The following is a 57,671-nucleotide window of genomic DNA, read 5'->3' on the forward strand; positions in this document are numbered from 1 at the left end:
TTATAGAAGTTATGTGCACTTTCGAAACAGAATACTCATCACACAAGGAATGCTAAAACTAAAAGCGGTTTAAGACTATTAGCCCTAAACCGCAATTACATTTAAATTTGTGAATTACTCTCCACCAACACTATTTGACAAAGAGCCTTTTTATTCAGGTTGAAATACGTATTTTTTAAGATCTTCTGATACTTCATCTCCCATATAATTCATACCAATTCTAAATTCGATGTCGAACTTCTTCGCAACATGCTCTAACTTGTTGATGCATGCAAGTGCATCTATTTCATTCATTTCTACCATATTGTAAAGGCCATCTACGAAGATTGTTTCTATATCATAATCATTTGAAATAATTCCTAGTAAGAAACCAATAAACTCATCTGGCTTTTCGATTGGGAACTCTTCCATGTTTAAAAATCTAATTTCATGTTTCAAATCATAAATATGGCGCTTGTCACTATCAAGATAAACAATGTTTCCAGTAGTTGTCTTCACTTGCTCATTCGCCATTTTAAGTAAATGCTTTGTTTTTCCTGAACCCTCTTTACCTGCTAAAATTTTAACCATAGTTATTTCCTCCTTTATATTTGGTAGAATGAAATTAAAAACGAAATCGTTTTCCTTATATATATTATACGACATTTAAAGTGAATTTCCTTCTAAATTTATGAAATATTCAGAAATTTTAGATTGACCCGTTTATCAACGGGCAATCGACTTGTTAACTCACTACAAAGTCGTATCAATATGCTTATTTCTTAGTTGACCACAAGCTGCATCAATGTCAGAACCCAGTTCCCTACGGATGGTGGCTTCAATATGATACTTTTTAAGCACAGCTTGAAAAGCCCTTGCATTTTCATTTGAAGTAGCCTTATAATCTTTTTCTTTTACAGGATTTATGGGTATCAAGTTCACATGACAGTGGATATCTTTTAAAAGTTTACCCAGTTTATGTGCTTCTTCTTCAGAATCATTTTCAGATGCGATAAGTGCATATTCAAAAGTAATTCTTCTTCCTGTAAATTTTGTATATTCTTTACAAACATCCAAAAGTTCTTTTATTGGATATGACTTGTTCACTGGCATCAAAGTAGACCTTTTTTCATCACTTGTTGCATGTAGTGAGATGGCCAGCGTTAATTGTAACTTCTCTTTTATCAACTCTTTGATCTTAGGCACCAAACCACAGGTAGATAGAGTGATGGACCTCATTGAGATATTCAAGCCCTTTGGATGGTTGACAAGTCTTAAGAACTTCATCACATTGTCATAGTTGTCAAGGGGTTCGCCAGAGCCCATTAAAACAACATTGGATATTCTTTCACCCGTATCAGCTTGAACGGTAAATATCTGGCCTAACATCTCTCCAGCACTTAGTTGCCTTTCTAAACCATGTATGGTGGATGCACAGAAAGAACATTTCATACGACAGCCAACTTGAGTAGAAATACAAAGTGTATTACCATGTTTGTATTTCATAAATACACATTCGATGACATTGCCATCTTGCAGCTGGAGCAGGTACTTTCTTGTACCATCAGAGCTTGATTTCATGACCTCAACAACTTTCATGTTAGAGATCATGTAATTCTCATCTAAACTTGCCTTTAGATTCTTTGGAATATTGTTCATGTCATCAAAAGATGCAACACCTTTATGAATCCATTCAAATATTTGTTTGCCCCTAAAAGCGGGAATTTTTTCAGTTTTCATGACTTCAACTAATTCATCTAATTCGAAGTCTCTTAAATCTTTTTTCATAATTTCCTTCTAAACAACAAAAGAGCCGCATAAAGCAACCCTTATTCTTCTAATCCTTCAATTGTGCTCGATAAGATGTCTGCAAGTCCAACAAACTCACATCCATAGTTGTAGCCCTCTTCTTCTTCATTTATTCTAATGATTTTCAATACTGTGAAAAAGAATTTCTCATCATCAATTGTGATTTTTGCATTGAAATAAAAATCAAGTGGTAACTCATGTTTGCATGCGAATCCCAAACCTGACTTTGAGATGTTTGTTACCTGGAACTCTTCGTTAAGATCCTCAATTTTTACATAATCTTGTTTGTATAATTCTTCGATGTTTAATGTGATTTCAAATGGGAATCGTTTATCTTTTCTTCGCTCCATAGTACACCTCTTTTTCTTTCGTAAATTCATTATAGCATATCGTCTTTTTGTCTTCAATATAAAAGCCAATTCTTCAAAATAAAACATCACTCAAAATGTATATACCCCATTTTGAGTGATGTTCTAACATTTAATTTAATTTAAGAAGAAGTTGTCCCTTTTCTAATGTGTCACCAGCTTTTACAAAGACTTTGTCAACTTGACCAGCTTCTTTAGCGGTTACCACTGTTTCCATTTTCATGGCTTCAATAATAGCTAAAGTCTGATCTTTTTCTATCTTATCGCCTTCTGCTACTAAAAGCTTTACTAGATTACCAGGTATAGATGTACCTACGTCTTTAGGATTAGATGGATCCGCTTTTTCAACTTCTGCAGCCACCTTCTTTTGAGCGTTCTTTTCTGAAATATCGAATACTCTTCTATAACCATCCACTTCATAAGTTAAAGTCCTCTTTCCGTCTTCACCTAATTTACCAATTTCAAGAAGCTTAATGACCACAACTTTACCAGAACGAATCTTAACCTCACATGTTTCACCTTCTCTTAAGCCATGGAAGAATACATCTGACTCCATGTGTCTGAAAGAACCTTCGTCAATCATCTTTTGACGGTAAGTCTTGTATACCTTAGGATAAAGTGCCGCACTGAGTAAATCCGACTCCGTTGGCTGATAATCATCTGTTTCGAGGTCACTTCTTAGCTTATCAAAGTCTTCGTCAGGCAGTAGTTCACCAGGACGTGTAGTGATGATTTCTTCATTCTTTACAATCATCTTCTGAAGAGCCTCTGGGAAACCACCTTGAGGTTGACCCATCATACCTCTAAAGTAAGAAACAATTGAGTCTGGATAAGCTAAATCCTTGCCTTCAACCAATATATTGTCAGGTGTTAGGTTATTTTGTACCATAAAGATGGCCAAGTCACCAACAGCCTTAGAAGTTGGTGTTACCTTAACGATATCACCTAACATATCATTGACCTCTTTAAACATTTGCTTAACTTCGTTGAATCTAGAACCTAAACCAAAACTTTCAACTTGAGGTTTCAAGTTAGAATACTGACCGCCAGGGATCTCATAACGGTAGATTTCAGCCGTAGATGATTTTAAATCTGATTCAAACTCTTTGTAGATCGGTCTAACTGCTTGCCAGTAGTTGTCAATGGCCTGTAATTTATTCGGATCAAAGCCAGTGTCACGTGATGTATGCTTTAAGGCTTCTACAACTGAGTTTAAGGCTGGTTGACTTGTAAGACCTGACATAGAGTTCATGGCAGTATCAACAATATCAACACCAGCTTCAGCCGCCAACATTACTGTCGCCACACCATTACCTGTTGTATCATGTGTATGAAGGTGAATCGGCATGCCTACTTCACGCTTCAGTGTCTTTATAAGCTTATGAGCCGCATATGGCTTTAAAAGTGCAGACATATCCTTGATACCTAAAATATGAGCACCCGTTTTTTCAATATCTTTTGCCAGATTTACGTAATACTCCAATGAATACTTGTCTCTGTATTCATCTAAGATATCACCCGTATAACAAATACAAGCTTCTGCAATCTTATCTTGCTGTTGTACTTCATCAATGGCTACCTTCATGCCCTCTAGCCAGTTAAGTGCATCAAAAATTCTATACACATCGATGCCTCTGTTTGATGATTCCTTGATGAATCTTCTGATGACATTGTCCGGATAGTTTTTATAGCCAACACCATTAGAACCTCTGATGAGCATTTGCAACAAGACATTTGGCATCTTTTGTCTTAAAAGGTCCAGTCTTTCCCATGGTGATTCATTTAAGAAACGGTAAGCCACATCAAAGGTCGCGCCACCCCACATCTCTACTGAGAACAAGTCTTTGCCATGAACAGCAGTCGCTTTAGCGATCTTCTCCATGTCTCTTGTACGCACTCTTGTCGCCATTAAAGATTGCTGTGCATCACGCATGGTTGTGTCTGTTAATAAAAGCTTCTTTTGGTCGTGAATCCAATCCACAACACCCTTAGGCCCCTTTTGATCCAGTAACTGCTTGCTACCAAACAGTTCTTTAGGACTTATAACCTTTGGTACTTCAGGCACATCGAAGAAAGGCTTCTGACCTTTTGTCTCATTAACCACTTTTTCACTTAAGAACTTAAGTAACTTATACTCGTGATCTTCAATGCTTTCTATGTTTAAGATGGCAGGGTTATCTGCAATAAAGTTTGTATCACATAAACCATTTTTAAACTTGTCATGGTTAAGTACATTGATTAGAAAACCAATATTTGTTTTCACACCAGAGATGGTAATTTCATTTAAGGCACGTTTTGACTTTCTAATGGCATCCTCAAAAGTTCTTGCCCATGAGGTACACTTAACCAGTAAAGAGTCATAATATGGACTGATAATAGAGCCTGTAAAACCATTACCACCATCTAAACGGATACCAAAACCCGAACCCGTTCTGTAAACATTCATTTGGCCAGTATCTGGCATAAAGTCATTGTGCGGATCTTCTGTTGTGATTCTACACTGGATGGCATAACCACGTACCTCGATGTTTGATTGCTTGATGTTTAAAACTTCACTGTCAAGTGCATGACCTTCTGCAATCATAATCTGACTTTGAACCAAGTCGATGCCAGTCACCATTTCTGTCACCGTATGCTCCACCTGAATTCTTGGGTTCATTTCTATAAAGTAATGTTTGTTGTTCTTATCTACTAAGAACTCAACTGTACCTGCATTTTTATAATTAACAGCACGGCCAATTTTAATGGCATCATCACATAAGGCTTTTCTTACATCACCAGGTAGGTTAAGGGCTGGTGTGTATTCAATAACCTTTTGATGTCTTCTTTGAATAGAACAGTCTCTTTCAAACAAGTGAACCATGTTGCCATGCTCATCACCTAAGATCTGTACTTCTATGTGTCTTGGTGATTCTAAGTACTTTTCAATAAAAATATCATCTGAATCAAAGGCCTTTTCAGCTTCTCTTCTTGCAGATTGATATTGGTGGATCAGTTCGTCTGGTGTAGACACAATACGCATACCACGTCCACCGCCACCTGCAGATGCCTTAAGCATAACAGGATAGCCACAATATTCTGCAAATTTTACAGCTTCTTCTTCAGTCTTTATGGGCTGCTTAACACCTGGTATTGTTGGTACACCAACTTCATTGGCAACAATCTTTGACTGTATCTTATCGCCAACGCGATTCATCATTTCAGCACTTGGCCCAATAAAGATAATGCCTGCATCTTCACATTTCTTAGAAAAAACAGGATTCTCAGATAAGAAACCATAGCCAGGGTGAATGGCATCTACGCCCTTCTTCTTGGCAATCTTAATAATTTCATCCATGTCCAAGTAAGCCTGTAAGGGACTCTTGTGTTTGCCTACCAAATAAGCTTCGTCTGCCTTTGTTCTAAAAAGTGCCCCCATGTCTTCTTTAGAATATATTGCAACTGTTTTTATACCAAGTTCGTGACATGCTCTGAATACACGGATAGCAATTTCCCCACGATTGGCTACCAAAATCTTCTGAATCTTTCTCATAATCTACTCCTCGAATAATGTCTGTCACAGGAATACACTTTTGCAAGTTATCCTGCATCTTTTGAATACTATAACAATTTCTTAATTAAAGTGCAAGACTTATTTCATAGGAAAACGTTTTTGCAAGTAAACTTTATTATACTTTTACACGAAGAAAAAAATGACTTGTAATAAGCACTCAAGTCACCAAGCCTTTTCATTAAAAAAAGATGACTTAATTGTCATCTTGCTTTCTCATAAAGGCTTCTCTTTCCAATTTGGAATAGATACAGCCACAATATTCTTGTCGATATAAATCATTTTCCTTAGACAGTTCAACTGACCTCTTATAGCCATTTTTCTTTTTAAAGTCCGATAGCAGGTAATTGACACCGTACTTATCACCAATCTTTTGTCCAAGTTCATTTAAAGTACTGGCATTCTTCAAAGGACTGATGCTTAGGGTTGTGGTAAAAAAATCCATACCATGGTCACTGGCATAAATCGCTGCCTCATTGAGTCTTAACTCAAAACAAGCCCTACATCTCTCACCACCTTCAGGTATGTCTTCTAGACCCTTTACCGCCTGATAGAAGGTCTGTGGTTCATAAGGAACTTTAACAAGTTTGATGTCTTCTCTCATGGCCGCATTAATTTTAACTTGTTCATTGTATCTCTTTTCAAATTCCTCTTCGTCGATCATATTTGGATTGTAAAACATGACTGTTATCTCAAAATAATCTTGTAAGTATTCCAGGACATAAGAGCTGCATGGTGCGCAGCAAGAATGAATCAACAATGTCTTTTTTTCACCTTTAAAAGACTTGATGGTATTTTCCATCATCTTTTGGTAATTTACCTTCACTATTCAAAAACCTCAATTTTTCTAATATTTGAAAACTTCGAACCAAATTCATATATTTGGTCGTCTTCTGTCAGTGCAAAGCCTTGGTTGGCCGATACAGCTATATCTTTTATATACTTTAAATCATCACATAAGTAAGGCGTTAAGGCATATTCAGCATCCACTGGTGAATATTGTCCCCATGAATACATATTACCAACTTGGTCCAGTACCAATGTAAAGTCATTACTGCAAACCACTTTAACGATATCTTTAAGACCTGGTACCTCTCTTGGGAATAAGACTTCAGCTTCACCCTCAAAGCCCAGCTGATGCGCCCTATTGGTCCCACAGCCATATAAGCGACCTTGATTGGAAAGTACCATAGAAAAGTTCTTGCCTGCTGCAATCATCTTAGCATCTTTATATTGAGTCAGACTAATTTCAGTGGCCTTGCTCTTATAACCAATTCCCAGTTGTCCCTTATCGTTGTTACCCCAAGCTGTGATGTTACCATCAAAGCCTAAAGCAAGTGCAAAGTCGTAACCTAAGGCTATGCCCTTGACATTCTCTAGATCATTGATACGGGTTGGTCTGTCAACAAAATGTAGATCATTATAACCTAGACACATATTTTCATTGGCACCATAAGTATAAACATGACCTTCAACGGTTACTGCAGCTGAAAAACTATGACCGCAAGCAACTTGTGTAATATTGTCTAGTCCCCAAGTCAGTTTTGGTATTTTAGAATTCACACGAGTCCCATTACCGAGTTGACCAAAATCATTTTTTCCTGTTGCAAAGACTTTTTTATCTGCCTTCAAAATCGATGTATGGTTACTGCCGACTGCAATACTTTCAACTTTATCTATTTGAACAATTTTTTGTAAAGAAACATTGTTATCATTGGTACAGTTACCTAATTGACCAAAACTATTTTCGCCATAAGCGTAAACATCACCATTGTTATGAATGACCATAAGATGACCGCCACCAGCTTCAATGGACTTAACACCTTTTACTTCAGCGACAAAGATGTCCACGCTTGTCCACTCTGACCATCTGTAGTGTTTGTCCATAATCTTTAAACGAACGGTATGAACACCTTCTGTGTCAAAATACTCTTCATCATTTTCCCATTCGACTTCTAAAATCTTATCATCTTCAGCAACAGATTCCTCGTATGAATACTCAAGTCTTGTTGTCGTCGTAATATTAGACATGGGTTGAATCTTTATTTTAGCAACAGGTTCTATGCCAGACCCTAGTGTAAAAAAGCTCAATTTCAACTGGTTGTTCTTAAATACAGAATTACCACCAACTTGATCCACGATTTTCTTTGGATCTGCACCCTTAGGTAATTTCTTAACTATTAAAAACTTATCATCCATAGACATATCATACCGTTCTAACTTTACTTCAGAACCAGCAGGCATATATTTCTCAAGATTCTCAATACCTTTAGTCAAACCGATGTTTTCATTCCTAAAGGCCTTGTATGCTTTCTTTATTATTTTATAGTCTTCAAAGACGTCAAAATCATCTTGGCTTTGCATATAAAAAAAGGTGCCAACGCCTGAAATGACTAATAATCCCACAGTTAGTAATATCTCCAAAACTTCCCCTTTCAAATCATACTACTATTGTATACAAAATTGGTGCGTTTGAAAAGTGAAAAAAGAAAAGAACCTCAAAGAGGTTCACTTTAAAGTGTCGAAACAAGTCCTGTTTCTAAATCATAATAAGCTGCCACAATTTTAAGCTTCTTATTCTGATATGCCTTAGAGATAATCTGACCCTGATTCTTCAGATTTTCTACGACAAGTCTTGCATTTTCTTTGGTCACATTATCCTGAAAATCTCCAGACATACCTTTTACTTTTTCAACTGCCGGCTTAATGTACTCGATCAAATACTTTAGACTACCAGCCGCCTCTTCTACAGGCATATCGATGGCAGCACCAACAGCACCACAATTGGTATGCGAAAGTACCATCAGTAAAGGCGTTTCTAAGTTATCTACAGCATATTCTATTGAACCGATAACTGCCTCATCTAAAATGTTACCTGCAACCCTTAATACGAATAAATCACCAAGCCCCTGATCAAAGATATGCTCAGGTGGCACCCTTGAATCAGCACAGCCAACAACAATGGCCTTTGGACTTTGACCATATAGGCCTTCTAATCTTCTTTCCCTGTTAAGCCTAGGAAACTCATTTGAACCAGTGACAAATCTTTCATTGCCCTCTAGTAACTCCTTTAAAACGCTCATATTCTCCCCCAAAATAATATAGTCTTCCCCATTCTAATGTTAATTGAGCGAAAATTCAAGCATTTTCTTTTTTTACGACATGAAATACTACTAATTTTGTCAAAAAAGATAGTAAAAAATCCCTTGAACCGCTTGGTTCAAGGGATTGGATTTATATTAGAATAAACCGATGATTTCACCATCTTCTAAAATATCAATTTTATTTGCAGCAGGTACTTTAGGTAAACCTGGCATTCTCATGATATCACCTGCAAGTGCAATTAAGAAACCTGCACCAGCTGATGCCTTTACTTCTTTAATTGTCACTCTGAAGCCCTCTGGACGTCCTAATAATTTCTTGTCATCTGAAAGTGAATATTGAGTCTTAGCCATACAGATTGGTAAGTCACCTAAACCATCTTCTACAAACTTCTTAATGTTTGTTAAAGCCTTTGATGTAAAGTCTACACCGTCTGCACCGTAAATCTCTTTACAGATCTTTTCAATCTTCTCTTGAGGAGATAATGAAAGCTCATATAAAGGCTTAAAGTTTGAAGTACCTGATTCAACCACTTCAACCACTTTCTTAGCAAGCTCCTCGCCACCTTGGCCACCGTGAGCCCATACGTCTGACATAACCACTGGAATACCTAATGAAGCACACTTGTCTTCCACAAACTTGATTTCAGCATCTGAATCTGTAGGGAACTTGTTGATAGCTACAACACCTGGCACACCAAACTTAGCAACATTTTCAATATGCTTTTCTAAGTTACCAAAACCTTTTTCTAATGCATCTAGGTTTTCTTCATTTAAATCAGCCTTCTTCACACCACCATGGTTCTTAAGCGCTCTGATTGTTGCTACGATTACTGTCGCTGAAGGATTTAAACCAGCTTGACGACACTTGATGTTGAAGAACTTCTCAGCACCTAAGTCAGCACCGAAACCAGCTTCAGTTACAACATAATCAGCTAATTTTAAAGCCATCTTAGTTGCCACAACTGAGTTACAACCATGTGCGATATTTGCAAATGGACCACCATGAATTAAAGCTGGTGTATTTTCTAATGTTTGAACCAAGTTAGGCATTAAAGCATCTTTTAAAAGTAATGCCATTGCACCTGTTGCTTCTAATTGACCAGCAGTTACTGGTTTTTTATCGTAAGTATAACCGATTACCATTTTTGATAATCTTTCTTTCATATCTTCTAAGCTTGTTGCTAGACAAAGGATAGCCATAACTTCTGATGCTACTGCGATATCAAAACCATCTTCACGCATCACACCATTGTTCTTGTTACCAACACCTACAACAATATTTCTTAAAGAACGGTCATTCATGTCAACAGCTCTTCTCCAAGTAATACGCTTTGGATCTAAGTTTAACTTATTACCTTGGTGCATATGGTTATCGATTAATGCAGCAAGTAAGTTGTTTGCAGTTGTTACTGCATGGATATCACCTGTAAAGTGTAAGTTGATATCGTCCATTGGTACAACCTGAGCATAACCACCACCAGCTGCACCACCTTTAACACCAAAACATGGTCCTAAAGAAGGTTCTCTTAAAGCAGTAAAAGTTTTCTTACCGATCTTGTTAAGACCCATACTTAAACCAACATTAGTTGTTGTTTTACCTTCACCAGCTGCTGTTGGGTTAATTGCAGTTACTAGAATCAACTTACCGTCTTCTTTGTTCTCATTTCTAGAAATAACATCTAAATGTACTTTAGCCTTATGGTTACCATATAGCTCTAGATCTTGGTCATTAAGACCTACACTTTTAGCGATTTCCGATATGTGTTTCATTTGCGCTTCTTGAGCAATTTGAACATCTGTTTTCATAAATTTTTCCCCTCTCTAATTTTATGGTTATGCCTACTTTATAACACCTCAATCAATTAAACGTCAAAAGAATATAGCAACAACTATATTCTTTTTGACCATTCATCTATTAAGCGTCAAAATAATTCTCTTTACAAGCTTTCAAGGTATTGTACATAAGCATGGTAATGGTCATTGGACCTACCCCGCCTGGTACTGGTGTGATATGAGAAGCCAGTTTCGATACTTCATCATATTTCACATCACCTACAATTTTTCCATCTACTCTGTTGATACCTACATCTATAACCACAGCACCTTCTTTAACCATATCCTGAGTTAAGAAACCTGGACGTCCTATGGCTACGACAATAATATCAGCTGTCTTTAAAACATCATTTAAATTTTCAGTTCTTGAATGACAAACCGTTACAGTTGCATTTTTTTGCAAAAGCATCATAGAAACAGGTTTTCCAACAATGTTTGATCGACCAAGTACAACAGCATGTTTGCCTTCTACTTGAATATCATAATGATCTAAAAGCTTTATAACACCATATGGTGTACATGGCTTAAGACCATCAAATCCAATAGATAAATTACCGACATTGATGGGATGAAAACCATCCACATCTTTTTTTGGATCAATGCGTTCAATGACCTTACTCTCATCTAAATGACCTGGTAATGGCAATTGAACCAAAATACCATGTATTTTTGAATCAGCATTTAAGTCATCAATGAGTTTTAAAAGTGCTTCTTCACTTGTATCTGCTGAAAGCTCATGTTTTTCTGAATACATGCCTAGTGCATTACAAGTTTTCTGCTTGCTATTTACATATGATTGACTTGCCGGATTTTCCCCGACAATCACAACTGCTAAACCTGGTGTAAAACCCTTTTCTTTTAAGGCTTCCACCTCTTTTTTCATATCCTCTCTCATGATTTGAGAGACTTTCTTTCCATCTATAATCATGTTCTCACCACCCTTAATACACTCTAAATCTAACATATAATTTTTGTGTATACAATATAATGTGATACAAAGAAAAATTTTCTTATTTGTGAAAACTCTCTGAAGACTATAACTTTAGAATTTGATCGATTTTTTCCTTGTCAAAACCCACCACATCTTGGCCATTAATGATGATAACTGGAACACCTCTGTAGCCTTTACTAAGCAGTTCTTTTCTTGCTTCTTTATCTTTCTGAACGTTTTTCTCCTCATATGAAAAGCCTTTACTATCAAGATATGACTTAACAGATTGACAATGAGGACATGTATCCGTTGAGTAAATCAATATTTTATCCATTTCTACCTCCACATAGAGTTTTACCCCGATTTCTAACAAGATAAACCTTAAAATTACCATTCATTTCTGTTATAATAACTATAGAAAAAATCAATAAGGAGCCTTTATGAACTTTAAAGAACTACAGAGCTTTGTAGCCATCAGCAAGTACAAGAACTTCTCAAAAGCTGCCAAAGCCCTTTATTTAACGCAACCGACGATCAGTCACCATATTCAAACACTAGAAGATGAACTAAAAACCACTATATTGGTAAGAACTAGCAAGTCTGTCTCTTTAACTAAGGCAGGTCAGCTCCTTCTTATCCATGCTCAAAAGATTCTTAATGAAAAAGAACAGATTCATTTTATGTTTGATCATTATAACGGTGATATATCCGGCGAACTAGAGATTGCGACTTCGACCATTCCTAGTCAGTTTTATCTGCCACAGATCATCAAAGATTTTTCAGAGCTCCATCCTAAAATGAAATTTAAAATTGAAAAACTGGATTCTGCAGGCGTTCATGACAAACTTGAGCTGTCTACCATTGATTTTGGTATCGTTGGTGCTAAATCCTCTCAAGAATTTTTTTCTTATGAAAAGATTTTAACGGATGATATTGTTCTTTGTTGTGACTTTGACAATGAAACCACTGCATTAACCATAGAAGACTTGAAAACCATTCCTTTGATCATGAGAGAAGATGGTTCAGGTACAAAAAAAATGCTTTTAAAAGCACTCGAATCTCATGGTATAGAAAAAGACCATCTCAATATATTTGCTACCATTGATGACATCAATACAGTCAAAGCCTGTATCATGGGCAGCGGTAAGTTTGCCTTTGCATCTCGTATTGCAATTATGGAAGATGTAAAAAATGAAAGTTTAAAGATCATTCCTATAGAAGGGCTTGAAATTTCTAGAGATTTCTATTTCGTTTACAATAAAAAACACACCTTAACGCCACTCTCTAGAACATTTAAAGAATATATTTTGAGCAAGGTTTAAACCTTGCTCGTCCATTTTTTTGCTATTTCAATAAGCGCTTTTAAATCACCAGGTATGATTTTATGCAAGCAGTCAAAGTCTTCATCCATTGGACTAGAACAATTGGTGTATAAGTAGACAGCATCCATACCCACACCATTGGCCCCTTTGATATCCGTTGTATGATCGTTGCCTATATAAACGCATTCCGATGCATCTAAACCTTCTTTTTCTAACATAATCTCATAAAACTTCTTATCTGGCTTAGAAAGCTTATAGTCAGATGAAATATAGATCCTATCAAAGTCCTTGTCTATACCCAAAAGCTTTAACTCATTTAGTGTAAAAGCACTTTGGGCATTAGAGAGTAAAATCACCTTTAAGTCACTTTTATTTAATAAGCCTAACAGGTCCTTGGCATATGGATAAAGCTGAAGATAGTCAGTTGACAAGAGTCTAAAGGTTGTAGCGGTTTGTAACAGACTGGCCTTGTCTACTATCACACCCTTGTCCATAAATAGCTTGTTAAAGACATCCAGTATTTCTATGTCTGGATAATCAGCACTTTCTTTATCTAAATAATACCTTACAGCTTGATCATAAGCTTCTTTTAAGTTGTCATAAAAGACACCGTAATAACCAAAGTATATCTCCATTTGCTGCCAGAATAAAGGATTGTCTTCATCTGTATGTATGTCTATTAAAGTGCCGTATAAATCGAATATTATTGCTTTTTTCATCATCAGCCTCCATGTAAAAAACCGCTGAGTAAACTCAGCGGTCAAGAATTAATACTTTAAGAATGCCTTGTAACCCTTGTAAGCCATATAGATATCAGCTTTAGAGATTACTTCATAAGTACCATGCATACAAAGTACTGGTACACCGCAGTCTACAACTTCTGCATTCTGGTTAGCAAGTAAGTAAGCGATTGTACCACCGCCACCTTGGTCTACTTTACCAAGCTCGCCTGTTTGCCAGATAACATCATTCTCGTCAAAGATGTGTCTTACTTCAGCTACAAACTCTGCATTTGCATCGTTACAGCCACCCTTACCTCTAGCACCTGTATACTTAACAATCTGAACACCCTTACCAACATAACCAGAGTTCATCTTTTCGTAAGCGCCAGCATAGTTAGGATCATAAGCAGCACCAACGTCTGCAGATAATACCTTTGTATTGTTCATGGCTCTTCTCATGTAGATTTCTGAATAGTTGTCTACTTGAAGGTTAATAAGTTCTGCAACAACATCGTTAAAGAATGTAGATTGAGAACCTGTGTTACCTTGTGAACCAACTTCTTCTTTATCCATAAACATACCTACTGCTGTTTTAGTAGGATTTTCAGTTTCTAAGATTGCAATTAAAGATGAGTAAGCGCATACTCTGTCATCATGACCATAAGCAGCTACCATACCTCTATCAAGACCAACGTCTTTCGCTTTACCAGCTGGTACAATCTCAAGCTCAGCAGTTACTAAATCAGCTTCAGTAATACCGTATTTTTCGTTTAATAATCTTAAAACATTGAACTTAAACTTTTCTTTTGTATCCTTGTCACCGTGTGGAATAGAACCGATTAATACATTTAAGTCTTCTCCACCGATTGCTTCGCCAATCTTCTTAGCGTATTGATCTTTAGCTAAGTGAGGCAGGATATCCGTAATAAATAATACTGGATCTGCATCATCTTCACCAATAACAATGTTTACTTTCTTTTGATCTTTAGTGATCACAACACCATGAAGTGCAAGTGGTGTAGAAACCCATTGGTACTTCTTGATACCACCATAGTAATGAGTCTTTAATAGAGCCATTTCTGATGATTCATAAAGTGGTACAGGCTTTAAGTCGATTCTAGGTGAGTCAATGTGGCTACCCACAATGTTCATACCCTTTTCGATTGGCTCTTGACCAATGATGAATAAACAGATTGCCTTGTCTTTGTTCATAGCATAAACTTTTGTGCCTGGCTTTAATTCTTTGCCAAGTAAAGTTTTGTAGTCTACATAGCCTTTTTCTTCTGCAATTCTTTTGATTTCAATTGCACATTCTCTTTCAGTCTTACCAGCATCTAAGAATGCCTTGTAACCTTCAGAGAAGTTCATTACAAGCTTTGTTTCCTGCTCGTCAATTTCCCCCCACACGTTTTTATACTCGTGTGTTAATTGCTCTTGAAGTTCTTTTGTCCCCATAATAACCTCCAATTTATTTCTGTAATCTAAATTTCTTAAATATCATAACATAAATCGACAAAAAAAGTAACACCCTAAGGTATTACTTAATCTCTTAATCGATATACTGAGTTAATTCAGCTCTTTCTGAATCACTTAATATCTTAGCAAAGTCTAGTAAAATAATGATCTTACCATCTTGCTTACCAACTCCAGAGATATATTCTCTGTCTGCACCTCTTAAGATAGCAGGCGTTGGTTCAATATTTTCATCATTAATTCGCATTACTTGAGATGCTTCATCTACTAAGAATCCAATAGCCACACCATCGATTGAATAAATGATGATTCTCGTTTCGTCACTCACTTCTTTTTCAGCAACACCAAATCGCTTCTTAAGATTGATTACTGGGATGATATCACCTCTAAGATTGATAATACCTTCCACATAAGTTGGTGCATCAGGTACTTTAGTAATCTCTAGGTACTCACTAATGGTAGAAACATTTAAAATGTCTACACCATATTTCTCATCACCTAACATAAATACGACAAATTGATTTTCAGTCATTAATGTACTCCCTCCTTTGTATCTTCGGGATCAACAATCTCGATGTTGTCTAGTTGGTTTCTAAACGACTTTCTGAAATTCTTTAAATACTCTTGTCTTAACTCTTGCTGTTCTATTGTTTCAGCTTCCGTTAATCCTTCTTTTTTCTTCTTGTTGGCAAGAAAATTGATTCTATCAAGTTTCTCTTTGGATAGCATGTTAACACCTCAAATCTAGTTATTTTTGTGTAGACAGACACCCTACTTCAGCTTCAACAGCCTTTACAATGTCATGTCCTTGAACTAGATTATACACCATATTCATGTCTTTGTACATTTCTCTGTCATCTACCCATTTTGGAACCACACTTCTTACTTGGTCATAAGCTACTTTTGTACCTTTACCAAGCTTAGAAGGATCCTTGAAGTCAACACCTTGAGCACCTGCTAGTAACTCAATAGAAATAACATTTTGAGCATTTTCAAGAATATCTCTAGCTTTACGAGCTGCAATTGTTCCCATACTTACATGGTCTTCTTGATTCGCTGAAGAAGGAATAGAATCGACACTTGCAGGATGAGCCAATACTTTATTTTCAGAAACTAAAGCTGCAGCTGCATACTGTGCAATCATAAAACCAGAGTGTAAACCACCCTTTGGTGTTAAGAATGCTGGTAAATCGTTTAATTGTGGATTTACAAGTCTTTCAATTCTTCTTTCACTCGAATTCGCAATTTCAGACAAAGCTATACCTAAAAAGTCAAATGGTAGAGCCATTGGTTGTCCGTGGAAATTACCACCAGAGAATGCTAAGTTATCTTCAGGTAAAATAATTGGATTATCTGTAACTGAGTTGATTTCAATGGTTACTTTCTGAGCGATGTAGTCAATAGCATCTTTACTAGCACCGTGAATTTGAGGTACACAACGTAAAGCATAAGCATCCTGATTTCTCAATTGACCCTGTCTAGTTGTTAAACCACTGCCTTCTAATACCTGTAACAAGTTATAAGCAGTTGCCAATTGACCCTTATGTGGTCTTACACGGTGAATTCTTGGATCGAATGCATCTGTAATACCTGATAAAGCTTCAACTGATAAAGCTGCAGAAATATCAGCTAATTTAACTAATTGAATAGCGTCATATACTGCTAAACAACCTACTGCTGTCATAACTTGAGTACCATTGATCAGTGCAAGACCTTCTTTAGACGTCAACTCTACAGGTGTTAAGCCAGCTTTTTCCATAGCTTCCTTACCTGAAATTCTTTGACCTTCATAGAAAGCTTCACCCATACCGATTAATACAAGTACCATATGAGATAATGGTGCTAAGTCACCACTTGCTCCTAAAGAACCTTTCTCTGGTATTATAGGATATACCCCTTTATTAATCATTTCTATCAAAGTTTTTAATGTGCTTAAACGAATACCTGAATTACCAATAGCAAGTGCATTAGCTCTAAGTAACATAATGGCTCTTGCAGTTTCATAATTAAATGGTTCCCCTACGCCACAAGCGTGACTGATAATTAGGTTTCTTTGTAAATCTTTTGTATCTTCTTGAGAAATATGAACATTCTCAAACTTACCAAATCCTGTAGTAATTCCATAAATTACAGCTTCTTTTTCAACGAAGTCATCTACAGTTTTTCTGGCAATTTCAACAAGTTTCACTGCCTGTTCAGACAATTCTACCTTGTAACCGTGTCTTGCGACATTTACTACGTCTTCGATGGTTAAACTTTGACCATCTAAAATCACTTTGTTCATGACTTTACCCCCTTTTATTCACTTACATAACTATTCTATGATGATTTCGTCCTAAAAAGGTCAAATTATTTTCTTCTACGCTTAGGTTTCCCTTGTTTACGCTTGTCCTTAGTGTGTGAAGACGGTCTTTTCCCTCTGCCTTGATAAGCATTTCTCTCTTTTACAAGGCACTGCTTGCCGTTTCCGATTAAGTCTTCACGGCCTTCAAGCTTTAAAGCCTCTACAACTAGGTCGTAGTTTTTAGGATTCTTATACTGTAGAAGTGCTCTTTGCATCTTCTTTTCTTTAAATGATTTAGGTACGTAAACAGGTTTCATGGTTCTAGGATCTAAACCCGTATGATACATACAAGTTGAAAGTGTACCAGGTGTCGGATAAAAGTCTTGAACTTGTTCTGGCGTATACTTGATGTCTCTTAAATACTCAGCAAGTACAATGGCGGACCTAATTGTTGAACCAGGATGACTGGACATCAAATAGGGTACAATATACTGCTCTTTGCCAATTTCTTTGTTGATATCATAAAACTTCTTAACAAAGGCCTTGTAGATTGGACCACCAGGTTTTTGCATATACTTTAAAACTTCCTGATCAATATGCTCAGGTGCCACCTTTAACTGGCCACTTACATGGTGTTGGCAAAGCTCTTTAAAGAAAGTCGGATTGTTATCTGCCATCATGTAATCATAACGAAGACCTGATCTTAAGAAGACCTTCTTAATCTTTTCAAGTTCTCGGATTTTTCTTAAAAGCTCAATTAAGTCTTCATGATCCACTTCCAAATGCTCACATGGTTCTGGATATAGACATTGTCTGTGTTTACATGTACCAAACTTAAGCTGCTTTTTACATGAAACATTTCTAAAGTTGGCCGTTGGGCCACCAACATCGTTGATGTAGCCTTTAAAGTCATCCATCTCAGTGATGCCCTTGGCTTCTTCTAAAATAGATTCATGACTTCTTGATGTGATCATTCTCCCCTGATGGAAGGTCAGTGCACAAAAAGAACACGAACCAAAACACCCTCTCTCGCTGATAATAGAATGTTTGACTTCTCTAATGGCCGGCACACCACCTAAGGCTTCATACATAGGGTGGTAGTTTTTTTGATAGCTGAGTGAATAAACCCTGTCAAATTCTTCTCTAGTAAGAGGCATCATTGGTGGGTTTTGTACCAAGTACTGGTTCTTGTGTTTCTGAACGATGGTTTTACCGCGAATCGGATCTTGTTCTTCATACAGTACCTTAAAGGCCTTCGCATATATTTTCTTGTCTTCAGCAACTTCTTCATAACTTGGCACTTCACGGTAATCCATGACATTCTCAAGTGAATCCGTTAAATAGCAAGTCCCAGGAATATGATGAATATAAGCTAAATCAATGCCTGATTTCATATAGTCCGCAATTTCTACAATTTGCTTTTCACCCATACCATAAATCAAGATATCGGCTTCAGAATCAAATAAGATAGACCTTCTGACCTTGTCTTGCCAGTAATCATAATGGGCAAAACGTCTTAAAGAAGCCTCTATGCCACCGATGATGATCTTAATCTTCTTATAGGCTCTTCTGATCATGTTGGCATAAACAATAACGCAACGGTCGGGTCTAAGGCCCATTTTACCACCTGGGGCAAATGAGTCGACACGTCTTCTTTTCTTGCTTACACTGTAGTGATTCACCATAGAGTCAATGTTTCCAGGTGAAATGATAAAACCATATTTTGGTCTACCTAAAACCTTAAAGGCTTCGACGTCTTTCCAGTCCGGTTGAGCGATGATACCCACCTTAAAGCCAGCATCAACTAAAACTCTTGAAATAACGGCATGACCAAAACTCGGGTGATCAACGTATGCATCACCCGAAACAATAATAAAATCTAATTTTTCCCATCCTAAGTTTGCCATATCTTCCTTGTTCACTGGCAAAAATTGATTGATAATCATGGAATTCCTTTCTACTTTTTACGTGTACTTTCACGTTCAATCAGATCATGAGGTAAATAGAAATGTGTTGTTTCTTTTGCTTCACCTGTAATCTGCTTGATCAATAGTCTGATTGCAACAGCACCGATATCATAAATTGGCTGATGAATGGCTGTTAGTCTTGGACGGTATAGCTCTGCAATCTTAGTATCATAAAATCCTGCTACTGAAACATCTTCAGGCACCTTGTAGCCACCATCTACAAGTGAGTTGATAGCACCTACTGCCATAGAATCTGTTGTTGCGACAATCGCATCTGGTACCTTCTTGTCTTGAATCAGCCCTCTTACTATATCATAGGCATGCTTGACTTGGAAAGACCCATTATAAACAGATTCTTCATCAAATGATTTGCCATGGTCTTCATGGGCTTGTTTGAAGCCTTCATATTGGCTTGGTCCAAAGACATCACTTTCTTTACCGTTTCTAATTAAAACGATGTCTTCATGCCCATCTTCAAATAGTTTTGAAGTCAACTCTCTAACAGCATCAAAGTTGTTAACAGATACTGATGACAAGTTAAGTTCACTTGCATCTCTGTTGATCATAACAACAGGCATCTGTGATTTTTCAAAGAAGTTCTTATGAGATGTTCTCAGTTTGTAAGTTAAAAATAGCATACCTTCTACTTGCTTGGTTTGCATTAAATGCATGTAGTGTTCTTCAGATTCCAAAGAACCGTAAGAGTTACATAAGATGATGTCATAGTCGTAAGTCTTGGCAACTTCTTCAATGGCATTTAAAAGCTCTGCAATATATGGATCTGAAATATCCGGAATCAAAACACCGATTAAACGGCTTTTCTTTGTTACCAATGATCTGGCTACTGGATTAGGCTTGTAACCCAGTTCCTCTATAACTTTTACTACTCGCATTTTGATGTCATCACTCACAGGTTTTGAATCGTTGATAACACGAGAAACTGTAGAAATTGACACATTGGCTTGTTTGGCTACGTCTTTTATTGTAATACTCATATCTTCCTCCCTATATAATACTTGCAATTACACCAGAAATTGCATTCACAAAATTCGTTGTATTAAAGCTGAACTCCTTGGTTGAAATTGGCACACTCACAATTAAGATACCCTTGTTTTCATCTTTATATCTTAAAGGTGAAACAATCAGTGATTTCCAATTGGGTACATTCTTATCATCTAATTCACTGGTATCATTCCAATTTATAAAATATTCAGCTTTATTTTTATTAATATACTTCATTATCATATTTTTGTCTACCAAGAGAGTCTTATATATTTTATCATCACCCGTATATTTGGTATTCACACTATCAATTTCTTGATCTTTTATAGCCACAAGAGATATCTGCTGTGCTTCACACACATCTGATACTGTCTTTAGGATCAACTCAATTTTACTATCAACCTCTTGATTGTCCTTTACAATATTCATAATATCGATGATGGCCTGGACATTTCTTGTGTCCGTTGAGATGTTACCTTCTAAGATACCAGCAAGCTTGTCAAATCTTAACCTGCTTTCTCCTAAGTCTGGGTGCCAAAGTGTGGTTTGATTTCTACCATTGTTTTTAGAAGCATAAAGAGCCTGGTCTGCTTTTTCAATAAGCTCTTCCTCTACAAGACCCAAATCTGGATAAGAAGAAACACCTAAAGAAATGGTAACAGGTTTATCATCCTTTAGAAACGGCGTTGATTCTACAGCCTTTCTGATTTTTTCACAGATGATCAAAGCATTTTCTTTGCTGGTATTTGGAAATACCAAGATAAACTCCTCGCCACCATAACGGCCGATCAAGTCTGTTTCTCTGACGGTCTGCTTGATTACCTGGCACATCTTATAAAGGATTTCATCACCTTTTCTATGGCCATAGGTATCGTTGATATTCTTAAACTTATCTATATCCAGCATGACAACCGATACAGGATCAGCATTTGTTTTGGCTCTTTGAAGATGTCTAGAAAACATGTCTTCAAAGTATGATCTCAAATAAACTTCTGTCAATTTGTCAATGGTGGAGATACGCTTTAAATTGTAGTTGTCAACAAAGAAGTAAAGCATGTTCATCAAAGACATACACTCTTCAAATGGTGCTTGAGTGAAATTGTTAAATGCCTCCTTGGCATCGATGTACATATAACCTTTAACATCTACCAAGTCTTCCCTGTCATCAGAACGTCTTTTTCTGATGGTTGCATCTCTCTTGATGATCGGTATACATAAGAGTCCCTTTTGGTCACCTAAAAATGGATAGTTTCTAACCAGGTCATAAACCGAGTGAACCAATAGGCCCTTGTTGATATTGACGGATGACTTGATAATAGCATCTAAATTAGGTTCGTGGCTGTCCGGATTATTTTTAATCACTTCTTTAACTTCGCCATTATCATCTAGTATAAACACATAGCCCCTGTCTCCCATAAGAATCTGGGTACAGTACTTAAGAATCAACTGGATATTTTCTATCTCATTTTTACCGAAATTCTGTATCAAAGTCGAAACAGAGTCCAAGATGATACCATGTTTTTTCTTGTATATGTCCCCGATACTTGACTGGACACTCTTATTCATTACAAAGTTCTTATAATCGGTTAGATCAAAGAAGTCGTCGGCCTTTCTAATTTCTAACTCCGTATAAACTGTTTTTTCTTTATAGGAATGGCCAACAAGCTTTCTATGAATGTTATTCAGCTTGCTCTTTAAATCCAGCTTGACTTCATCACAGAAAATATAATTTTCCTTATTGTCTTTAGGAATAAAGTCTGATAAATCCCTTAAAACATTAAAGGCATTGAAGTAACACTTGATGGCTTGATAATAATCATAATGGTCATAATATTCATCACCCAGTATCTTATACAAGAGCCATACATTTTCTTGACTCAGCTTACCAAGATTTACAGACAAGTAATCTTCAAAATAGTCGACACGCTGGTCCTTTAGAACACCCTTTAAAATATCATGTCTTGTAGAAAGCATAGGGGTATCAAAAACAACCTTTAACTCGTCATCTAGTTTCAGTAGATAATGAACATCTATGTACTTCTTGTAGTTCATCAAGTTGATGGCAAGTCTTAATATGAGTGTTCTTACGACCTTCGCTTCTATTAAATTGGAATGGGTTTTAACTAAAACCTCTATAAACTTTAAATCCACATTGGCTGTGTAATTAAAGTACTGTTTTCTAAATATCTCTACTTCATATTCAAATACCCTTAGGGTAAACTCTTCTTTTTGCTGAACATTCAATGATGAATTTCTTAACTTCTTACACCACTGTGATGCTAAGTCGTAGTCTTTTAAATAAAGATAAAACTCAATATGAATCATATAAAAGTCTACTGAAACAAAATGGTTGTTGTAAAAGTCTTCGTATTCAGACTCAAGCTTCTTAAGATAAAAAGATGCCTTTTGATAATTTTCACTCTTAAGATACATCTGACAAAGATTTTTACATACATCAGCCCTTGAAAAAGAATCCATGTTCTTTTCAGCAATATCCAGTGCATGAATAAAGGCTCTTTCAGCATGTGGTATATCATCTTGTAAGAGATAGGTCATACCATGGTTTCTGATATAAGTCGCTGAAGCATATCTTAAATTCCAAAGTTCTAACTTTTCTATAACAGATGAAAAATAAGATCTTCCCGCTTCTAAATCATCCAAATAAAATGCGTAGAGTTCACCAATTAAATTAGTAGGCATGAGTATATTGGTTGGCGATGGATGAGGATGCAAGTCATAAATACCCTTGGCTTCATTAAAAGCAGACAAGGCCTCACCGAGTTCACCTAATCTTAAACTTAACAAACCTACATAGGTTAAATACTCTGCTCTTTCATATTCTTCAAGAGGTTGCATCTGGTCTAAAATCTGACCCACCCTGTCTAAGTCATTTTCATAAAGTGACAGCTTAAGTTCGATGACCTGGACTTCAAAATAGATACTCTTGTCATCTAAGTGTTTGACCATGCCCATGATGGTTTCAATGTACTGACGACATCTGACCATGTCTCTTCTTTTGGCATATTGATCAGCCAATAAGATCATGGTTTTAGCAGCCGTCTCTTGGTTTTCGAATTCTCTGGTTGTATCTAAAGCCTTATAGGCGAAATTGAAAGTCAACTCACTTTCACCGATCAAGTGATAAACACGGCTGATTTTATAATATATCTCTGCTATAAAGGATGTTTTGGTTTGAGAATGAAGGATGCCTAGCGCCTTATTGTAAATCTCAATAGATTGCAGATACATATGTTTCTTTTCTAAATCACTGGCTAAGATAACACAGTACTCTACAGCCTTGGATTTCATATTACCACCAGAGAAGTGATAAATGATCTCTTCGTTACATGGCAGGTTATTTTTCTTCATATCCTGCTCAAGGGCATTGGCAATTTTTAAATGCAACTGCTCTTTGTAACGTTTATTCAAAGACTCCACTAGATTCTTCTTAATGTACTTATTTAAAAAGTCATAAGTTTCACCATAGTCATCGTACTTCATCTTTAACACACCAATAGAAGTCAGTTCTTTTAATGTTTCATTGAGTGTCTGACTTTGATTTGGTAATAGACCCAAGAGAAGTTCTAAAGATGCCGCACTTTTAAACAAGGATATATGATCAAGTATTTCTTGAGTATGGTCATCAATAACATCTATGGCTTCAATATCTTCAAAATTCTGGGCCGCATCAGCTTCATCGTATTGGTCATCTAATCGCCAAGCATGGTTGTTGTTGAGATACAAATAACCCTTGTTGAATAAATCCATGACGATTTGCTTGATTTGCTTTAGATTACCATTGGCATCACGCATTACTTTTGCGGTAAGCTCTATAGGATTATGACCCACACCGAGTAAAGAAGAAACAAACTGTGAAGCCTGATCGTAATTAAAATTATTAAGTTTTTTAACAAGAATCTTAGAAGAAGCTTCCCACTCCTTATAGATATCTACGTATTCACTATCCGTTTCATAAGAACCGATAATGAAATACTGGTTTTCTTTTCTTGTAATCAATAAATGATGCATAAGTTCAATCTGATGATTGTTTAACTGATGCATATCATCTAAGACAAAGACAATTTGATTGACATGTGAATACTCTCTTAAGAAGTTTTGAACACGGTTTCTAATTCTCATCTGTTCAATGTGTTCTTCAAGAGGTTCAGCAGGCAAAACGCCCCAGATCTTTTCATAATCCGGTAAAAACTTAACCAGTTCTGAACCATACTTCATAATCAGTTCTTGGTTAAGATCACCAAACTCTACAATCTGTTTTAGAATAGTTACAATCATATTGTAGTCACTGCTATGATTGTGACAATCTACACGAATCACTCGGTGGCCTTCCCATCTCAGGATGGTTTCAGCTTCATCGAGTATTCTTGATTTACCGGTGCCTATATCACCAGAAATAATGATGCCATTTGCATCAGAATTCTTGTTAAATTTATCTGCCACCGTTTTTACGAAGTAGGCTCTTTCATCAAACCGTTCTAAAATAGGTGCCTTTAGCTGGAGCTTTTCATAATATTCTCTATCATCAATGATCAAGGACATATTTAAGAGCTTGTCTATATGTTTAACAAAGTCATCTATCGATGTGATTTCATCTACGACTGACAACCTGATCATTTGAGAAACAATCTTATCTACTGCATTCTTTAAATTTTTACGCAGACTTTCATCAACAGTCTTGTTCTTAAATGAATAGCGGTGATACAAGTAGTAAAAAACAATACCGAGTGAATAAATGTCAGCCTGGGCATTGTGGCGTTCTTTCCAAAATACTTCAGGCGCTATAAACTGATGGTAAGTTTTTTCTGAACGCATGACATCTCTATAGAGTTGAACACTGGCAAGATCGGATAACTTAACCGTCAGTCGATTGTTGTCTGTTCTGTAGATATGAATATGATCAAATGTAAGGTATTTGTATACATATCCCCTAAAATGAAGGTATTTTAAAGCCGCACTGATCTCAATCAGCACCTCAATTGCTTCTTGTCTTGTTAAGTCCATATAATCAATCTCTTGGTCTATGGATTTTTCATAGGTGTAAAAGAACTGTCGTCTCTTTTGCACCTTTTTATCCACATTTTTAACAATATCAAACTTATAGTTTCTGTATAAGTTTGGATAAACCATGGTTGAATAATGAACATAGTTGACCTGATAATGAATCATCAATTCATTTTGTGAAAACTCTGGTGAAAAGAGTCTCATATGCATGAGCATCTTATTCTTGATATCTTCTACAAGAAGTATTTCACCGAAGGCATCGGTAGAGATGATTTCTATTACATTATAGCGATAATTGATTTGCTTCATTTGAAACCTCCAAATCAGGTAGAATCTATATCTACATCAATAAAAAAATTCATAAATCTGCTAGACCTATGAATCTTATCAATATAATCAGACTATATACTCATCTTTTCATTTAGCATCTTCATGACTTCGAAGACACTGTCAATCATATCGTCAGAAAGACCATCAAGAGTCTCAGCTATATATTTTCTTCGATTTTCAAGAACATCTTCAATCATATTATGCCCTTTTTCTAAGACTTTAATCCTAACAACTCTACGATCTTTTTCATCTTTTACTCTTGCAACCAATTGATTTCTTTCCATTCTGTCTAATAAATCAGTTACAGTAGAACACGCCAAGTACATTTTTGAACTTAATTCGCCTATTGTCATATTGCCATCATCACATGTCAGCATATAAAGTGCATTAAACTGTGGTGGTGTTATATCAAAATCGCCTAAAATCTCACGACCTTTTAATTTAATTCTCCAGCTTGCATTTCTAAAGTTTTCTTCTATGCCTATTACTTTCTCGTCTAAAACGTCTTTTTTCATTCGTCCCTCCAAATACTCTCTTATAGTTATTATATAAAATAACAAGTTTTAATACAAGTCATTCAGTCTTTTAGCGCCTTGACAAGCTTTTTAAATTGGCAATTTTATCGTTTTATCCCCCTACCAACCCCCTCGTATAGGGATTTTGAATGATTTTGTTGAAATTTCAAGCAATTTCTGCTATATTAGAAATAACGCAAATCATGTTTTAGGAAAGGTGTTTTATGAAGTTTTTAAAAAAACTCAAGCAATTCATATTAAGTGACTTTACAGTTCTTATTATCCCTAAGACCACAAAAACAACAAAACAGATCAGACTCAACTCTCTAGCAACTTACACATTTATTGTTGGTTTTATCATTCTCAACATTTTCGTATCTATAACATCCGTGACATACTACAACAGATCTCAAGCATTAGATAGTCAAAATACAGATTTATCAACTAAGGTTAATTCTAATCTAGAGTTAATTGCATCACTTGAAAAGAGAACTTCCTTACAAGATGATGAAATCATCGAATTAATTAACGAAAATGAAGATGTTCTTGAATACTTGAACACTAGAATTGCAGACGTTAATGACTTATATAACGAAATGACGACAGTTATAGCGTCTTTTAACGAAGAAAACAATTCTGATATTTCTGTACCAATCTCTCGATCTTTGGACAGAACAAGCATTCAGGCTATTGAAAACTATCAAAATGAAGACGATGAAGATGCAGAACTGGATATCGAAGAAATTAAGAAACAAGACGAGCTGTCTTCACTTATTGCTTCTATGAAAGAAGAATCTTCTTCATTAAGAACAGAAATTGAAGATGAGTTAGAGTATTTAGACTGTTTACCAGACAATGTACCTCTAGAAGGTAGAATATCATCTGGTTTTGGTTATAGACGTCATCCTATCACAGGACTTCGTTCTTTCCATTACGGTGTTGATATTACAGGTAATCGTGGTGATGCGGTACAAGCTGCGGGTTCTGGTGTTATAACTTTTGCTGGTTGGAGTGGCGACTTTGGTAAAGTTGTTATTATCTCACATGGCTTTGGCTACGAAACTGTATATGCTCATAATGATTCTATCATCGTTAAAGTTGGCGATGTTGTTAACAAGGGGGATCTTATTTCAAGAGTTGGTTCTACTGGAAGATCTACAGGACCTCACTTACACTTTGAGATTCACTACAATAATGAACAAGTTGATCCTATCGGGGTCTTAAGATATGATAACTAGGAGGCAGTATGGCATTTAAGAAAAACGTAAGCAAGGATTTTGATGTAATCGTAGGATTGAATTCATCAGTTGATGGCGATATCGTTAGTGAAGGTTCAGTAAGAATTGATGGAAAAGTCTCAGGCAGCATCAAGTCAAAAGGCGATGTTATTATAGGTGCTAATGCTGTTGTTAACTCAGATATCGAAGCAGTTTTCTGTGAGATTTCTGGTCAAGTAACAGGTTCTGTTCACAGTGATACTCAACTTAAGATCTACAAGTCTGGTTCATTAAAGGGTGATATTACAGTAACAAGCTTCACCATTGAAGAAGGTGGTGTATTCAAGGGCAACTGTGACATCAATCCAGATCCTAAGGAAAAGAAATCTGTTCAACCAGAAAAGAACTCAAAACCTAAGGAAGTACCAAACAATAAAAACAACAATCAAAACAAAGATCAAAATAAGCAAAACCAAAAGAAGACCGTGTAAACGGTCTTTTATAGTATAGGCAATCTTTCTACTGCTTCTTGATTCAAATAGTCCACAAGGGCTTGAGAAAGCTTCTTTACACCAAGCTCTATATCCTCTTCTGCAACAGCGGCAATGCTTAAACGAATGGCATTGCTTTTTCTATCTGTATAATAAAACATGTCACCTGGCACAAAAGCCACCTCCTTATGTTTTACCTTTTCAAAGAAGTCTCTAGAGTCTTTTCCTTTAGGCAATTCGAGCCAAAAGAGTATGCCACCCTTAGGCACGTAATAATGGACACTTCTAGGCAGATAAGCATTTAAGGCTTCCACCATCTTATCAAACTTTCTCTGATAGATTTTCTTCATATTGGACAGCTGCTTTTCCCACTGACCATTTCTTAAATAAACATCAAAAGCTTTTTGAATCAAACCGGACGTTGAAATATCCGTGGCTTGCTTGGCATTAAGGACCGTTTGATTTAAGGTATCCGGTACTATCATAAAGCCAAGTCTTAAACCAGGCATCAATATTTTTGAAAAAGACTTGATATAAATCACCCTATCATGAACATCCAAAGACTTTAAAGAAAGTGACTTCTGCTTAGAATAAATCAGTTCACTGACATAATCATCCTCTAAAACATACATATGATGTTCACTTGCAAGCTTTAACAAGAGTTCTTTTTTCTTATGGGTATAGGAAAAACCAGTAGGATTTTGACAGTTGATCATGGTATACATCATCTTAGGTTTATAACGTTTGATGATTTCCTCTAGCTTGGTCATATTAACACCATCTACCTGCATAGGAATCTGTACAATCTTTACCCCTCTAGACCTAAAGGATGCTATGGCCCCCGAATAAGTTGGTGCTTCAACCAGAACCACATCGTTGTAATTAAGTACAGCCTTTGAAACAATGTCTAGCCCCTGCTGGGCACCTGATATGATCTGAAGGTTTTCTAATCTGGTTTGTATATTTTGATGTCTTAAATATGAGGCGATGGATTCTCTTAGTGATTGATAACCCTTTGCTTCCTGGTAACCGAAAGCCTCTCCTAGATCCCTATCCAAAACAAAATTGATGGCCTTTTTAAAATCTGTAACTGGAAATAGATTGGACTTTGGTGTGGCCGTTGCAAAGTTAATGGTCTCCTGACTTAAGATCATCTGATTGTCTTTCATCTTGTAGACCTGATTCTCTGCATTATCAAACTCAGAAATCTGAGCTAAAAGCTCATCTGATTTCGGTGCTATGTAAGACCCAGAACCTCTGATTTTATAGGTAATTTCTTCATCGGCCAGTGACTGATAGGCGGTCACAACCGTCACATTGTTGACACCCAAATGTTTTGCTAAACTCCTAATAGGCGGCAACTTGTCTTCAACCTCTATCTGACCACTTTGTATCAAATCTTTTATCTTGTTAACGATTTGTTGATAAAGTGGCTCCTTCAAAGATTTATCAACACTGATATCCTCAAGTCGAATCATAATTCCTCCTAAAAAAAAGTAAAAAAAATGTCCTTATGAAATAAGAACAAATTTACCCGAGATGCCGTCGGCAGGTAAAATTTCACACCACACCTCAACAGGTGGATGATCTACTCAACATCTCCGAAGTCCATTGTTGGCATGTCTTCAATATCAAGACTCGAAATTCCATTCTAAATTCAGTGGTTGAATTTCAAATGACAACGTACATCCTAGGCTTATTAACATTATAACTCTTTTTGTCTAAAAAAGAAAGACCTACTACCTCTCACTTACATTTCTTACGTTTTTAATGATGTAATCAACGGTGCCATCACCATTTTTCTTGACAATAAATCTTTGAGAATCTTTAAAGAAATCAAACTCCCCACGAATGACAACACCAGTATCTGTCTTGATTTGCTTAGACTTCATCTTCTTTTCTACCCATGTCTTATCAATGCCAAATTCTGTACCTTCTCTGTAGCCAGCTTCTGCAACAGCTTCCTTAAAACTTTCTCTTATCTCAGGCACATCTTCAAACATTTGGCTGGCAATCTCATCCACAGATACCTTGTCTTCTAATAAAAGTGTTTCATTAACAAGCTCTCTTACAGTATCAGCTGCTTCTATTTGGTCCGCTAGATTCTTTTGTGTCCACTTTTCTACAGTTGCCTTAAAACGTCTGGTACGGTCTGTATCGTCCGTTACGCGTACGGCTTCTAAAAAGTCTTCTATAAAGTAATTTTCATTGCCATCTTCTATTTTTTGCTTTTTATCAAGTACAATCATTTCAATTTGATTTTCAGGTGCTTTTGTAAAAAAAGCACACTTTTTAAGACGCTGACCTAAATTAGGCAGACCAACCTCTTGAGAAACCAAGTTGATACATAAGTTTTCATCTTCAAAGGCAATGTTATGCATATAAGACATTTGATAATCCAGCTTTAAAATACCAAAACATCTTTGCTCATCAGCAATGTATTGTACATAGAGCATATCGCCCGCTGGGATATCTGAGTGTTTGATGGCTTGAAACATGTGCTCTGTCAGAACTTTACTGACATCTACAAATTTGTCGTTATCTTCTACAACTGTATGTACCGCTTGAGCACATGTCACATTTTCAGAGAAAAAACGACAGGTAAATGTTTCATCATCATTTAAAGACCTTAAAACATGCTTTCTAACAAACTCTTCAACTTCTTCATTAATTGACAGCTCTTTTTCTGTTAAAATTGCTTCATCTGCATGAGAATCGATTACATGCAAAATGGCTTTTTCCAGCATAATATCTTTTATATATCTCATAAACTTACTCCATTAATCTCTTCATATCTTCAGGCATGTCTGCCTCAACATCTACTTGTTTTCCATTTGCATCTTTAAAAACCAAGTGACAGGCATGTAAGGCTTGTCTGTTGATGGCTTCATGGTTGCCACCATACAAGACATCTCCCATAATGCTATGACCAAGGTGTTTCATATGTACCCTTATTTGGTGGGTTCTACCTGTTTCTATTCTTATTCTTAACCAAGTCCTATCTTCAAACCTTTTCATAACCTTGTAATGGGTCACACATGGGGCACCATCTGGTCTGACGATTCTGTGAATACTGTCCTCATAGGCTCTGCCGATAGGTTTCTTAATGGTGCCTTGATCATTTGATACTTGGCCCATCACAAGGGCATCATATTCTTTAATCATGGTATTTTGATGCATTTGGTCTGAAATGATCTTATGACCAAAACCAGATTTGCAGACAATCATAAGACCTGATGTGTCTCTATCCAGCCTATTGGCAAAGCGAATCTTATATTCATCACCTTGATCCAACATATACTGGGCAAGACCATTGGCAATGGTACCAAAAGGATGGCCTTTTGTAGGATGCACCACCAGAAAGGCTTGTTTGTTAATGACTAAAAAATGATCATCTGCATATCTTACATCGATAGGTATATCTTCAGGATTAAAGATATTCTCCTCTTTCGGCAGGTTTGCAACCACCTGGTCGCCAACTCTAAGTCTCGCATTAAATGATATGACCATATCATTTACCGTGACCTTCTTCTCTCTTTTGAGTCTTCTAATGATTCTGCTCGACAGATCCATGTCTTCACGTAAAACCTGAATCAATGTTTTTTCACTTTCAACTTTATAAGTTATTTTCATATCCACCCACAATATAAAAGACAGCCCTCCGACCGTCTTTAAGCTTCATTGTATCTTAGTACCAACAAGGAGTTGGTCCTAATTTCATCTACGATAATGTATGATCTGAAGTTCTCTGAAACATACTTTAATATTCTGTCCTTATTGTAGCCACTCACTTTAAAATCAATGATATCAACTTCAACGTCCAACCAATCATAATCTCTCAAAGTTTCTACATTTTCTTTTCTTAAAAGCTCGCTAGGAACAGAACCGTATACATTACCTGCTACAGTTTGATGTTGCTTCCAAAAGTCATTGTGTGTATTAATGGCTTTGGCCTTCATCAGTTCTCTTGTACGTTCTTCGCAAAAAGCAACTAAATAATTGTCTTCATATATATCATCTGTTTCCACTTTTTTCACTAAAAATGGAATAGAATTAATGACTGTATAAATAACACCACGATCGGCATCATCGTCGTCGTTTTCTGTAATACTATATTGATCAAAGCTTTTTTCTTTATAATATCTTGAGGCTTCATCTTTTAAAATATCCATTAGCTTGATCACTTCATCTAATTCACTGTCAAACTGATGTTTTGACATTGAGTCATATGAATACTCAAGTCTAGTAAGATAACCTCTTATACCGCTTATTCTAGTTTTCAACCGTGTACCCATCCCTCTTAAATATTCTAAACTATTTTTATTATAGCAAATAAATGTAAGATATAAAAGTCATTTTAAAAGAGTGCATAAAATTTAACCAATTAGAAATATAAGACTTTAAAAGCTCTAATTTCAAATAAAGTAAGGACCTAATAGGTCCAAACTTACAAGAATTTAATTTGGCTGGCATTCACCACAGTTGTGTATCTGGCTTCACCATCGCTGTTTTCATAAACATCGGTTTGAAGTTCACCGACGATACCGACCATTTTCCCTTTTGTCAGGTATTCTTCTACCAGTCTGGCCTGCTTGCCCCAGGCTTGGACTCTAGGGAAATTAGCAACTGGTTTGCCATCTTCAATAAGCTTTTCCTTTCTTTCTGTAGACATGACTTTATCTACTGCTATATTGAACTTTGCTACAACATGTTCTGACTCTAACTCAGTGATTAATGGGTCTGAAGTGAGTCTTCCTATTAAGTGAACTGTATTCATATTTTTACCTCCTGTAAATATTTTACATCTAATAAAAACTTTTGTCAAATACTGGAAAATAAAAATATTTGATAGAAATTTATAATATAGAGTATAATTATAATATAGAAAGGAAATTATCATGAAAATTATTGCTGGACTCGATATAAAAAATCAATCTTGTGCACATCTTGCAAGTGGCGTCAATTCACTTCCTGCAATTCATGATGCAAGCCCAAGTGAAATTTGTAGGCGAATTGAAGAATCATCTATTGATACTGTGCAAATAACTGATTTAGATGGTGTATTTTCTGGTCAGACAAATATGTTTGACTTATTAAAAGATATGCGTCAAGCTACTAAAAAACCAATTTATTTTGGTGGCGGTATCAGAACTTTTGAAACAGGTAAAAAAGTCATTGAACTTGGTATAGACTATTTGGTACTAGGTACTTCAGCAGTTAAAGATCAAGAACTATTGATTCAGTTGATAGATGCATATCCTGAAAGTATTGTTGTTGCAGCTGATATTTATAAGGACAATGTTTATATTGAAGGATGGGAAGAAAATTCATTTATATCACTTGATGAGTTTCTTAAGACTCTTTCGCTTGTTCATATCAACAAAATCATTATCACTGATATATCTAGAGACGGTACAAAATCAGGCGTGGATATGTCATTTGTAGAAAAATTAAGCAAGTATCCAAATGAAAAAATCATCTTATCAGGTGGTATCAGAAAAGAAGACTTAGAAATTATTAAAGAAGTATCTGTTTATGGTGTTGTCATGGGTACAGCACTTTACGAAGAAATATTAGCAAATTAGGAGTTTGTATGAACTTTTCTTTTAACAATCTAAAAGTAGGCTCTCTTGTAGAAATGGAGATACTAGACAACAGGCAAAATATGATTAAGCTAAAAACAATTGTCGAAGACCTGACAAGTGAATCAGTTCTCAAGTTGTTTTCACCTGTCTTTCAAGGCAAGCCTTACCCTCTTAGAATAGGAGAAGGATTTAATCTTATCACAGTCTATAAGTATCCAACTGTAGACAAATATGATATTTTTTCATGCAGATGTAAAGTCATTGACCGTGAAAGAGATGGCAATATATCTACCGTGACCATTCAAAAAAATGGTAGCTTTAAGGCCATTCAGAGACGTAACTACTTCAGACTGCCTTTGATTAAGAATATGAAACTGAACTACGATGGCGACGAAATTGATATGTTGTCAAAAGACTTAAGTGCCAATGGCATTAGAGGTTATATCAATAAAAAGATTCCAGCTTCATCTGAGATTACCCTCATGCTTGATGTGGATGAAAAAATACTTGAACTCAAAACAAAAGTAATCGAATGCAATCCAGATCCAGATCATACTTATCGTTATGAACTTAGGGGTTCTTTTGTGAATATAAAGAACTCCCAAATCAGCCTGCTTCTGAAGTACATTTTCGCCAAGCAAAGCGAGGCCATTAGAAAGCAAGTTGAAATGGATGACTATGTTTCCATACTAGATACCGATCAACATTACTCTGATTTCTTTTCTATGAGTAATCTAGAAAAAATCATTCGTATTTCGCCCATCTTAACCTGGGTAATTACACTGATCAGTTACTCTTATCTGATGAATGCCTTTAGAGACAACAACAAGGGCATCAACTTCTTCTTTGGAGAGTTTACAAGGTCTTTTAAGCCAGAGTATCTTATGACAGCCAATCAAGTTGCCTGGATCTTACTCTTCTGCATCGGTATAGGTTTTTCAATGAATAATCTGTTCAATAAAAAACCTAAGAATGTTATCAACATTCAATATCTCATACAGCTAATGCTTGCACTGGGTGTTATCGTCACTTATCAAGTTGTTATATAAGAAAAGGATTGTCATCTGACAATCCTTAATTAATTTTCTCCATCATGATTTCAATGGCTTTATTCAATTGTTCATCTTCTTCTGTCTCTGTATCATCTTCTATGACTACATCCGGTTCAATACCGATTTCATTGATGTAGTGATCGTCTGGTGTAAAGTACTGTTCAATTGTAAGTTTGAAACCTGATTCATCAAATGTAATCAGTGGTAACATTGTCTGAACCAAACCTTTACCAAATGTAGTTGTACCTACAATAGTACCTTCTTCATTGTCTTTAACTGCACCTGTCAAGATCTCAGATGCACTTGCAGAACCTTCGTTAACGATGATAACAAGTGGGTAATCAATTTTATCTGCATCAGAATAATCGATGTCTACATTCCCCTGATTATCTTTTGTCTTAACAATAACACCTTCACCAATTAACATATCTGTTACTTGTAAACATTGGTTCAGATAACCACCACCATTGAATCTTAAATCAAGAATAAGACCTTCAATGTTTTGTGCTTCTAAAGTATCTAAGTGTTGTCTTAGTTCTTCAGCCACGTCTTGGTCAAATGAAGTCATTTGGATATAGCCTATATTGTTATCCAATACTTCAGAGTTGACTGCTTCTAAAATGATTTTTCTTCTTTCAACTTCTACATCAAAAGTATCTAAGTCACGTCTGATTGTCAGTGTCACCACTGTACCGGCAGGACCTCTGATATTGCTGACTGCTTCTTCTAACTCTTCTGCTGAATACTCAACACCATCTACTTGTAAAATCTTATCATTTGGCTTTATACCAGCTTCAAAACCCGGTGAACCTTGGAAAGGAGATACAACTGTGATATAACCGTCTTCACCTGGTGAAACCACCACACCGATGCCATCGTATTCACCTCTTGCTGAGTCGTTGTAGTCTTTAAACTCTTTAGGTGTGAAATAAACCGAATATGGATCGTCTAAGGCTCTAAACATACCTTTTAGCATTTCAGACATAAAGTCTACTTCTGAAACATCCTGATAATAGTTTTCTCTAATATATTGCTCTAAAGCTTCCGCTTTCTTATACTTATCATATAATGAAACCAAATATTCATAATCGTCTTTGTTGACTTTTACAACATCTTCATCATCTGTCTTTTCTGGTTCAGAAATACCTTCTGCTTCTACAGTAGGACTTTCAGTTACAGGAACAGGTTCTGGTGTCATCATTGGAAACAGGACAAATACAGAAAATGCTGCTGTAATGATTGCCGTTGCCAATACCGATACTACTACTAAGCTGATTGACTTTTTCATATTAATACTCCTTAACTTTCTGCTATCTTTCTAAGTATACAATAGAATCTACTGATATACAAAAGCAGCTACACATTTATTATACGAGTAGCTGCATTTAAATTCATAATATCTTTATTTATTTAATAAGCGTTTAATCTTTTACCCTTACAATAGACAGCTGAAATCATAAGATTGTCTCCAGCATAAATGAATCTCTGTAACTGATTCAAGATAGGCATATTTCTAGTAAGCGATAGGTCATCAGGCTTTATAACCAACATATCTAGATCATAAGACTTTTCAAAAGAACCAACTTTACCGAAGTATTGACCACCACCCTTAGTGGCCATATAAAAGGCCTCGCTCAGTGATAAGACCGGCATGGTCTTGTCCATCATATGGTTGACCTTAGACATTTTAATGGCTTCTACTATTACTTGTCTGATAGATGGTGTATGACCCGCTCCAACATCTGTACCTAGACCGATGCGTATGCCCTTATCTAAATAGAGTTTGGCATTCATAATACCTGACGTCAGATTGAAATTGGCTGCAGGACAATGGGCAACAAATGCTTTCTTATCAAAGATAACCTGTCTTTCTTCTTCAGTACAGAAGACGCAGTGGGCCAAAATGGTCTTGTCTGTTATCAAGCCTGCCTTGTCATAAACATCTAAATAGTTTTTTGCCTCTGGATGGAGTGATTTAACCCACTCTATTTCACTTTCATTTTCAGAAATATGTGTTTGAACAGGATAGCCCTTTGAAGCAAGCTCACCCAAGCGGTCCATCAAGTCCTTGCTACACGATGGTACAAATCTAGGTGTGATAATAGCCTTTGCCTCTTCACGATCATTTTCAAGCAGATACCTTGTAATTTCAAGGGACTGATCACTGTCTTCTAGAAGACTGTCCGGTGCATTTCTATCCATGTTGACTTTGCCAACAAAAGCACCCACCCCTTTTTCACTGCATAAGTCCATCAAGAGTTCTGCCGCAGCTTGATGAATGGAAGAAAAGAAGACCATCCTTGTTGTCCCTGATGCAATCATATGATTGATTGCCTTATCAAAGATTGCTCTCGCATAAGTTAAATCTTGAAACTTGGCTTCTTCTTTAAATGTATAATCATTCAGCCAGTCTAAAAGCTCTTCGTCTAGTCCAATACCTAAATTACCATATTGAACAGCGTGAAAGTGCAGGTCTACAAAACCTGGTATCAATAGATGGTTTGAATAGTCAATCACTTCAAGGTCAGGATATTTATCATCTAATCCATGTCCCACTTCAAGAACCTTGCCCTCATCGGATAAAATAAAACCATCTTCTATAATGTCAAATGCTTGTTTTTCTTTTGTAAATATAATGTTTCCTTTAAATAATTTCATTGTACACCTCATATTCATGATGAAGTATTTGTATATATTTTTCAAACTCAGAAAAAAAACTCTTTCATTATTTGTTAAGAACTCACAATAAATTTACCCCGAATATGAAAAAAGAAACAGATTACTGTTTCTTTTTGTCTACCGGAAATTCCATATTAAAAACTGCACCATAGTTCATATGGTTGATGGCTTTTATTTTTCCACCGTGCTTTTCTACAATCTCTTTGGTTAAGGCCAGTCCAATGCCAGAACCGCCTTTTTTTCCTTTATAAAAACGGTCAAAAACACTTGCTTCTTGACCATAGTCAAAGCCTTGGCCATCATCAATAACATCTATCACAAGGCGTGCATCATGGATAGCAGCATTAACAACAATCTTGCTTTTGGCATACCTTGAACCATTGCTGATCAAGTTGATAAAGACACGCTTAATCTTGTCATAATCACAATATATGTCTAAAGAAGGATCACAGTTGACTTCAAAATCTAAATCAGAAGCTGTTAAAAATGGTGTTACAACTTCTTTGGCATCATTTATGATGTCCAGTAAACTGTGGTTGCTCATGATGAAGTTTTCTTCAAGTGAGTCCACCTTTGAAAGATAAATCACATCATCAACGATATTTTTCAGTCTCTGAGTTTCAGAGATGATGATGTCTAAGCTCTTATCTTTTTCCTCACCTGTCACGATACCATCTTTAATGGCTTCTACATATCCTTGAATGGACATCAGTGGCGTCTTTAGCTCATGAGATGAATTTTGGAAAAACTGCTTTTGTCTCATATCCAAGTTGTTGATCTTATCTGTTAACTTCTTGAATATAAGGGACAACTCTTCAATTTCATCATTGGAATAGTTCACCTCAACCTCAGATTTATCCTTCATATAAAGCTGCATGGTATCTTTAAGACTTTTGATAGGTTTATAGATTTTCTGACTCTGATAAATCCCAACAATAAGGGCAAGGACTGCACCAACAGCAAAACTGATGATCAAAGACATAATCCCAAGGCCTCTGACACGCTTGATATCGTCATACTTCTTATAAAGAATCATGGACTTATAAGAAGTGTCTTTAAGATTTAAATCATGATTGATAAAAACATACTCCTCGTCATTTAGTCTAGCCGTCTCTAATAAGTTCTTTACATTTTCAGTTTTAATATCCTCTACACTTGTGTAAACCAGTTTGTTGTTGTCTCCAAGTATGATTACTTCAGTCTCTAAAACCTTGTTAAATTGTTCAACTTCCTGGATCAGTCTAATGGCTTTTAAGTTAGAAGAAGCATTCCTAGTTAAGAACCTTTCCATAATGGATTCTGTCGTCACTGCAACTCTTCTTAATTCTGCCCTACTTTCTTTAATGATATACTGCTTTGATATAGCGCTATATACTAGTATTGAGATGAAAAAAGTAATGATCAGAACAAGTATAAAACTCGCTAGAATCCTTTTGTTGATTTGTCTTTTACGTTTCAATTTTATATCCAAACCCCCAAACCGTTTCAATTGTAAGACTTGAGTCTAAGCTGGTCAGTTTTTTTCTCAATCGTTTGACCAAGTCGTCTACAACCCTTGTGTCACCATCAAAGTCATAACCCCATACTTCTTCAATCATTTGATCTCTTGAAAGAGAATGGTTGGCATTTTCAGCCATATAAACCATCAACTCATATTCTTTCTGAGTTGTTTTTAAAGTTTGATCTAAAACCCTAATAGAACGCCTTTCTTTATCAATAAGGATATCCTTGATTTTTATAAGATCTTCCTTAGGCTTATTATTGAGCCTTCTGAAAATGTTTTTTACTCTAACAACCAGCTCTCTTGGACTAAATGGCTTGCTAAGATAGTCATCAGCACCTAGCTCAAGACCGAGAATCCTATCAAACTCCTCATCTTTAGCCGATACAAATATAATGGGTATCTCAGAGAATTTTCTAATTTCCTTGCAAACATCTAAACCATTAGAGTTTGGCATCATGATGTCTAAGACGATCAAATCTGGACTTAAACGTCTGACTTCTTCTACCAAATACTTTGCATCACCATAAGTGGTTACCTTGTAATTTGAGGCAACCAAATACTTTTCAATCAAATCTCTAATGTTCTTTTCATCATCCACTACTAATATGTGCTTCATACAATTTCCTTACTTATTTTATCTGGAATAAATCCTTTGAACTGGGCATGATACAATTCACTGTATACCCCATTTTCCTCAATTAACACATCATGGTTACCACGTTCAACGATGCCGTCATCAGACAAAACAATGATTTCATCAGCATTCTTAATTGTAGAAAGTCTATGGGCAATGATGACCGTTGTACGGTCTTTAGCCAGTCTTTCTATGGAAGCTTGAATCGCAAGTTCTGTTGCATTATCTAAAGACGATGTGGCCTCATCTAGGATTAGAATCGGCGGATTCTTAAGAAATACTCTTGCGATGGCCAATCTTTGTTTCTGACCACCAGATAATTTAACGCCTCTTTCACCGATCATAGCCTCATAGCCTTTAGGTAATGACATAATAAAGTCATGAATATTTGCAGCTTTCGCTGCCTCTATAATCATATCGTCACCTGCTTCTGGATTACCATATAAGATGTTGTCTCTAATTGTACCATAAAACAAGAAGACATCCTGTTGTACAATACCTATATTTTTTCTAAGTGAACTTAGGGTAACGTCCTTTACTGAATGACCGTCTATTTTAATATCACCTTGATTGACGTCATAAAATCTTGGGATAATCTGAGAAATGGTTGTTTTACCAACACCAGATGGTCCAACAAGTGCCAGTGTTTTCTTTTCTTCTATAGACAGACTGAAATCCTTTAAAACATTGATATGGTCACTCTCATATGAAAATGTCACATTTTCAAGCTCAATGCTGCCTTTCACGTCTTTAAGAGGTTTGGCATTTTCAGAATCCTTGATATCTGGATCAATGTTTAAAATACCATAAACTCTTTCAAAACCTGTCATACCTCTTTGAAGCTGCTGGGTAAAGTCAATAAGTCTTCTTACCGGACGGATGAATATGGAAGTATAGAGTAAGAAAGTTACCAGTTCTCCCATAGACATTCTTTCATAGGCAACAAAAAGACCACCGATTACAATTATAACAACACCTAAAAGGTCTGCTAAAAAGTGAGTTCCTGTAGAATAAATCCCCATCTGCTTAAAGGCTCTTTTAACAGAATCTCTGTATTGAACATTGGCTATATCAAACTTATCTGATTCATACTCCTCATTAGAAAATGACTGGGTTAATCGAATACCAGAAATAGAGTTTTCTATCTGTGAGTTGATTTCAGCTTGTTTTCTTCTGGTATCTCTAAAGGCTTCTGTTACTTTTTTTCTTCTAGAAAGCGTAAAAATCAATAGGACTGCTACACAGAACATCAAAATGCCTGCAAGGGCAGCATTTTTCATAAATAAGAGTATGAAAGACCCGACCAGCATCAAAGTTGATAAAAATATATCTTCAGGTCCATGATGTGCAAGCTCTGAAACCTCTGCTAAATCAGACGTCATATGGTTCATAATCTTACCTGTTTTATTGTCATCGAAGAACTTAAAAGGTAAAGATTGAAGATGAGAAAACAGCTCTTTTCTCATATCGTATTGAATTCTTGAACCCATAACATGGCCCCAGTAATTTATGTAAAAGTTACACCCTACTCTGACAAGATACATAGCCAGTATCACACCTGCAAAGACAAGCATCATGTGGGTGTTTTTATTTGGAATAAAATCATCGACGTACATACCCGACAGGGCAGGGAAAATCAAATCCACTGCTGCCACCACCATAGCGCAGACTAAGTCTATGATGAAAATTCTCATATGTGGTTTATAATAAGACGCAAATTTTCTAAACATCATAACCCCCTTATATAGTTAGATAGCCTAAAGAGATTATAACATTAAAACAAAAAAATGAAATGGATTATTCGAGTTATAGTCAAATAATCCATCATCAGTAGTCATCAGCACGATTAAAATTTTTATATTCACTTTTTATCACTCTTATTTCTTCTATGGTCATCCCTCCTGACATAATCTGTCTAATTCGTGGCCCTAAAAGTTCACAATTTTGTTGCTTATTTTTTAATACTATCTTGTGAGTTAACAAACCCACTCATACGTCCTGCTTAACTACTATCTATATTAAACCCTATAGGGCAATAGCGCCTAGGCTTTAATATCTGTTACTTATATACCCATGACTTATGACTCTAAACAATTTGTGAATTATTTTTTTGAAAATTCAATATTGCTGTAAGCCATAGATGTTTCAACAAGGTGAAGACGCGAGTTAGTTGTCACTAATTCCAAGCCTTGAACAGCTAATCCTCTTCTGACCATTACATGTACCTTGTACATGTCTTCTTTGTAAACTTTAAACTCATCTATCAGATGTTTGTTGATAAACTCTTTCTTGAGCATGTTTCTAATCTCTTGGACGGTAAAGATGTCTACCTGATGATTTTCATCAATAAAAGGAATAATTTTTTTCTCAAGTTCTGAATCCATCAGCCTTAAATATTCAAATAAAATCTGAATTCTATTATTTTCTAAGACGATATAGATCATAAAACTCATAATAATCACTAAAATAATAGACATAATCACACCTCCTAGCTATTTTTGTGGTATTATATATATACCTCAAATATGACTTTTTAAACGGAAAGGAGGCACATATGAAGATAGGCGCATTTTTTGATATAGATGGTACCCTATACAGAGATTCATTGATGATTGAGCATTTTAAAAAGCTCTTAAAGTATGAAGTTGTTGATCCGGTAGTGTGGTATGGCCATCTTGAGAACACCTATAATCAGTGGAAGAAAAGACGTGGTAACTATGAAGACTATATGGAAGAACTTGCTGAAATATATATAGATGCCATTAAAAACCTCAATAAAAACGACACCGCTTTTATCACAAAGCAGGTCATCGACTTAAAGTGGGATTCGGTTTACAAGTTTACAAGAGACCGTATCAAGTATCATCTGGACCAAGGCCACCATGTATTTTTTATTTCAGGCAGTCCAGACTACCTAGTAGAAGCCATGGCAGAAAAGTACAATGCTACAGAGTGCATCGGAACCAAATACCTGACAGACGATGATGGCAACTTTACCGGTGAAATCATTCGTATGTGGGATGCAGATAGTAAAAAGGTAGCCATTTCAGACTTAACAGAAAAATACGACATTGACTTAAAAAACTCTTATGCCTATGGTGATACCAATGGTGACTATACCATGTTATGCAGTGTGGGTCATGGTTATGCCATCAACCCAACCCATGAGCTTTTAAGCAGACTCAGTGAAGCTGACCATGTGAGAATCATAGTTGAGAGAAAAGATGTCATCTATGAACTCGACCCAAAAGTAAAGACTTTAAACGACCAAGAACTCTAGCGATCTGCTAGAGTTCTTTTAATAGATACCTGCTCGGGTATTCTCTTATTATAAATGGTAAAGCTTTCAAAGCCGATATCATCCAAGACACCTAATGTCTCATAAAAATGCGAATAAATTTCATTTCTATTATGGGCATCAGAACCTATGGTAATGATCTTGCCACCCAGTTCATGATAAAGCTCAATGATTTCTCGACTCGGAAGTGTTTCTTTTAAGTCTGATCTTAAACCAGACATATTGACTTCGATGCCTCTCTCATCCCCGATGATCCTCTTTAATACCTGAACGACTTTTTCTTTGTAATAGGAAAATGGTACTGCCTTTACACTTGCATCGTATCTTTTAGGAATGTCTAAGTGACCTACAACAGAGTAGTCTTTAAATGCTTCAAGTGTTTCTAACATTTCATCAAAGTAAACATCCCATGCTTGTTCTGGCGTTTTATCTCTATAATAATCACCATTGTACATGTCCTTCTTGTCTGCTACATGAAATGAACATAAGACAAACTCCGGTTTAAATGTTTGATTAAAAGATAAACACTCTTCTACTATATGAGTTTGTAAGCCCATTTCAATCCCCTTTTGCAAGAGAATCTGGTCTTTATACTTTTCTTTTAAAATCTCAAATGCCTGACTGAATCCATGTGGATCAAATTCAAACTGAATTTCAGTCGTTGGATAGTCATAATCTAAATGGTCAGTAAAGCAAAGCTGCTTGCCACCTTTTCTTATGGCTTCCTTTATAGTCTCCTCCATTTGCTCAGAACAGTCTCCTGAGAAATGAGAGTGTAAATGATAATCGTACATACTACTCCTAACTAGATGCCTCTTCAACTACCTGGTCTACTCTGGTAATAATACTCACTGAAGTATCATCACCACTGCCTTGATAAGAAGTTTCTTCTAACCATTCTTTTAAGTTTTCATCGATGATTTCAAAGCCGTCTTCTTTGATCATATCAAAGATATCTGAGCCCACTTTAAAGAAACCTTCTTCCGATGAAAATGAATTGGAATAACCATCCGTTGACAAAATGATCATTTGCAGGAGTTGATTGATGTCTCTAAATACTTTAATTTTAAATTCCTTTTCTGGTTTATGTAAACACAGAGAAGATGTATCATTGGCTATATGACGCTTGTCTCTCTTAATAGGTTTAGACACACGGTTGGCTTTTGATACAAATAAGATATCACCATCACCCAGTTGGTAACATACGATAAACTCTTTTATAAAGAGCACCATAATCAAAGTTGTACCATAGCTGATATATGGGTTCTTCTTGATAGACTTTACTTCTTTAGGTGAAAGATTTAAATCCTCAAGTACGATTGGTGAATGTTCTAAATCAGCATCTACTTTTAAACGCCAGTTTCTTACCAAACGCTTTGTATAATATTTACCGAGTACTCGTGTATTCAGCGTTTCATTTTTTATTAACTCATCTTTTATAGACTTAAAGGTCTCAGCTGCAGCTTCTACTGCAAACTGTGCACCTAAATGACTTCTTGTACATTTACTGGAACCATGTCCATCTGCTACAACAGATAACATGATATCTTCATCGATTACCTGGCTGAGGACAGCGTCCTGATTGGGTAGTTCTAACTTCATATGTGTTTTGCCAATAACCGTCTCATAAGCGTTCATCCACTGTTCATTTTTTATAAACATTACCACACATCCTCTATTGAAATTGTCTCAATATCATCAAAGTCCTCATCTATAACAGGAATTGATACATTGATGCCCATCGTTTGACCATCACTCGCTTGACTGGCTGGAGAAGAAGCTGCCTGCAAGACAACTGTACTTACCCATTTAATGTATTCTACTAAGGTTTCAGCATTGTCTGCTGATAAAACCTCAATTCCCTGCTCACCACAGAATTCTTTTAGAACGCGTTTGTTGGCAGCTCTACCAATAGCGATGGCAATCTTAACAGCCTTTACAGCCCACGGTTCTTCCATCAGTGATTGAAGGGCCTGTTTATATTCATCTGTCGGTTGTCCATCTGATACAAGAACAACGACTGGTGGTAAAGCTCTTTCACTCATCTCTGATACTCTTAGGGCTTCTTTTAAAAGGCCAAGTGCTGCACCTAAGTCTGTTACGCCTGCCACTTCAAGATCGTTCCACTCAAAATCTTCAACAGGAGTTCTTTCAGCTATATGCCACTCAGCACCTGAAGAAAACTTAATGGCTCTGATATAAACCTGAGCATTTGGATTTTCATAAGCAACTTCCTGCATATGAGGAATCGATTTTCTAATTGCCTCATTCAAAGCATCTATTTTTCCACTATTTCTCATTGAAATAGAGCAATCTGCTAGCCATATAAACTCTAGTGGTCTTGTCGCTAATTCACCACCTGGTCTCATCTTCATAACTTACCCCTTTCGAATCATGCCTGTCACTTCACCAAAATCAATGGTCGTTCCGTCCTCTATGGTAAAGCTTTTACCAAACTCAATATTTAACGATTTGCCTAACTTGGTCTTCACTTTCCATGGTACCCTTGAAAGATTCTTTAAACCAGTTCTTTCAGGAATAACCGGATGTGGGACAACTTCAGCCAATATTTTTTTGAATCTATACTTCTCCTGTGCCATCAAATGATGACCATAGAGTTTTGTATTTAAGTTTAAAATAATTACTTCATTATTTATCTTCAATCTAGATGATGGGTATAAAACTCGGTTGCAATGCCAACACCTGTTATGAAGGTTTTTTTGGAGCTTTTGAATATCATAAAAATTCTCCATACCACATTCACACACCGTAATGGAATTTTTAAGCTCTATTAAAACGTCTCTCCACACCTTTTCTGATATTCTTTGACTCGGCATTCTTGAACCCTTTGTAAAGGTTTGTATAAACATTTGTCTGATACGTTCTGTATAAATGGGCCAAAATGCAATGGCATTGTCATGATAGCCTGGTACCGGTCGATTGGATGAGTTGATAGGATCATAAATAAATACCGGTCTTTCACCATAAAGTTTTGTCATGGCTGGCAAATCAAAACACTTGATAGACTTTTCTAGCTTCCCTTCTAAGGGATGATGCATCATGAGCATGTAAAATATAAGTATGCTTAAGGAAAACAAGTCAGAACTCATATTGGGCTTAGATTTTCCAAGTACAACCTCTGGTGCCATAAATCTCGGTGTGCCTAAGACACCTGCATGTGTGACGCTTGTTGAAGTGACATTGTCATTGTCGCATATCAAGATGTCACCTGTTCTTGCATGGAAAAAGAAATTGCCAAATGAAATATCTCTATAACATAAACCCTTTTGATGGAGCTTATAAAAACTGTCTGCAAGTTGGATACAAGCTGTTATAACAGAATCAAAGGTCGGTTCTACCCTTCTTTTCATCAAATCTACAATGTTGGAAAATTGAAAAGGTCTAAGGGGCATAAGATAACCAAAGGACTTTTTCTTATGAACAGTCAAAACTTCCACAGGCCATAAAAATCTTTCATCCGGTTTCCCCAGTTTAACCAACTCATTGATCATCATTTTTTGGTGGTCGGTACCCGTTTGAACGAAATACCACTTTAAAGCCAGTCTTCTGCCCTCGTAGTTGACCTCATAAACTTCACCTTGACCACCTGAACCTAGAAATTTGACAATATTTAAGGACTTACCTGATGATGTTATAACGCGCTGATTGTCTTTAAAACTTCTATGCACATTCTACTCCTTCTAATAACTCGACATAATTTTTGCAATAATCTCATCAACAAAGACTTGATCATGGTAAGTGCCATTACCTTCAATGGCTTCTACCAGTTGATTGAGTAGTCTCGAAAGCTGCGTATTGGAATATCTATCGATTATTGCCTTAAAATCTTTTATAACATTGGGATTGTATCTTAATCTTGAAGATAAGACTTCTGTATTATCTGGATTGTTGATCAAGGTAATGAAATACTCTTGATAGATACCTCTCAACATATCATAATAAACAGAATTGGGATATTTTTTTAGAAAGCCTTCAATTTGATTGATCTGATAAGCGATGCCATCATTATCAATTAAAATGATCTCTCCTGCCTGTACGATGTTTCTACTGTTAGATACAAGTATATTGGTTGCTTCATAAGTTTCTTCACTGTAATAATCATCATACCTTACCAGCACGGAAGCATAGTCAGGAAAAATGTAATAATGGTCTTCAAATTTTCTGATCTGATAACCGCCATTGACGATATCACCCAGGGTACTGATAAAGTCTTCAACATTGGGATACAAGGCCAAAAGCTCTGGTGTTAATTCAATGTTGTCCAAATAAGTGGTCGTTAAACGGTTGTTATAGCCCCTAGTAATGTATTCAAACTCAGGCTGGTCTACAATTGGCCTTATAAGCAAATAATCCGACTCAACCTTTTCCACGATTTTATAAATCATAATATCAATATCCAGTGATGATAAATGTTTTATATGCAAATCAAAAAAATTTATAAGTTCATAGGAGTTATGATCTTTGCCGTACTCATTAAAGGCATTAAGAATATTTTCTACTACCTGGTCTGTTATCACAACGGTTTCTTGATTATCCTCATCAAGAAAAATACTGTCTAATCGGATGTAGTCATCAGACGAAACAATAGGATGAACTTTTTCTATATACTTTTCTGTATCAAATTGATTGATCTCTGTCTTTTCTGCAAACTTTTCTGATGGTATGACTTCTGATAAAGACTGTGATGAACAGCCGGCAAGTACAATACACATCAGTAATACAAACACTTTCTTCATATTTTAACCTCTTTACTATCTTACCATTTTTATGCTAATGTGTCTTGCAAAATTTAAAATCTCTCAAAGCTTCAAAACTTTCTACTAGAGATTTAAAGTCATGCCGTCAAACTTTGCCTTACTTGTCGACCATCTGTTTCAAGCCAATAAAAAAAGACCATACATATGTACAGTCTCTTCAGCTTATTCATATACAGAACGTTTCAAAATACCTACATAAGGTAGGTTTCTATATCTTTCAGCGTAATCAATACCATAACCTACAATAAACTCATCTGGTACTTGGAAGCCGATATAGTCCACCTTCATATCTACTTTACGTCTTTCAACTTTATTTAACAGTGTACAGATTCTAATAGACTCTGGATGTCTTGTTTCAAAGTTGTTAACCAAATATTCAAGTGTCAAACCAGAATCAATGATATCTTCAACTATAAGTACATGTTCAGAATCGATGTTTTCATCTAAGTCTTTTAATAAACGAATAACGCCTGTCGACTCCGTTGATGCACCATAAGAAGATACAACAATAAAATCTAAGACAATATCTAAATCCATATTTCTAATAAGGTCAGCAACAAAAACATTTGCACCTTTCATAACGCCTACTACTATTAATTTCTTACCTTTATAATCTTCAGAAATTTGCTTTCCTAATTCCGCTATTCTATCAGCTAAGACTTGCTCTGAATAGACGATACTTTCTATATCCTTATGCATTATACATCTCCTTTTCTACACATAGATTTTACTATACTTCCTAGCAAAATACACGACTATTATAGAATCTTGTAAATATTTACGAGACTGCAAAACACGAATTGTAAAATTTTTTCGAAAAAAAATAAAAAAATTAATCTTTTTGTGAATAAGTTGTCAACTTTGGGATATATATAACAAGGAAATAATAAGGGGGTAGTAATATGCAGACATTTGGTGAAAGATTAAGAAAGATTAGAAGAGAACAATTTATAAGACAAAAGCAACTGGCAGATCATTTAAATATTGCCGTATCTACATTATCGCAATATGAAAATGACAAGAGACATCCTAACTTCGAGATATTATCTCAAATATCTCAGTACTTCGGTGTGACCACTGACTACTTATTAGGACTTGATGAAAGTGAAAATCATGATATGTCAAAGAGCATCGATGTCATTGATGAGCAGCTTGCAGACAGATCTTATCAGGAATTACTTCATAAGATTACAAACAACCTTGTAACAATGAGTAAACACAACGATACAAAATCTCTTAGAATCTTCCATACGCTTTATGATTCTATTAACTCAATCAGCGCTGAGTACCAGCCGGCTGATCATGAGTCTATTGAGGATATGTTAACCAATCACTTGGCTCATAAGGAAGACATCGATCAAACATTGAATCAATTGTTTAGACACCATATCAAAATTTCGTCAGAACAAACTTTCTAAAAAAAGTGGCATCCCGTAAGGGATGCCACTTATAGTTTTGAAGCAGCTGCTTCATCAATTAAGACAATGACATTTTCGTGTAAATGCAGTACAGATGCCGGTAGGTTCGGTCTGATATCATCCTTTACCAGTTTGGATATAATATCTGCTTTACCTTGTCCTGATGCCATAAGAATGATCTTTTTAGATCTCATGATTGTTTTAATCCCCATTGAAATGGCTTTTTTAGGTACATCCTCTACAGAATCAAAGAATCTCTTATTGGCTTCAATGGTCTCCTCATCAAGACTTACAATATGAGTCTTGGCCTCGAACTCCACATTAGGCTCGTTAAAGCCAATATGGCCATTATGACCGATACCTAAAATCTGGAGGTCTATACCACCTGCCTTTACGATATCACTCTCATAATTTAAACATTCCTGCTCAAAGTCATCAGAAATACCATTTGGAATATGGATATGATCTTCATTCACATTGACATGATTAAAAAGATTTTCTCTCATAAAATGATAATAACTTTGTTCATTAGACTTTTCTAAACCCAAATACTCATCCAAGTTAAAGGTCACAACATCTTCAAAGTTGATTTCACCCTTCTTGAAAAGATCAATTAAGACCTTGTAAGTGCCTACAGGCGTTGACCCTGTCGCCAGTCCCAAGACAGAATCTGGTGACCACATAAGCTGAGACTGTATCAGTCCTGCAGCTGTTTTACTTAATGCTTCATAATCCTTCACAACAATTACGTTCATTTTTATCCCCTTCTAAGCTTTACTAACCCATCTACAATTGTCATTTCTATATCTATATTGTCGTTGAATATTGAAAAATCAGCGACATATCCCTCTTCTATAAGACCAATACCTTCAAGTCCTAACATTTTAGCAGGTGTTTTGCTTGCCATCTTAACCACTTCATGAAGTTGATAATTGGTATTTTTATAGACATTTCTTATGGCTTCATTCATTCTTAAAATACTGCCAGCAAGTACACCATTTTCTAATCTTGCAGAGGTCTCATCTACGACTACCTTTTGTCCACCCAGTTCATAGTGGCCAGGCGTCATCTGGCATGCACACATGGCATCTGTAACAAGAATCATCTTATCCTTTCCAACAGCATCACCGATGATGTCAAATAAGGCTGGATGAACATGAATCTTGTCTGCAATCACTTCAAAATACGGCTTGTTCTTAAACACAGCTCCTACAATGCCTGGATTTCTGTGGTGCAAACCTGTCATGGCATTAAACATGTGTGTTGTAGAATCCACCCCATTTTCATAACCTTTAATGGCTTCTTCATAAGAAGCTGCAGAATGACCGACTGAAAATCTGACATCTGAGACCTTCTTTGCCTTTTCAATAAAGTCAAGCGTGCCTTCTACTTCTGGGGCAACGGTCATCAACTTGATGATGTCCAAATGGTCTTCAACCAATGACATTTCAGGTGCAATGATATATTTTTCAGCCTGAGCACCCTTAAATGATTTGTTGATAAAAGGGCCCTCCACATGAATACCTAAAATCTTACCACCTGATTCATTTCCCATATAATCTTTTACAGTCTCAAAGCTTTTTTTGATGTCTTCTTTAGACATGGTCATGGTCGTCGCAAGAAACCTTGTAACACCATTGTTTAAGACAGCGTTTGAAATCACTTCAAGAGATGTTTCTTTACCATCCATAACATCTGCACCCAAGGAACCGTGGATATGGATGTCTAAAAAGCCTGGTGCCACATAAGCCCCTTTAACGTCAATGACTTCACAGTCAGATACATCTAAATCCTTACCAATAGCCTGAATGTTTTTATCATAGATAATGGTGACTTCTTCAATACCTTTATCTAAAATAACCTTTCCATTTATGATTGCTTTTTTCATGATTACCTCTATTCTATTAGTTGATCTAAAATAAACGATTTACCAATCACCAATAAACCATATATACCTGCTTCCTGGCCTAGATTAGACCTAGAGACCTTGACATCAAAAGGTACGATTTTCTTAACTCTTTCCTCAATGGTATCAATAAACAAATCACCGACCTCAGATAAAACACCACCTACAATGATGGCTTCTAAGTCTAGTATCAAGGCAATGTTTGCAACCGCATTACCCAGCATGCCTGCTGATGATTTCATGAGTTCAATTAGATAATCGTCTCCCGCCTTGATGGCCGTTTTAATTTCTTTTAAAGTTAAGTCCTTGTCATGGGTCAGTTTACTTTTCTGGCCAGCCGCTAAATCTGATTTGATTTTATCCACAATGGCAGAAGAACCAATCTGGTCCTCAAGGGTCTTTTCACCATCCAATCGTGTGATACCAAGCTCACCAGCAAAGTTTCTTTTACCTTCTAAAAGCTCTCCCTTTAAGATGATACCACCACCGATACCATGACCTGCAGATACATAAAGCAGGTCATCAAAATCTTGGCCTAGCCCATAATGCTTAACACCTAATGCCGCCATTGAGATATCATTTTTCATCAAGACAGGCACATGATAGATTTCATTTAAAACCTTCTTTAAATTTAAGTCTGTCCATAGATTATCTTGTGGATTGGCAAATATCTTGTCTGTTACATCATCAATAACACCAGGCACCGCTATAGAAATGGCCCCTAAAGACGACATATCATAGTTATGACTGATGATCAACTCATTGATGGCTGTTGTTAACCTTTGGATCAAGAAAGGTTTGCTTTCTGTCACCAACATAACTAGACTCGTAGAAAACATAAGCTTGCCTGATAAGTTGGACAAGGCAATTAGGGGTTGGTTTCTATTTAAGTCAATGGCCACAATAATTTTATGGTTGTAGTTGAAATTCAGAAGTGTCGGTTTTCTTCCACCAGAAGACAAACCTTCACCGGTTTCTACCAAGAGTTCTTTTTCTAATAGTTTTTCAGCATTTAGTGAAACGGTGGGCTTTGAAATAGACAAGTCCTTTGCCAGTTGTGCCCTAGAAGTTTCACCATTTTCTATAAGGTACTGAATCATCAATTCTTGATTACTTATACGTACACTTGATTGAGTTGCCATAATTTCTCCTTAGTTAATAAACTTTACTAACTAAGTTTAACACAGTTTATTTGTAAAGTCAAAAGAAGCCTCATTAAAGAGACTTCACCTGATTTGTCCATGACCACGGACAATAAATTTTTTAGTTGTTAAGGCTTCAATGCCCATTGGACCTCTGGCATGTAACTTCTGGGTACTGATACCAACTTCACCACCAAAACCATAGACATCACCATCTGTAAATCTTGTAGAGACATTGACATAAACAGCTGCAGCATCGACCCTGTTTAAGAAGATTTCAGATGAATCATACTTGTCGGTTACGATGGCTTCTGAGTGGCCACTCCCGTAATGGTTGATATGTCTAATGGCTTCATCTAAAGACATGACCTGCTTGATGGATAAGATAGCATCGAGATACTCTGTTTCCCAGTCAAGCTCATCTGCCTCTATGGCATGGTCCATATACTTGATGCTTGCTGGACATGCTCTAACTTGAAAGTTTTTCTCATGCATCAAAACATCTAACTTGGGTAAAAGCTCTTCTGTTACAGCTTCATGCACTAAGAGTGTTTCCATGGCATTGCAGACACCTGTTCTTTGTGTTTTGGCGTTCATAATAATGTCTAAGGCCATTCTTAGATCACAGGATGCATCAATGTAGGTATGACACAGTCCCTCACCAGTTTCAATAACCGGTACAGAAGCCCCAGCGATGATGGCCTTTTTCAGTCCTCGACCGCCTCTAGGTATTAAAACGTCTAGATAATCATTCATGGTAATCAAATCACTGACATACTTTCTATCTGTCTTTTCAACCAATTGAACCATATCTTTATTCATACCGACTTGACTGATGGCTTCTCTAATGATATCTGCCAAGACCTTATTGGTATGAATGGCTTCAGAACCCCCTCTTAAAATCACGCAGTTACCTGATTTTATAGCAAGGGCAGATACATCAACAGTTACATTAGGTCTAGATTCATAAATCATCCCGATGACGCCAATCGGTACAGATATTTCAGTAATTTGCATGCCGTTCTCATGTTGCCATGATTTTAAAGATTTACCTAATGGATCGTCAAAGCCAGCGATTTTTATAACCCCTGCCTTCATCCCCTCTATACGATCATCCGTTAAAGTCAAACGATCCAGTAAGGCAGATGACAAACCTTTTTCTTCACCTGCATCTAAATCCAGTTGGTTAGACTGGATGATCAGATCTTTGTTTTTATCTAACAAGTCAACTATCTTATAGAGTATATTGTTTCTCTTTTGAAGACTGGCTAAGGCCAGGTCTTCTGAAGCCAACTTGGCCTTCTTACCAATTGTATTTATATAAGTCATCTACTCACTCCTTTTAAACAGTGTTCCTACCAACTCACCATCGGTTATTCTCTTTAAGATCCATGGTGTGGCAGAGTTTGCTATAATCATGTGGACACCTGCTGATACAGCTATTTGAGCTGCTGATATTTTAGTAATCATGCCACCTGTGCCAAGGCCGGTAGCCGACATGCCAGCAAGGGCTTTTATCTCATCTGTAATTTCATCAACTTCTTTGATCCACTCTGCATCAGAATTGAGCATAGGATTTTTTGTATATAAGCCATCTATATCAGAAAGTAAAATCAAAAGATCTGCTTCTACGATTTCTGCTACCATGGCAGATAAGGTATCGTTGTCACCAAAGGCAATTTCATCCACAGCAACGGCATCGTTTTCGTTGACTATTTGGATGACACCATTTTCTATTAAAGACTTGGATGCATTTTTAGCATGGAAAAGTCTTTTTTCATCTTCTAAACCATCTCTTGTAAGTAGTAACTGGGCTACTGTGATACCATACTCAGAAAAGAACTTTTGATACATATGGATTAGGGCAACTTGCCCAACGGCAGCTGTAGCTTGTAATAACGGCATTTCAGTGGGTCGAGACGTCAAATTCAGTTTACCCATCCCCGCAGCAATAGCGCCGGATGATACCAATACTATTTCATAACCCTTGTTATGAAGCTCTGCAACTTGTTTGACCAATGACTCTAGTTGAAAGATGTTGATTAAGCCATTTTGATTTGTAAGTGATGATGAACCAACTTTCACCACGATTCTTTTGACATCTTTCATGTATTTTGTTCTCATATGTCCCTCCTTAAACCGTATTAGAAAGATTATATAACCATCAGGACGTCTTGTCTAGATAAATATTAAGAATAACTAATAAATATACAAAAATACAGAAAAAATAAAAAGGTTCCGAAGAACCTTTAAAATTAAAACTTTGTATCGTCTACTTGATCTAACCATGCCTTGATCACTTTTGTAATCTTTTCAACAGTTCCAGCTTCAAAAGGTGATTCTAAACCAGCCAAATTCAGTAGACCTAAGAAAGAATCTTTACCACCAGCCTTACACAGCTTTAAGTATGAATCCCAAGCAGCTTCTCTATTGTCTAGAGATTTTACTAGGTATTGGAATGCACAAATTTGTGCCAATGTATAATCGATATAGTAGAAAGGCATTTCATAGATATGTGCTTGCTTTTGCCAGAAGCCGCCTGTCTCTAAATAGTCCATGCCATCGTAGTCTAAATGCGGCAAGTATTTTTTCTCAATCTCACGCCATTTGGCACGTCTTTCTGATGGTGATGCTTTAGGATTGTTATAAACATAGTGTTGGAACTCATCTACAGACACACCATAAGGAATGAACTGAAGACCTTCTTCTAAATGAACATATCTAAACTTGTCACCATCTTCTAAGAAGAATTCATCCATCCAAGGCCAAGTGATAAACTCCATCCCCATTGAATGGATCTCAGCAGCTTCTGATGTCGGCCAGTTGTATTCAGGTACAATGGCATCTTTACTAGAGTAACATTGGAAGGCATGTCCAACTTCATGAGTAAGAACTGTCACATCACCTAAAGTACCATTGAAATTCGAGAAGATAAATGGCGACTCATAATTTGGAATGTAAGTACAGTAACCTCCACCTGCTTTACCCTTTTTAGTCACAAGGTCTAAAAGTTCTCTGTCTCTCATAAATGTAAAGAAATCATGTGTTTCTGGTGACAACTCTTTATACATCTTAACGGCTTTAGAAACAATCCAGTCAGGATCCCCCTTTGGTATTGGGTTACCTGATAAGAAACGGTAGTTTTCATCAAAGTATTTAAAAGTATCGTAGTCCAAACGCTTCTGCTGACGTTCTCTTAACTCTGTACAAATCGGTACTATATGGTCTCTGACTTGATCTCTAAATACCTGAACCATATCTTGGTTGTAATCCAGTCTTTCCATGCGCTTGTAGCCAAGTTCTGTGAAAGAATCATAACCAAGTTTTTTAGCCATTTCTGTACGAACAGCTACCAACTCATCATAAATTCTGTCCAGTTCATCTCTCTTTGAGTTTAAGAAACCGAAATAAGCTTCATTGGCTAGTTTTCTTGTACCTCTGTTATTTGACTCGCGATAAGGTGTCATTTGAGACAGGTTAAGTGTTTTATTGTCAAACTCAATTTCAGCTGATGCAATCAGCTTTCTATACTCAGTTGATAACTTATTTTCTTTTTTAAGGTCTTCTAAAATACAGTCATCAAATGTTTGAATCTGATTTTCTGCTTTTTTAAATAAAAGACTGCCAAACTTTTCTTCTAGTTGATTTCTGTGTTTTGAATCCAGTATTGTTTTGTAATACTTTGTTTTGATACCTTCTACTTCAGGCATCATTTCATCCATAAAGGCAACTTCCTTATCATAGAAGTCATCTCTTGTGTCAATAGAATTTCTAATGTAGCAAATTTCAAGCATGGTAAAAATGTCTTTTTCCTTTTGGATCAATTCATTCATGACTTCAAACTGCTCTTCAACAGAATCTGCTACCTTGAACTTGTCTAACAAAGAAACAGCCTCTTTTTTATAACCTTCAATATCAGGTCTTTCATACTTATAATCTTTAAATTTTAACATAAAAAATTTCCCCCTTACTATCAGTATAACGGATAATTAGAGGGAGGTTTATTACAAATATATTTCACTACCAGTCGTCTGTACCTTTGAGAAGACTTTTGATTTCATCCTTGAGTGCATTGTCTTCTATGGTGTTGCCTTCTAGGTAGACATAGTCTAGGTTTGGCAGATAAGACAAGGCCTCTACAGTGGTGATCTTGTTAAAGCTTAAGTCGGCAATACTCAGCTGATCCAGGTAGATAAGAGAGGTGATGTCTTCTACTAAGTTGTCCTTTAACTTAAGAACCTGGAGTGACTTTAAGTCTTCTAGAGGTCTGATATCAACAATCTTGTTTGAGCTTAAGTCAAGCTCTATTAGATTTTCTAAAAGCTGAATGCCTTCTAAGCTTTCGATGTTACTATCTTCAGCCTTAAGTGTTCTAATTGACTTTAAGTCTCTATCCGTTAAAACGCCCTGACTTTTACCCACCTGCTTTCTCACGGCTGCATCTAAGTTTCCATCGCTAAAATAGACAATGAAAATATCTGTTTCATTTATTTGGTCAATGATTTTTAAGTCCTTGTAGTCTGAAATATAGTTGCCTTCAATAAAGAGTGATTTAAGCTTGGTCGATTGAATCGGCGAAACATCAGATATCTTATTTCTCTTAATATCTAAATAAACCAGGTTGTCAAAGTCTTTGATGACAGAAATATCTTTTAATTGATTGTAACTGAGATCTAAATAAGTCAGTCCCTTTAAGTTCTTGATAAAATCAACCGATTCAAGGTTAGCATTTTTTATGGTAAGTGATTTTAACTCACCCAACTGTCCAATCAGTTCAAGGTTCTCAACAGGACCATCCACTATCAAAGTATCCAGTAACCTTGCATGTTCTATACCGCTGAGATCATGAACCTGACTGCCCCTTAAGTCTAGAGACCTTAACCTTTTTAGATCAAAGTAAGTCATTTGTTCATCAGGCATATTTAAAGACTTTCTAATCAAGCCTTCTAGATTGTCGTCCTCAAAACTTACATGGACTAAAAAGTCTGTAGTCTTTAAATGATCAAACAAGGGTTCAAGCACATCAATGGACTCAACGGGATTGTTTCTAATCAGGAGAACTTCTAAATTTGCGAGTTCCTTTAAAGGTGATAAATCCGTCACCCGATTGTTTTGTATATCTACAAGTTTCAAGTTTTCTAAGCCACTCAGTGGTCTTAGGTCTTGAATCATGTTAGAAGAAAGGGTCAAGTATTCCAAGTTCTTCAAAACCTCAATACCTTCTAAGGACTCTACCCCTGAAAAGGACACATCCAGATGTGTAATTTCTTCTATGGGGATGTTTTCATAATTTGTAAGCTTGTCAACTTCTCTTTTTATGGCTGCATCTTTTATTTGACCTGAAGAAGAACATCCTACTAGGACCAAACAAAAGATGAAGATTAATATTTTTTTCATTTATTTACCTCAAAAAACGTGTTGGTTCATTATATTATACCACTGAACCAGCACGTTTTCTTATTAATTTCTATTATCTAAGATATATTGCAGGGGTTGATCACTAATTACATCTGGTACAACACCCTTTTTGGTATTTTCACCTGATGGACGCAGATAATACTGATAAGGTATCATAAGCTTCATCTGAAGATTAGGTGTTGTAGTGATAAACTCTGATTTAAAACTAGATGGATTAGATCCTGTTTCCTGGCCAATAAGGGTTGCAACACCATAGTCCTTTATAAGAGCTGCAAACTCAGAGGCTTCATTTAAGGTCTCACTGTTAACAACAACATAAACGTCTCCTTCAAAAGGCT

Annotated in this window: 51 protein-coding genes and 1 other RNA gene (1 of these 52 running past the window's edge); 7 read left to right on the forward strand and 45 right to left on the reverse strand. The window is 36.2% G+C overall.

The annotated features are described in order from the left end of the window. Positions 1-150 precede the first annotated feature (150 nt). The 10 genes from EZV73_RS24515 to EZV73_RS24560 form a co-directional block, all read right to left on the reverse strand. The gene (locus EZV73_RS24515; protein WP_240843091.1) at positions 151-570 is read right to left on the reverse strand and encodes a twitching motility protein PilT; all 420 of its coding nucleotides are present in this window, start codon (positions 568-570) and stop codon (positions 151-153) included. Positions 571-732: 162 nt separating this feature from the next. Continuing rightward, positions 733-1,767 (reverse strand): 23S rRNA (adenine(2503)-C(2))-methyltransferase RlmN, encoded by a 1,035-nt coding sequence (gene rlmN / locus EZV73_RS24520; protein WP_240843092.1) that lies wholly within the window; start codon positions 1,765-1,767, stop codon positions 733-735. Between the two features lie 41 nt (positions 1,768-1,808). Next, entirely contained in the window at positions 1,809-2,138 is a 330-nt protein-coding gene (locus tag EZV73_RS24525) for a PilZ domain-containing protein (protein WP_240843093.1), read from the reverse strand. A gap of 130 nt (positions 2,139-2,268) precedes the next feature. Beyond that, positions 2,269-5,688, reverse strand: a complete 3,420-nt coding sequence (locus EZV73_RS24530; RefSeq protein WP_240843094.1) for a pyruvate carboxylase — start codon at positions 5,686-5,688, stop codon at positions 2,269-2,271. A gap of 214 nt (positions 5,689-5,902) precedes the next feature. Beyond that, on the reverse strand, positions 5,903-6,532 hold the full coding sequence (locus EZV73_RS24535) for an epoxyqueuosine reductase QueH (protein WP_330637222.1): 630 nt from the start codon (positions 6,530-6,532) through the stop codon (positions 5,903-5,905). Continuing rightward, entirely contained in the window at positions 6,532-8,130 is a 1,599-nt protein-coding gene (locus EZV73_RS24540; RefSeq protein WP_240843095.1) for a hypothetical protein, read from the reverse strand. The genes EZV73_RS24535 and EZV73_RS24540 overlap by 1 nt, the downstream gene beginning before the upstream one ends. Positions 8,131-8,219: 89 nt before the next feature. Beyond that, positions 8,220-8,789, reverse strand: a complete 570-nt coding sequence (locus EZV73_RS24545) for a carbonic anhydrase (RefSeq protein WP_240843096.1) — start codon at positions 8,787-8,789, stop codon at positions 8,220-8,222. A gap of 156 nt (positions 8,790-8,945) precedes the next feature. Next, positions 8,946-10,616, reverse strand: coding sequence for a formate--tetrahydrofolate ligase (locus EZV73_RS24550; RefSeq protein WP_240843097.1), 1,671 nt, complete (start codon positions 10,614-10,616; stop codon positions 8,946-8,948). Positions 10,617-10,725: 109 nt separating this feature from the next. After that, on the reverse strand, positions 10,726-11,571 hold the full coding sequence (folD, locus tag EZV73_RS24555) for a bifunctional methylenetetrahydrofolate dehydrogenase/methenyltetrahydrofolate cyclohydrolase FolD (protein ID WP_240843098.1): 846 nt from the start codon (positions 11,569-11,571) through the stop codon (positions 10,726-10,728). 106 nt (positions 11,572-11,677) lie between these two features. Further along, entirely contained in the window at positions 11,678-11,908 is a 231-nt protein-coding gene (locus EZV73_RS24560) for a glutaredoxin domain-containing protein (RefSeq protein WP_240843099.1), read from the reverse strand. Positions 11,909-12,014: 106 nt separating this feature from the next. Here EZV73_RS24560 and EZV73_RS24565 point away from each other — a divergent pair, with 106 nt between their 5' ends. After that, positions 12,015-12,896, forward strand: coding sequence for a selenium metabolism-associated LysR family transcriptional regulator (locus EZV73_RS24565; protein WP_240843100.1), 882 nt, complete (start codon positions 12,015-12,017; stop codon positions 12,894-12,896). Here EZV73_RS24565 and EZV73_RS24570 read toward each other — a convergent pair. The 9 genes from EZV73_RS24570 to EZV73_RS24610 form a co-directional block, all read right to left on the reverse strand. After that, positions 12,893-13,615, reverse strand: a complete 723-nt coding sequence (locus tag EZV73_RS24570) for an HAD family hydrolase (RefSeq protein WP_240843101.1) — start codon at positions 13,613-13,615, stop codon at positions 12,893-12,895. The two genes, EZV73_RS24565 and EZV73_RS24570, sit on opposite strands and share 4 nt — an antisense overlap. A 48-nt stretch (positions 13,616-13,663) precedes the next feature. Continuing rightward, positions 13,664-15,073, reverse strand: coding sequence for an aminopeptidase (locus EZV73_RS24575; protein ID WP_240843102.1), 1,410 nt, complete (start codon positions 15,071-15,073; stop codon positions 13,664-13,666). A 94-nt stretch (positions 15,074-15,167) separates the two neighbouring features. Further along, entirely contained in the window at positions 15,168-15,623 is a 456-nt protein-coding gene (locus EZV73_RS24580; protein ID WP_240843103.1) for a chemotaxis protein CheW, read from the reverse strand. Then, entirely contained in the window at positions 15,623-15,820 is a 198-nt protein-coding gene (locus tag EZV73_RS24585; protein WP_240843104.1) for a DUF896 domain-containing protein, read from the reverse strand. Before EZV73_RS24585 ends, EZV73_RS24580 begins: the two co-directional genes overlap by 1 nt. A 19-nt stretch (positions 15,821-15,839) precedes the next feature. Further along, positions 15,840-17,375 carry a histidine ammonia-lyase gene (hutH, locus tag EZV73_RS24590; RefSeq protein ID WP_240843105.1) on the reverse strand — a complete coding sequence of 512 codons (1,536 nt, stop codon included), beginning with the start codon at positions 17,373-17,375 and terminating at the stop codon, positions 15,840-15,842. Between the two features lie 65 nt (positions 17,376-17,440). Beyond that, complete coding sequence (locus EZV73_RS24595; RefSeq protein WP_240843106.1) at positions 17,441-19,321, reverse strand: YgiQ family radical SAM protein; 1,881 nt, start codon at positions 19,319-19,321, stop codon at positions 17,441-17,443. An 11-nt stretch (positions 19,322-19,332) separates the two neighbouring features. Next, positions 19,333-20,337, reverse strand: coding sequence for a LacI family DNA-binding transcriptional regulator (locus tag EZV73_RS24600; protein WP_240843107.1), 1,005 nt, complete (start codon positions 20,335-20,337; stop codon positions 19,333-19,335). Between the two features lie 10 nt (positions 20,338-20,347). Next, positions 20,348-25,675 (reverse strand): diguanylate cyclase, encoded by a 5,328-nt coding sequence (locus EZV73_RS24605; RefSeq protein ID WP_240843108.1) that lies wholly within the window; start codon positions 25,673-25,675, stop codon positions 20,348-20,350. A gap of 92 nt (positions 25,676-25,767) precedes the next feature. Further along, positions 25,768-26,211, reverse strand: coding sequence for a MarR family winged helix-turn-helix transcriptional regulator (locus tag EZV73_RS24610; RefSeq protein WP_240843109.1), 444 nt, complete (start codon positions 26,209-26,211; stop codon positions 25,768-25,770). 224 nt (positions 26,212-26,435) lie between these two features. On the opposite strand from EZV73_RS24610, the gene EZV73_RS24615 reads away from it, so the two are divergent. Further along, positions 26,436-27,449, forward strand: a complete 1,014-nt coding sequence (locus EZV73_RS24615; RefSeq protein WP_240843110.1) for a M23 family metallopeptidase — start codon at positions 26,436-26,438, stop codon at positions 27,447-27,449. Positions 27,450-27,457: 8 nt separating this feature from the next. Beyond that, positions 27,458-27,919, forward strand: a complete 462-nt coding sequence (locus EZV73_RS24620; protein ID WP_240843111.1) for a polymer-forming cytoskeletal protein — start codon at positions 27,458-27,460, stop codon at positions 27,917-27,919. 8 nt (positions 27,920-27,927) lie between these two features. On the opposite strand, the gene EZV73_RS24625 is transcribed toward EZV73_RS24620, so the two are convergent. The 6 genes from EZV73_RS24625 to EZV73_RS24650 all read right to left on the reverse strand — a co-directional run bounded on the left by EZV73_RS24625 (position 27,928) and on the right by EZV73_RS24650 (position 32,696). Further along, positions 27,928-29,397, reverse strand: coding sequence for a PLP-dependent aminotransferase family protein (locus EZV73_RS24625; protein WP_240843112.1), 1,470 nt, complete (start codon positions 29,395-29,397; stop codon positions 27,928-27,930). Positions 29,398-29,446: 49 nt separating this feature from the next. Further along, positions 29,447-29,619, reverse strand: a non-coding RNA gene (ssrS, locus tag EZV73_RS24630) — 6S RNA. Between the two features lie 39 nt (positions 29,620-29,658). After that, entirely contained in the window at positions 29,659-30,687 is a 1,029-nt protein-coding gene (locus EZV73_RS24635; protein WP_240843113.1) for a nucleoid-associated protein, read from the reverse strand. Positions 30,688-30,691: 4 nt separating this feature from the next. Further along, positions 30,692-31,552, reverse strand: a complete 861-nt coding sequence (locus tag EZV73_RS24640) for an RluA family pseudouridine synthase (protein ID WP_240843114.1) — start codon at positions 31,550-31,552, stop codon at positions 30,692-30,694. Positions 31,553-31,590: 38 nt separating this feature from the next. Next, the gene (locus EZV73_RS24645; RefSeq protein ID WP_240843115.1) at positions 31,591-32,202 is read right to left on the reverse strand and encodes a hypothetical protein; all 612 of its coding nucleotides are present in this window, start codon (positions 32,200-32,202) and stop codon (positions 31,591-31,593) included. 164 nt (positions 32,203-32,366) lie between these two features. Next, entirely contained in the window at positions 32,367-32,696 is a 330-nt protein-coding gene (locus EZV73_RS24650) for a single-stranded DNA-binding protein (protein ID WP_240843116.1), read from the reverse strand. 121 nt (positions 32,697-32,817) lie between these two features. On the opposite strand from EZV73_RS24650, the gene EZV73_RS24655 reads away from it, so the two are divergent. After that, entirely contained in the window at positions 32,818-33,504 is a 687-nt protein-coding gene (locus EZV73_RS24655; protein WP_240843117.1) for a HisA/HisF-related TIM barrel protein, read from the forward strand. Positions 33,505-33,512: 8 nt separating this feature from the next. After that, positions 33,513-34,553, forward strand: coding sequence for a flagellar brake protein (locus tag EZV73_RS24660; protein ID WP_240843118.1), 1,041 nt, complete (start codon positions 33,513-33,515; stop codon positions 34,551-34,553). A gap of 25 nt (positions 34,554-34,578) precedes the next feature. Here the strand turns inward: EZV73_RS24660 and EZV73_RS24665 are convergent, their stop codons facing one another. The 6 genes from EZV73_RS24665 to EZV73_RS24690 all read right to left on the reverse strand — a co-directional run bounded on the left by EZV73_RS24665 (position 34,579) and on the right by EZV73_RS24690 (position 41,850). Next, a complete protein-coding gene (locus EZV73_RS24665; protein ID WP_240843119.1) occupies positions 34,579-35,844 on the reverse strand; it encodes a S41 family peptidase in 1,266 nt (421 codons plus the stop codon). A 122-nt stretch (positions 35,845-35,966) separates the two neighbouring features. Then, the gene (locus EZV73_RS24670; RefSeq protein WP_240843120.1) at positions 35,967-37,214 is read right to left on the reverse strand and encodes an amidohydrolase family protein; all 1,248 of its coding nucleotides are present in this window, start codon (positions 37,212-37,214) and stop codon (positions 35,967-35,969) included. A 121-nt stretch (positions 37,215-37,335) separates the two neighbouring features. Next, positions 37,336-38,694 (reverse strand): cell wall metabolism sensor histidine kinase WalK, encoded by a 1,359-nt coding sequence (locus EZV73_RS24675; protein WP_240843121.1) that lies wholly within the window; start codon positions 38,692-38,694, stop codon positions 37,336-37,338. Then, positions 38,684-39,355, reverse strand: a complete 672-nt coding sequence (locus tag EZV73_RS24680; protein ID WP_240843122.1) for a response regulator transcription factor — start codon at positions 39,353-39,355, stop codon at positions 38,684-38,686. Before EZV73_RS24680 ends, EZV73_RS24675 begins: the two co-directional genes overlap by 11 nt. Next, positions 39,352-41,103, reverse strand: coding sequence for an ABC transporter ATP-binding protein (locus tag EZV73_RS24685; protein WP_240843123.1), 1,752 nt, complete (start codon positions 41,101-41,103; stop codon positions 39,352-39,354). Before EZV73_RS24685 ends, EZV73_RS24680 begins: the two co-directional genes overlap by 4 nt. A gap of 372 nt (positions 41,104-41,475) precedes the next feature. Beyond that, positions 41,476-41,850 (reverse strand): hypothetical protein, encoded by a 375-nt coding sequence (locus EZV73_RS24690; protein WP_240843124.1) that lies wholly within the window; start codon positions 41,848-41,850, stop codon positions 41,476-41,478. Positions 41,851-41,927: 77 nt separating this feature from the next. Between EZV73_RS24690 and EZV73_RS24695 the strand changes: the two genes are divergently transcribed. Then, complete coding sequence (locus EZV73_RS24695) at positions 41,928-42,653, forward strand: HAD-IB family hydrolase (RefSeq protein WP_240843125.1); 726 nt, start codon at positions 41,928-41,930, stop codon at positions 42,651-42,653. Here the strand turns inward: EZV73_RS24695 and EZV73_RS24700 are convergent. The 6 genes from EZV73_RS24700 to hpt all read right to left on the reverse strand — a co-directional run bounded on the left by EZV73_RS24700 (position 42,650) and on the right by hpt (position 48,148). Next, the gene (locus EZV73_RS24700) at positions 42,650-43,465 is read right to left on the reverse strand and encodes a histidinol-phosphatase HisJ family protein (protein ID WP_240843126.1); all 816 of its coding nucleotides are present in this window, start codon (positions 43,463-43,465) and stop codon (positions 42,650-42,652) included. The genes EZV73_RS24695 and EZV73_RS24700 overlap by 4 nt on opposite strands. A 7-nt stretch (positions 43,466-43,472) precedes the next feature. Then, on the reverse strand, positions 43,473-44,333 hold the full coding sequence (locus tag EZV73_RS24705; protein WP_240843127.1) for a PP2C family serine/threonine-protein phosphatase: 861 nt from the start codon (positions 44,331-44,333) through the stop codon (positions 43,473-43,475). Further along, positions 44,333-45,046 (reverse strand): VWA domain-containing protein, encoded by a 714-nt coding sequence (locus EZV73_RS24710; protein ID WP_240843128.1) that lies wholly within the window; start codon positions 45,044-45,046, stop codon positions 44,333-44,335. The genes EZV73_RS24705 and EZV73_RS24710 overlap by 1 nt, the downstream gene beginning before the upstream one ends. 3 nt (positions 45,047-45,049) lie before the next feature. Continuing rightward, positions 45,050-46,360 carry a protein kinase gene (locus EZV73_RS24715; protein ID WP_240843129.1) on the reverse strand — a complete coding sequence of 437 codons (1,311 nt, stop codon included), beginning with the start codon at positions 46,358-46,360 and terminating at the stop codon, positions 45,050-45,052. 12 nt (positions 46,361-46,372) lie between these two features. Next, positions 46,373-47,428: a hypothetical protein gene (locus EZV73_RS24720; RefSeq protein ID WP_240843130.1), complete on the reverse strand. Its 1,056-nt coding sequence runs from the start codon at positions 47,426-47,428 to the stop codon at positions 46,373-46,375. A 183-nt stretch (positions 47,429-47,611) separates the two neighbouring features. Continuing rightward, entirely contained in the window at positions 47,612-48,148 is a 537-nt protein-coding gene (hpt, locus tag EZV73_RS24725; protein WP_240843131.1) for a hypoxanthine phosphoribosyltransferase, read from the reverse strand. Between the two features lie 203 nt (positions 48,149-48,351). On the opposite strand from hpt, the gene EZV73_RS24730 reads away from it, so the two are divergent. Continuing rightward, complete coding sequence (locus tag EZV73_RS24730) at positions 48,352-48,867, forward strand: helix-turn-helix domain-containing protein (RefSeq protein WP_240843132.1); 516 nt, start codon at positions 48,352-48,354, stop codon at positions 48,865-48,867. A gap of 29 nt (positions 48,868-48,896) precedes the next feature. Here the strand turns inward: EZV73_RS24730 and nagB are convergent, their stop codons facing one another. The 8 genes from nagB to EZV73_RS24770 form a co-directional block, all read right to left on the reverse strand. Then, the gene (gene nagB, locus EZV73_RS24735; RefSeq protein ID WP_240843133.1) at positions 48,897-49,622 is read right to left on the reverse strand and encodes a glucosamine-6-phosphate deaminase; all 726 of its coding nucleotides are present in this window, start codon (positions 49,620-49,622) and stop codon (positions 48,897-48,899) included. Between the two features lie 2 nt (positions 49,623-49,624). Then, on the reverse strand, positions 49,625-50,755 hold the full coding sequence (nagA, locus tag EZV73_RS24740) for an N-acetylglucosamine-6-phosphate deacetylase (protein WP_240843134.1): 1,131 nt from the start codon (positions 50,753-50,755) through the stop codon (positions 49,625-49,627). A gap of 8 nt (positions 50,756-50,763) precedes the next feature. After that, on the reverse strand, positions 50,764-51,915 hold the full coding sequence (locus tag EZV73_RS24745; RefSeq protein WP_240843135.1) for an ROK family transcriptional regulator: 1,152 nt from the start codon (positions 51,913-51,915) through the stop codon (positions 50,764-50,766). A gap of 84 nt (positions 51,916-51,999) precedes the next feature. Then, a complete protein-coding gene (locus EZV73_RS24750) occupies positions 52,000-53,244 on the reverse strand; it encodes a glutamate-5-semialdehyde dehydrogenase (protein WP_240843136.1) in 1,245 nt (414 codons plus the stop codon). Then, on the reverse strand, positions 53,245-54,039 hold the full coding sequence (gene proB, locus EZV73_RS24755; RefSeq protein ID WP_240843137.1) for a glutamate 5-kinase: 795 nt from the start codon (positions 54,037-54,039) through the stop codon (positions 53,245-53,247). 131 nt (positions 54,040-54,170) lie between these two features. After that, positions 54,171-55,868: a M3 family oligoendopeptidase gene (locus EZV73_RS24760; protein ID WP_240843138.1), complete on the reverse strand. Its 1,698-nt coding sequence runs from the start codon at positions 55,866-55,868 to the stop codon at positions 54,171-54,173. Positions 55,869-55,935: 67 nt separating this feature from the next. Next, complete coding sequence (locus EZV73_RS24765; protein WP_240843139.1) at positions 55,936-57,312, reverse strand: leucine-rich repeat domain-containing protein; 1,377 nt, start codon at positions 57,310-57,312, stop codon at positions 55,936-55,938. A gap of 63 nt (positions 57,313-57,375) precedes the next feature. Further along, positions 57,376-57,671: the end of a S41 family peptidase gene (locus EZV73_RS24770; protein WP_240843140.1), read on the reverse strand. Its footprint extends 1,015 nt past the window's final position; 296 of the gene's 1,311 nt are visible here — the last part of the coding sequence; its start codon lies beyond the right edge, outside the window; the stop codon is at positions 57,376-57,378.

It is taken from the genome of Acidaminobacter sp. JC074 (assembly GCF_022496765.1).
GTDB lineage: Bacteria > Bacillota > Clostridia > Peptostreptococcales > Acidaminobacteraceae > JABXKX01.

Bases quoted from the DNA above. Each gene is read 5' to 3' on its own strand.
- EZV73_RS24515 (WP_240843091.1), bottom strand. From the start codon at position 570: ATGGTTAAAATTTTAGCAGGTAAAGAGGGTTCAGGAAAAACAAAGCAT.
- rlmN (WP_240843092.1), bottom strand. From the start codon at position 1,767: ATGAAAAAAGATTTAAGAGACTTCGAATTAGATGAATTAGTTGAAGTC.
- EZV73_RS24525 (WP_240843093.1), bottom strand. From the start codon at position 2,138: ATGGAGCGAAGAAAAGATAAACGATTCCCATTTGAAATCACATTAAAC.
- EZV73_RS24530 (WP_240843094.1), bottom strand. From the start codon at position 5,688: ATGAGAAAGATTCAGAAGATTTTGGTAGCCAATCGTGGGGAAATTGCT.
- EZV73_RS24545 (WP_240843096.1), bottom strand. From the start codon at position 8,789: ATGAGCGTTTTAAAGGAGTTACTAGAGGGCAATGAAAGATTTGTCACT.
- EZV73_RS24550 (WP_240843097.1), bottom strand. From the start codon at position 10,616: ATGAAAACAGATGTTCAAATTGCTCAAGAAGCGCAAATGAAACACATA.
- folD (WP_240843098.1), bottom strand. From the start codon at position 11,571: ATGATTATAGATGGAAAGAAAGTCTCTCAAATCATGAGAGAGGATATG.
- EZV73_RS24560 (WP_240843099.1), bottom strand. From the start codon at position 11,908: ATGGATAAAATATTGATTTACTCAACGGATACATGTCCTCATTGTCAA.
- EZV73_RS24565 (WP_240843100.1), top strand. From the start codon at position 12,015: ATGAACTTTAAAGAACTACAGAGCTTTGTAGCCATCAGCAAGTACAAG.
- EZV73_RS24570 (WP_240843101.1), bottom strand. From the start codon at position 13,615: ATGAAAAAAGCAATAATATTCGATTTATACGGCACTTTAATAGACATA.
- EZV73_RS24575 (WP_240843102.1), bottom strand. From the start codon at position 15,073: ATGGGGACAAAAGAACTTCAAGAGCAATTAACACACGAGTATAAAAAC.
- EZV73_RS24580 (WP_240843103.1), bottom strand. From the start codon at position 15,623: ATGACTGAAAATCAATTTGTCGTATTTATGTTAGGTGATGAGAAATAT.
- EZV73_RS24585 (WP_240843104.1), bottom strand. From the start codon at position 15,820: ATGCTATCCAAAGAGAAACTTGATAGAATCAATTTTCTTGCCAACAAG.
- hutH (WP_240843105.1), bottom strand. From the start codon at position 17,375: ATGAACAAAGTGATTTTAGATGGTCAAAGTTTAACCATCGAAGACGTA.
- EZV73_RS24595 (WP_240843106.1), bottom strand. From the start codon at position 19,321: ATGATTATCAATCAATTTTTGCCAGTGAACAAGGAAGATATGGCAAAC.
- EZV73_RS24600 (WP_240843107.1), bottom strand. From the start codon at position 20,337: ATGAGTATTACAATAAAAGACGTAGCCAAACAAGCCAATGTGTCAATT.
- EZV73_RS24605 (WP_240843108.1), bottom strand. From the start codon at position 25,675: ATGAAGCAAATCAATTATCGCTATAATGTAATAGAAATCATCTCTACC.
- EZV73_RS24610 (WP_240843109.1), bottom strand. From the start codon at position 26,211: ATGAAAAAAGACGTTTTAGACGAGAAAGTAATAGGCATAGAAGAAAAC.
- EZV73_RS24615 (WP_240843110.1), top strand. From the start codon at position 26,436: ATGAAGTTTTTAAAAAAACTCAAGCAATTCATATTAAGTGACTTTACA.
- EZV73_RS24620 (WP_240843111.1), top strand. From the start codon at position 27,458: ATGGCATTTAAGAAAAACGTAAGCAAGGATTTTGATGTAATCGTAGGA.
- EZV73_RS24625 (WP_240843112.1), bottom strand. From the start codon at position 29,397: ATGATTCGACTTGAGGATATCAGTGTTGATAAATCTTTGAAGGAGCCA.
- EZV73_RS24635 (WP_240843113.1), bottom strand. From the start codon at position 30,687: ATGAGATATATAAAAGATATTATGCTGGAAAAAGCCATTTTGCATGTA.
- EZV73_RS24640 (WP_240843114.1), bottom strand. From the start codon at position 31,552: ATGAAAATAACTTATAAAGTTGAAAGTGAAAAAACATTGATTCAGGTT.
- EZV73_RS24650 (WP_240843116.1), bottom strand. From the start codon at position 32,696: ATGAATACAGTTCACTTAATAGGAAGACTCACTTCAGACCCATTAATC.
- EZV73_RS24655 (WP_240843117.1), top strand. From the start codon at position 32,818: ATGAAAATTATTGCTGGACTCGATATAAAAAATCAATCTTGTGCACAT.
- EZV73_RS24660 (WP_240843118.1), top strand. From the start codon at position 33,513: ATGAACTTTTCTTTTAACAATCTAAAAGTAGGCTCTCTTGTAGAAATG.
- EZV73_RS24665 (WP_240843119.1), bottom strand. From the start codon at position 35,844: ATGAAAAAGTCAATCAGCTTAGTAGTAGTATCGGTATTGGCAACGGCA.
- EZV73_RS24670 (WP_240843120.1), bottom strand. From the start codon at position 37,214: ATGAAATTATTTAAAGGAAACATTATATTTACAAAAGAAAAACAAGCA.
- EZV73_RS24680 (WP_240843122.1), bottom strand. From the start codon at position 39,355: ATGAAGCACATATTAGTAGTGGATGATGAAAAGAACATTAGAGATTTG.
- EZV73_RS24685 (WP_240843123.1), bottom strand. From the start codon at position 41,103: ATGTTTAGAAAATTTGCGTCTTATTATAAACCACATATGAGAATTTTC.
- EZV73_RS24690 (WP_240843124.1), bottom strand. From the start codon at position 41,850: ATGTCTATTATTTTAGTGATTATTATGAGTTTTATGATCTATATCGTC.
- EZV73_RS24695 (WP_240843125.1), top strand. From the start codon at position 41,928: ATGAAGATAGGCGCATTTTTTGATATAGATGGTACCCTATACAGAGAT.
- EZV73_RS24700 (WP_240843126.1), bottom strand. From the start codon at position 43,465: ATGTACGATTATCATTTACACTCTCATTTCTCAGGAGACTGTTCTGAG.
- EZV73_RS24705 (WP_240843127.1), bottom strand. From the start codon at position 44,333: ATGTTTATAAAAAATGAACAGTGGATGAACGCTTATGAGACGGTTATT.
- EZV73_RS24710 (WP_240843128.1), bottom strand. From the start codon at position 45,046: ATGAAGATGAGACCAGGTGGTGAATTAGCGACAAGACCACTAGAGTTT.
- EZV73_RS24720 (WP_240843130.1), bottom strand. From the start codon at position 47,428: ATGAAGAAAGTGTTTGTATTACTGATGTGTATTGTACTTGCCGGCTGT.
- hpt (WP_240843131.1), bottom strand. From the start codon at position 48,148: ATGCATAAGGATATAGAAAGTATCGTCTATTCAGAGCAAGTCTTAGCT.
- EZV73_RS24730 (WP_240843132.1), top strand. From the start codon at position 48,352: ATGCAGACATTTGGTGAAAGATTAAGAAAGATTAGAAGAGAACAATTT.
- nagB (WP_240843133.1), bottom strand. From the start codon at position 49,622: ATGAACGTAATTGTTGTGAAGGATTATGAAGCATTAAGTAAAACAGCT.
- nagA (WP_240843134.1), bottom strand. From the start codon at position 50,755: ATGAAAAAAGCAATCATAAATGGAAAGGTTATTTTAGATAAAGGTATT.
- EZV73_RS24745 (WP_240843135.1), bottom strand. From the start codon at position 51,915: ATGGCAACTCAATCAAGTGTACGTATAAGTAATCAAGAATTGATGATT.
- EZV73_RS24750 (WP_240843136.1), bottom strand. From the start codon at position 53,244: ATGACTTATATAAATACAATTGGTAAGAAGGCCAAGTTGGCTTCAGAA.
- proB (WP_240843137.1), bottom strand. From the start codon at position 54,039: ATGAGAACAAAATACATGAAAGATGTCAAAAGAATCGTGGTGAAAGTT.
- EZV73_RS24760 (WP_240843138.1), bottom strand. From the start codon at position 55,868: ATGTTAAAATTTAAAGATTATAAGTATGAAAGACCTGATATTGAAGGT.
- EZV73_RS24765 (WP_240843139.1), bottom strand. From the start codon at position 57,312: ATGAAAAAAATATTAATCTTCATCTTTTGTTTGGTCCTAGTAGGATGT.